At 46.9% G+C, this 56,730-nt stretch carries 62 protein-coding genes and 1 pseudogene (2 of these 63 running past the window's edge); 49 read left to right on the top strand and 14 right to left on the bottom strand.

Annotated features, from left to right (window positions below; genetic code table 11):
- The 3 genes in view from sufS to sufB are tightly spaced (at most 19 nt apart) and all read left to right on the top strand, a layout consistent with a single transcriptional unit that may run on beyond the window.
- Positions 1-296, top strand: partial view of a cysteine desulfurase SufS gene (gene sufS / locus BXO87_RS06635; RefSeq protein ID WP_007410089.1) — the end only. It extends 925 nt beyond the left edge of the window; only the last 296 of its 1,221 coding nucleotides appear in the window; the start codon falls outside the window, past its left edge; it ends in the stop codon at positions 294-296.
- Entirely contained in the window at positions 286-729 is a 444-nt protein-coding gene (sufU, locus tag BXO87_RS06630; RefSeq protein WP_003151877.1) for a Fe-S cluster assembly sulfur transfer protein SufU, read from the top strand. Before sufS ends, sufU begins: the two co-directional genes overlap by 11 nt.
- A 19-nt stretch (positions 730-748) precedes the next feature.
- Entirely contained in the window at positions 749-2,146 is a 1,398-nt protein-coding gene (sufB, locus tag BXO87_RS06625; RefSeq protein ID WP_007410090.1) for a Fe-S cluster assembly protein SufB, read from the top strand.
- A gap of 35 nt (positions 2,147-2,181) precedes the next feature.
- Here sufB and csn read toward each other — a convergent pair whose 3' ends face one another.
- Together csn and BXO87_RS06615 are read right to left on the bottom strand one after the other, a co-directional pair.
- Entirely contained in the window at positions 2,182-3,018 is an 837-nt protein-coding gene (csn, locus tag BXO87_RS06620) for a chitosanase (RefSeq protein WP_032869739.1), read from the bottom strand.
- A 136-nt stretch (positions 3,019-3,154) separates the two neighbouring features.
- Positions 3,155-3,616, bottom strand: a complete 462-nt coding sequence (locus tag BXO87_RS06615; RefSeq protein ID WP_076851272.1) for a DUF2691 family protein — start codon at positions 3,614-3,616, stop codon at positions 3,155-3,157.
- Between the two features lie 77 nt (positions 3,617-3,693).
- Between BXO87_RS06615 and BXO87_RS06610 the strand changes: the two genes are divergently transcribed.
- From BXO87_RS06610 to BXO87_RS06600, 3 genes are all read left to right on the top strand, one after another.
- Entirely contained in the window at positions 3,694-4,395 is a 702-nt protein-coding gene (locus tag BXO87_RS06610) for a class I SAM-dependent methyltransferase (RefSeq protein WP_007410092.1), read from the top strand.
- A 37-nt stretch (positions 4,396-4,432) separates the two neighbouring features.
- Entirely contained in the window at positions 4,433-5,548 is a 1,116-nt protein-coding gene (locus BXO87_RS06605; protein ID WP_047936108.1) for an NAD(P)/FAD-dependent oxidoreductase, read from the top strand.
- A gap of 65 nt (positions 5,549-5,613) precedes the next feature.
- The gene (locus BXO87_RS06600; RefSeq protein ID WP_007410094.1) at positions 5,614-5,988 is read left to right on the top strand and encodes a nucleotide excision repair endonuclease; all 375 of its coding nucleotides are present in this window, start codon (positions 5,614-5,616) and stop codon (positions 5,986-5,988) included.
- A 38-nt stretch (positions 5,989-6,026) separates the two neighbouring features.
- Here the strand turns inward: BXO87_RS06600 and BXO87_RS06595 are convergent, their stop codons facing one another.
- Positions 6,027-6,299, bottom strand: a complete 273-nt coding sequence (locus BXO87_RS06595) for a DUF1648 domain-containing protein (protein ID WP_015240532.1) — start codon at positions 6,297-6,299, stop codon at positions 6,027-6,029.
- A 124-nt stretch (positions 6,300-6,423) separates the two neighbouring features.
- Between BXO87_RS06595 and BXO87_RS06590 the strand changes: the two genes are divergently transcribed.
- From BXO87_RS06590 to BXO87_RS06580, 3 genes are read left to right on the top strand one after another with little or no spacing between them, the layout of a single operon-like run.
- Positions 6,424-6,954 carry an SdpA family antimicrobial peptide system protein gene (locus BXO87_RS06590; RefSeq protein WP_040238904.1) on the top strand — a complete coding sequence of 177 codons (531 nt, stop codon included), beginning with the start codon at positions 6,424-6,426 and terminating at the stop codon, positions 6,952-6,954.
- Entirely contained in the window at positions 6,951-7,895 is a 945-nt protein-coding gene (locus BXO87_RS06585) for a sporulation-delaying protein SdpB family protein (protein ID WP_007410097.1), read from the top strand. The genes BXO87_RS06590 and BXO87_RS06585 overlap by 4 nt, the downstream gene beginning before the upstream one ends.
- Positions 7,888-8,478 carry a sporulation delaying protein family toxin gene (locus BXO87_RS06580; RefSeq protein ID WP_007410098.1) on the top strand — a complete coding sequence of 197 codons (591 nt, stop codon included), beginning with the start codon at positions 7,888-7,890 and terminating at the stop codon, positions 8,476-8,478. The genes BXO87_RS06585 and BXO87_RS06580 overlap by 8 nt, the downstream gene beginning before the upstream one ends.
- A 33-nt stretch (positions 8,479-8,511) precedes the next feature.
- On the opposite strand, the gene BXO87_RS06575 is transcribed toward BXO87_RS06580, so the two are convergent.
- Positions 8,512-9,438 carry a MerR family transcriptional regulator gene (locus BXO87_RS06575; RefSeq protein ID WP_007410099.1) on the bottom strand — a complete coding sequence of 309 codons (927 nt, stop codon included), beginning with the start codon at positions 9,436-9,438 and terminating at the stop codon, positions 8,512-8,514.
- A 196-nt stretch (positions 9,439-9,634) separates the two neighbouring features.
- On the opposite strand from BXO87_RS06575, the gene BXO87_RS06570 reads away from it, so the two are divergent.
- The 5 genes from BXO87_RS06570 to BXO87_RS06550 all read left to right on the top strand — a co-directional run bounded on the left by BXO87_RS06570 (position 9,635) and on the right by BXO87_RS06550 (position 14,631).
- On the top strand, positions 9,635-10,621 hold the full coding sequence (locus BXO87_RS06570) for an SIS domain-containing protein (protein ID WP_007410100.1): 987 nt from the start codon (positions 9,635-9,637) through the stop codon (positions 10,619-10,621).
- 73 nt (positions 10,622-10,694) lie between these two features.
- Entirely contained in the window at positions 10,695-11,960 is a 1,266-nt protein-coding gene (locus BXO87_RS06565; protein ID WP_032865287.1) for an ABC transporter substrate-binding protein, read from the top strand.
- 24 nt (positions 11,961-11,984) lie between these two features.
- Complete coding sequence (locus BXO87_RS06560; RefSeq protein ID WP_012118373.1) at positions 11,985-12,875, top strand: carbohydrate ABC transporter permease; 891 nt, start codon at positions 11,985-11,987, stop codon at positions 12,873-12,875.
- 3 nt (positions 12,876-12,878) lie between these two features.
- Positions 12,879-13,763: a carbohydrate ABC transporter permease gene (locus BXO87_RS06555; protein ID WP_003151895.1), complete on the top strand. Its 885-nt coding sequence runs from the start codon at positions 12,879-12,881 to the stop codon at positions 13,761-13,763.
- A gap of 13 nt (positions 13,764-13,776) precedes the next feature.
- The gene (locus tag BXO87_RS06550; RefSeq protein ID WP_032867112.1) at positions 13,777-14,631 is read left to right on the top strand and encodes a PfkB family carbohydrate kinase; all 855 of its coding nucleotides are present in this window, start codon (positions 13,777-13,779) and stop codon (positions 14,629-14,631) included.
- 24 nt (positions 14,632-14,655) lie between these two features.
- On the opposite strand, the gene frlR is transcribed toward BXO87_RS06550, so the two are convergent.
- Positions 14,656-15,384, bottom strand: a complete 729-nt coding sequence (gene frlR, locus BXO87_RS06545) for a transcriptional regulator FrlR (RefSeq protein ID WP_020956300.1) — start codon at positions 15,382-15,384, stop codon at positions 14,656-14,658.
- A gap of 155 nt (positions 15,385-15,539) precedes the next feature.
- Here frlR and BXO87_RS06540 point away from each other — a divergent pair, with 155 nt between their 5' ends.
- The gene (locus BXO87_RS06540) at positions 15,540-16,646 is read left to right on the top strand and encodes an ABC transporter ATP-binding protein (RefSeq protein ID WP_047936103.1); all 1,107 of its coding nucleotides are present in this window, start codon (positions 15,540-15,542) and stop codon (positions 16,644-16,646) included.
- A gap of 49 nt (positions 16,647-16,695) precedes the next feature.
- On the opposite strand, the gene BXO87_RS06535 is transcribed toward BXO87_RS06540, so the two are convergent.
- The gene (locus BXO87_RS06535; RefSeq protein WP_032869753.1) at positions 16,696-17,565 is read right to left on the bottom strand and encodes an endonuclease I family protein; all 870 of its coding nucleotides are present in this window, start codon (positions 17,563-17,565) and stop codon (positions 16,696-16,698) included.
- Between the two features lie 199 nt (positions 17,566-17,764).
- Between BXO87_RS06535 and allC the strand changes: the two genes are divergently transcribed.
- The 6 genes and pseudogenes from allC (at position 17,765) to BXO87_RS06505 (ending at position 24,353) form a co-directional block, all read left to right on the top strand.
- Entirely contained in the window at positions 17,765-19,006 is a 1,242-nt protein-coding gene (gene allC, locus BXO87_RS06530) for an allantoate deiminase (protein ID WP_076851271.1), read from the top strand.
- Positions 19,007-19,066: 60 nt separating this feature from the next.
- Entirely contained in the window at positions 19,067-20,278 is a 1,212-nt protein-coding gene (locus BXO87_RS06525; protein ID WP_408856610.1) for a pyridoxal-phosphate-dependent aminotransferase family protein, read from the top strand.
- Between the two features lie 121 nt (positions 20,279-20,399).
- On the top strand, positions 20,400-21,596 hold the full coding sequence (locus BXO87_RS06520) for an MFS transporter (protein WP_039063585.1): 1,197 nt from the start codon (positions 20,400-20,402) through the stop codon (positions 21,594-21,596).
- A gap of 57 nt (positions 21,597-21,653) precedes the next feature.
- The gene (locus BXO87_RS06515; protein ID WP_047936099.1) at positions 21,654-22,787 is read left to right on the top strand and encodes a hypothetical protein; all 1,134 of its coding nucleotides are present in this window, start codon (positions 21,654-21,656) and stop codon (positions 22,785-22,787) included.
- Positions 22,788-22,912: 125 nt separating this feature from the next.
- Positions 22,913-23,092, top strand: coding sequence for a hypothetical protein (locus BXO87_RS20985; RefSeq protein ID WP_007410112.1), 180 nt, complete (start codon positions 22,913-22,915; stop codon positions 23,090-23,092).
- 135 nt (positions 23,093-23,227) lie between these two features.
- Positions 23,228-24,353 (top strand): annotated as a pseudogene (locus BXO87_RS06505) (response regulator aspartate phosphatase).
- 449 nt (positions 24,354-24,802) lie between these two features.
- Here BXO87_RS06505 and BXO87_RS06500 read toward each other — a convergent pair.
- Positions 24,803-26,398 carry a PucR family transcriptional regulator gene (locus tag BXO87_RS06500; protein WP_014418804.1) on the bottom strand — a complete coding sequence of 532 codons (1,596 nt, stop codon included), beginning with the start codon at positions 26,396-26,398 and terminating at the stop codon, positions 24,803-24,805.
- A 179-nt stretch (positions 26,399-26,577) separates the two neighbouring features.
- Here BXO87_RS06500 and BXO87_RS06495 point away from each other — a divergent pair, with 179 nt between their 5' ends.
- The 6 genes from BXO87_RS06495 (at position 26,578) to yunB (ending at position 32,384) form a co-directional block, all read left to right on the top strand.
- A complete protein-coding gene (locus BXO87_RS06495) occupies positions 26,578-27,942 on the top strand; it encodes an allantoinase (protein WP_032867130.1) in 1,365 nt (454 codons plus the stop codon).
- Between the two features lie 72 nt (positions 27,943-28,014).
- Positions 28,015-28,368 (top strand): YunG family protein, encoded by a 354-nt coding sequence (locus BXO87_RS06490; protein WP_007408736.1) that lies wholly within the window; start codon positions 28,015-28,017, stop codon positions 28,366-28,368.
- 26 nt (positions 28,369-28,394) lie between these two features.
- Positions 28,395-29,246: a DUF72 domain-containing protein gene (locus BXO87_RS06485; RefSeq protein WP_014305754.1), complete on the top strand. Its 852-nt coding sequence runs from the start codon at positions 28,395-28,397 to the stop codon at positions 29,244-29,246.
- A 19-nt stretch (positions 29,247-29,265) separates the two neighbouring features.
- Complete coding sequence (locus BXO87_RS06480) at positions 29,266-30,087, top strand: sulfite exporter TauE/SafE family protein (protein WP_007613562.1); 822 nt, start codon at positions 29,266-29,268, stop codon at positions 30,085-30,087.
- A gap of 17 nt (positions 30,088-30,104) precedes the next feature.
- Positions 30,105-31,499, top strand: a complete 1,395-nt coding sequence (locus BXO87_RS06475) for a bifunctional metallophosphatase/5'-nucleotidase (protein WP_076851269.1) — start codon at positions 30,105-30,107, stop codon at positions 31,497-31,499.
- Between the two features lie 126 nt (positions 31,500-31,625).
- A complete protein-coding gene (gene yunB, locus BXO87_RS06470) occupies positions 31,626-32,384 on the top strand; it encodes a sporulation protein YunB (RefSeq protein WP_020954305.1) in 759 nt (252 codons plus the stop codon).
- 37 nt (positions 32,385-32,421) lie between these two features.
- On the opposite strand, the gene lytH is transcribed toward yunB, so the two are convergent.
- Entirely contained in the window at positions 32,422-33,399 is a 978-nt protein-coding gene (gene lytH, locus BXO87_RS06465) for an L-Ala--D-Glu endopeptidase (RefSeq protein ID WP_042635464.1), read from the bottom strand.
- A gap of 202 nt (positions 33,400-33,601) precedes the next feature.
- Here lytH and lipA point away from each other — a divergent pair, with 202 nt between their 5' ends.
- The 4 genes from lipA to BXO87_RS06440 all read left to right on the top strand — a co-directional run bounded on the left by lipA (position 33,602) and on the right by BXO87_RS06440 (position 36,255).
- Positions 33,602-34,498, top strand: coding sequence for a lipoyl synthase (lipA, locus tag BXO87_RS06460; RefSeq protein ID WP_003151923.1), 897 nt, complete (start codon positions 33,602-33,604; stop codon positions 34,496-34,498).
- A gap of 217 nt (positions 34,499-34,715) precedes the next feature.
- A complete protein-coding gene (locus BXO87_RS06450) occupies positions 34,716-34,991 on the top strand; it encodes a YutD family protein (RefSeq protein WP_003151928.1) in 276 nt (91 codons plus the stop codon).
- Positions 34,992-35,016: 25 nt separating this feature from the next.
- Positions 35,017-35,451 carry a DUF86 domain-containing protein gene (locus BXO87_RS06445; protein WP_038459720.1) on the top strand — a complete coding sequence of 145 codons (435 nt, stop codon included), beginning with the start codon at positions 35,017-35,019 and terminating at the stop codon, positions 35,449-35,451.
- A gap of 33 nt (positions 35,452-35,484) precedes the next feature.
- Positions 35,485-36,255: a TIGR01457 family HAD-type hydrolase gene (locus tag BXO87_RS06440; protein WP_013353455.1), complete on the top strand. Its 771-nt coding sequence runs from the start codon at positions 35,485-35,487 to the stop codon at positions 36,253-36,255.
- A gap of 27 nt (positions 36,256-36,282) precedes the next feature.
- On the opposite strand, the gene BXO87_RS06435 is transcribed toward BXO87_RS06440, so the two are convergent.
- Positions 36,283-36,783 (bottom strand): phosphatidylglycerophosphatase A family protein, encoded by a 501-nt coding sequence (locus tag BXO87_RS06435; protein ID WP_003151934.1) that lies wholly within the window; start codon positions 36,781-36,783, stop codon positions 36,283-36,285.
- A 154-nt stretch (positions 36,784-36,937) separates the two neighbouring features.
- Between BXO87_RS06435 and cotNH the strand changes: the two genes are divergently transcribed.
- From cotNH to BXO87_RS06410, 5 genes are all read left to right on the top strand, one after another.
- Positions 36,938-37,954 (top strand): spore coat-associated protein CotNH, encoded by a 1,017-nt coding sequence (gene cotNH, locus BXO87_RS06430; RefSeq protein WP_007613555.1) that lies wholly within the window; start codon positions 36,938-36,940, stop codon positions 37,952-37,954.
- 201 nt (positions 37,955-38,155) lie between these two features.
- Positions 38,156-39,457, top strand: a complete 1,302-nt coding sequence (locus tag BXO87_RS06425; protein ID WP_003151938.1) for a homoserine dehydrogenase — start codon at positions 38,156-38,158, stop codon at positions 39,455-39,457.
- Positions 39,457-40,515: a threonine synthase gene (thrC, locus tag BXO87_RS06420; protein WP_061047108.1), complete on the top strand. Its 1,059-nt coding sequence runs from the start codon at positions 39,457-39,459 to the stop codon at positions 40,513-40,515. The genes BXO87_RS06425 and thrC overlap by 1 nt, the downstream gene beginning before the upstream one ends.
- A complete protein-coding gene (gene thrB / locus BXO87_RS06415) occupies positions 40,512-41,441 on the top strand; it encodes a homoserine kinase (protein ID WP_038464251.1) in 930 nt (309 codons plus the stop codon). The genes thrC and thrB overlap by 4 nt, the downstream gene beginning before the upstream one ends.
- A gap of 103 nt (positions 41,442-41,544) precedes the next feature.
- Positions 41,545-43,521, top strand: a complete 1,977-nt coding sequence (locus tag BXO87_RS06410) for a S9 family peptidase (RefSeq protein ID WP_038464248.1) — start codon at positions 41,545-41,547, stop codon at positions 43,519-43,521.
- Between the two features lie 40 nt (positions 43,522-43,561).
- On the opposite strand, the gene BXO87_RS06405 is transcribed toward BXO87_RS06410, so the two are convergent.
- The gene (locus BXO87_RS06405; protein WP_169510385.1) at positions 43,562-43,897 is read right to left on the bottom strand and encodes a NifU family protein; all 336 of its coding nucleotides are present in this window, start codon (positions 43,895-43,897) and stop codon (positions 43,562-43,564) included.
- A 79-nt stretch (positions 43,898-43,976) separates the two neighbouring features.
- On the opposite strand from BXO87_RS06405, the gene BXO87_RS06400 reads away from it, so the two are divergent.
- Entirely contained in the window at positions 43,977-44,303 is a 327-nt protein-coding gene (locus BXO87_RS06400; protein WP_038459715.1) for a YuzD family protein, read from the top strand.
- Between the two features lie 37 nt (positions 44,304-44,340).
- Here the strand turns inward: BXO87_RS06400 and BXO87_RS06395 are convergent, their stop codons facing one another.
- Positions 44,341-45,408: an NAD(P)/FAD-dependent oxidoreductase gene (locus BXO87_RS06395; protein WP_007613539.1), complete on the bottom strand. Its 1,068-nt coding sequence runs from the start codon at positions 45,406-45,408 to the stop codon at positions 44,341-44,343.
- 266 nt (positions 45,409-45,674) lie between these two features.
- On the opposite strand from BXO87_RS06395, the gene BXO87_RS06390 reads away from it, so the two are divergent.
- The 4 genes from BXO87_RS06390 to BXO87_RS06375 all read left to right on the top strand — a co-directional run bounded on the left by BXO87_RS06390 (position 45,675) and on the right by BXO87_RS06375 (position 48,679).
- Entirely contained in the window at positions 45,675-45,911 is a 237-nt protein-coding gene (locus BXO87_RS06390; protein WP_007408721.1) for a YuzB family protein, read from the top strand.
- 133 nt (positions 45,912-46,044) lie between these two features.
- Positions 46,045-47,262, top strand: coding sequence for a NupC/NupG family nucleoside CNT transporter (locus tag BXO87_RS06385; protein WP_012118346.1), 1,218 nt, complete (start codon positions 46,045-46,047; stop codon positions 47,260-47,262).
- A gap of 123 nt (positions 47,263-47,385) precedes the next feature.
- Positions 47,386-48,240 carry a diaminopimelate epimerase gene (gene dapF, locus BXO87_RS06380; RefSeq protein WP_076851268.1) on the top strand — a complete coding sequence of 285 codons (855 nt, stop codon included), beginning with the start codon at positions 47,386-47,388 and terminating at the stop codon, positions 48,238-48,240.
- Between the two features lie 76 nt (positions 48,241-48,316).
- A complete protein-coding gene (locus BXO87_RS06375) occupies positions 48,317-48,679 on the top strand; it encodes a HesB/IscA family protein (protein ID WP_003151967.1) in 363 nt (120 codons plus the stop codon).
- A gap of 142 nt (positions 48,680-48,821) precedes the next feature.
- Here the strand turns inward: BXO87_RS06375 and BXO87_RS06370 are convergent, their stop codons facing one another.
- A complete protein-coding gene (locus BXO87_RS06370) occupies positions 48,822-49,583 on the bottom strand; it encodes an SDR family oxidoreductase (RefSeq protein ID WP_038459713.1) in 762 nt (253 codons plus the stop codon).
- Between the two features lie 369 nt (positions 49,584-49,952).
- On the opposite strand from BXO87_RS06370, the gene BXO87_RS06365 reads away from it, so the two are divergent.
- The 7 genes from BXO87_RS06365 to BXO87_RS06335 all read left to right on the top strand — a co-directional run bounded on the left by BXO87_RS06365 (position 49,953) and on the right by BXO87_RS06335 (position 54,929).
- Complete coding sequence (locus BXO87_RS06365; protein WP_038460881.1) at positions 49,953-50,498, top strand: GNAT family N-acetyltransferase; 546 nt, start codon at positions 49,953-49,955, stop codon at positions 50,496-50,498.
- Between the two features lie 258 nt (positions 50,499-50,756).
- Entirely contained in the window at positions 50,757-51,329 is a 573-nt protein-coding gene (locus tag BXO87_RS06360; RefSeq protein WP_007613520.1) for a hypothetical protein, read from the top strand.
- A gap of 67 nt (positions 51,330-51,396) precedes the next feature.
- Positions 51,397-51,732, top strand: a complete 336-nt coding sequence (locus BXO87_RS06355; RefSeq protein WP_003151973.1) for an uberolysin/carnocyclin family circular bacteriocin — start codon at positions 51,397-51,399, stop codon at positions 51,730-51,732.
- Between the two features lie 82 nt (positions 51,733-51,814).
- Positions 51,815-53,470, top strand: coding sequence for a hypothetical protein (locus tag BXO87_RS06350; protein ID WP_076851267.1), 1,656 nt, complete (start codon positions 51,815-51,817; stop codon positions 53,468-53,470).
- On the top strand, positions 53,463-54,167 hold the full coding sequence (locus BXO87_RS06345) for an ABC transporter ATP-binding protein (protein ID WP_017419446.1): 705 nt from the start codon (positions 53,463-53,465) through the stop codon (positions 54,165-54,167). The genes BXO87_RS06350 and BXO87_RS06345 overlap by 8 nt, the downstream gene beginning before the upstream one ends.
- Positions 54,164-54,691 carry a stage II sporulation protein M gene (locus BXO87_RS06340; RefSeq protein WP_015418130.1) on the top strand — a complete coding sequence of 176 codons (528 nt, stop codon included), beginning with the start codon at positions 54,164-54,166 and terminating at the stop codon, positions 54,689-54,691. The genes BXO87_RS06345 and BXO87_RS06340 overlap by 4 nt, the downstream gene beginning before the upstream one ends.
- Positions 54,692-54,707: 16 nt before the next feature.
- Positions 54,708-54,929: a DUF5970 family protein gene (locus BXO87_RS06335; RefSeq protein ID WP_003151978.1), complete on the top strand. Its 222-nt coding sequence runs from the start codon at positions 54,708-54,710 to the stop codon at positions 54,927-54,929.
- Between the two features lie 60 nt (positions 54,930-54,989).
- On the opposite strand, the gene guaC is transcribed toward BXO87_RS06335, so the two are convergent.
- Positions 54,990-55,970, bottom strand: coding sequence for a GMP reductase (gene guaC / locus BXO87_RS06330; RefSeq protein WP_038459708.1), 981 nt, complete (start codon positions 55,968-55,970; stop codon positions 54,990-54,992).
- Between the two features lie 217 nt (positions 55,971-56,187).
- On the opposite strand from guaC, the gene BXO87_RS20805 reads away from it, so the two are divergent.
- Entirely contained in the window at positions 56,188-56,331 is a 144-nt protein-coding gene (locus BXO87_RS20805; RefSeq protein ID WP_003151982.1) for a hypothetical protein, read from the top strand.
- A 38-nt stretch (positions 56,332-56,369) separates the two neighbouring features.
- Here the strand turns inward: BXO87_RS20805 and yumC are convergent, their stop codons facing one another.
- On the bottom strand, positions 56,370-56,730 hold the 3' end of the coding sequence (yumC, locus tag BXO87_RS06325) for a ferredoxin--NADP reductase 2 (protein ID WP_007613496.1). The gene runs 635 nt beyond the window's last position; only the last 361 of its 996 coding nucleotides appear in the window; its start codon lies beyond the right edge, outside the window — the gene reads right to left on this strand; it ends in the stop codon at positions 56,370-56,372.

Here is a 56,730-nt window from a genome sequence, read left to right as displayed (position 1 = left end):
ATGCGCTTGACCGTTTCGAGCAGCTAGACGGCGTGACGGTATACGGTCCGAAAGAGCGGGCGGGACTTGTGACATTTAATCTTGATGAGGTTCACCCTCATGATGTCGCGACTGTCCTCGATGCAGAGGGCATTGCGGTCAGAGCCGGCCATCACTGCGCCCAGCCGCTCATGAAATGGCTGGATGTATCTGCTACTGCGAGAGCGAGTTTTTATCTGTATAATACAGAGGAAGAGATCGATAAGCTCGCGGAAGCCCTCCAAAAGACAAAGGAGTACTTTACAAATGTCTTTTAATGCAAATTTAGATACATTATACAGACAAGTGATCATGGATCATTACAAAAATCCGCGCAACAAAGGGGTTTTGGATGACAGCATCGTCGTCGATATGAACAACCCGACTTGCGGCGACCGGATCAGACTGACAATGAAGCTTGACGGCGATACCGTTCAGGAAGCGAAGTTTGAAGGGGAAGGCTGTTCTATCTCCATGGCTTCAGCTTCCATGATGACGCAGGCGATTAAAGGAAAAGATATTGATACCGCCCTTTCCATGTCTAAGATTTTCTCAGACATGATGCAAGGGAAAGAGTATGACGACTCGATAGATCTCGGGGATATTGAAGCTCTTCAAGGCGTTTCGAAATTCCCGGCCCGGATTAAATGTGCCACCCTTTCATGGAAAGCACTTGAAAAAGGAGTCGCTGGCGAAAAAGGCGGCAATTAAAAGATTGGAGTGAAAATGGATGGCTAAAAAAATGCCTGAAATTGGTGAATACAAGTACGGTTTTCACGATAAGGACGTTTCCATTTTCCGTTCAGAGCGCGGATTGACAAAAGAAATCGTAGAAGAAATTTCACGCATGAAAGAAGAGCCTCAATGGATGCTTGATTTCCGCCTGAAATCTCTTGAGCATTTCTACAACATGCCGATGCCGCAGTGGGGCGGGGATTTAAACTCTTTAAACTTTGACGAAATTACGTATTACGTAAAGCCGTCTGAGCGTTCAGAGCGTTCTTGGGATGAAGTGCCTGAGGAAATTAAACAGACATTCGACAAACTCGGTATTCCTGAAGCTGAGCAAAAATACCTTGCCGGTGTTTCTGCACAGTACGAATCCGAAGTTGTTTACCACAATATGAAAGAAGATCTTGAAGAGCAAGGCATCGTCTTCAAAGACACAGACAGCGCGCTGAAAGAAAATGAAGACATTTTCCGCGAGCACTGGGCGAAAGTCATTCCGCCGACTGATAACAAGTTTGCGGCGCTGAACTCAGCTGTTTGGTCCGGCGGATCTTTCATCTACGTGCCTAAAGGCGTGAAGGTTGAAACACCGCTTCAAGCTTACTTCCGCATCAACTCCGAAAACATGGGTCAGTTCGAACGTACGCTGATCATCGTTGACGAAGAAGCAAGCGTTCATTACGTAGAGGGCTGTACGGCTCCTGTGTACACAACAAACTCGCTTCACAGCGCGGTTGTTGAAATCATCGTCAAAAAAGGCGGCTACTGCCGTTATACAACAATTCAAAACTGGGCGAACAACGTTTACAACCTAGTAACGAAACGTACGGTTTGTGAAGAAAACGCGACGATGGAATGGGTTGACGGAAACATCGGTTCTAAATTGACGATGAAATATCCGGCTGTCATTCTGAAAGGTGAAGGCGCGCGCGGCATGACGCTTTCTATCGCTCTTGCGGGTAAAGGACAGCATCAGGACGCAGGCGCGAAAATGATTCACCTTGCACCGAATACGTCATCCACAATCGTATCAAAATCGATTTCCAAACAGGGCGGAAAAGTAACATACCGCGGTATCGTCCACTTCGGACGAAAAGCGGACGGCGCCCGTTCAAACATCGAGTGTGATACGCTCATTATGGATAACAAATCAACTTCTGATACAATCCCTTACAATGAAATCCTGAACGACAACATTTCATTGGAGCACGAAGCGAAAGTATCAAAGGTTTCTGAAGAACAGCTTTTCTACTTGATGAGCCGCGGTATTTCTGAAGAAGAAGCAACAGAAATGATCGTTATGGGCTTCATCGAGCCGTTCACAAAAGAACTTCCGATGGAATACGCAGTTGAAATGAACCGTTTGATTAAGTTCGAAATGGAAGGCTCCATCGGTTAATAGTAAAACCCCGCCATATGGCGGGGTTTTTTTGTTTATTGAATAGTGAAATTTCCGTATTCGCTTGACCGGACATGAATCGGGCCGTTTAAATTGTAGTTCTTCTCTTTGACAATATCGCGGAAAACGTCGACACGGGCAACCGATTCTCTCCATTCGTCCTGGGTGTCCTCATCTGACGGATTCATCAGATCGTCATAGCGCACATCCAAGAATTTATTGAGCCATTTCTTCTCGTCAGTACCGTCTTTCGGTGACCCGCCCATTTTTTTGTTCGTGCGTTTAATCAGGGCATAAAAGGAGTCTGGATCATCGCCGTCGCCATGCTGAATCACCGTATCGTACATCACCGCTTTGGCCAAGGCCGTTTTCAGTCCGGCATTTTCTGAACGTTTCATCGCCGGCTGATAATACAAGCTGTCATTTACCTTATCCTGGGCAGCGCGGAAGGCTTTATCATTGCCAAGTGAGCGCCAGGCAGAAGCGAATCCTTTCAGATTGCTGATGTCATCGCTTTCGTCCTTCGCAAGGCGACGCAATTCAGGCAAATACTTTTTCAATTTGTTATTCGGCACCGCTTTCGTGTATACTTCGACTACTTCCAGCGCATCTCCGGTAGCCGTCGTAAAGCCGGCCCGCCCGCAAGTGTAACCTCTTCCGTCATCCAACGCTTCAATATATCCGTATTGGATTTCCGTCTTTCCGTTTTCAAAGATGCTGGTCAGCTGTTCCGCCCGGCGCTTCTGATCCTTATTCAGCCCGGCCGCAAAAACCGTACCGCTCATCATCAGGGTAAAAAACATGGTGAAAATAAGGGATGAAACCGCCGTCTTCTTCCAAAAACCTGCTTTTTTCTTCAAACTGATTTTCATTGCCATACCCCTTTCATATGTAAGTTACGCACTCAGTATACATGAGGGGGTTGTTATTTTGTTGAAAACACACGAATTTGTCAATATTTTGAAACCTAAGCCCTATCCGGCGCTTCATAAAAAGAACGCACCTTCATCAGACAGACAATCCCGTTCTCGCGTCATTCTCATCTGTAACATAGTCAACGCGGTGAAACCCGCATTGTACAGCCTGCTGATAAAGGGCTTCGAGCATATCCGGATCTTTGCAATATAACGTTACATACGAGCAATCTGCGATGAGAAGCACAAGTTCACAGGAACTCTCCAAATACTCCTCGTACGTATTGATTTCCGTTACCATCCCGCCCGGGAAAGCTTTCAATTCAGCAAAAATCATATAATAAGGGTTTCCTTCCAGACGCTGACGGAGTTCTTGACCCTGAATGATGCGCTGATTTTGCGGAAACAGGTCTGTATCGGTGTCTTCTTTGAATTCCGTATACGCCTCTCCATCACCGATAAACCACGTATAGGAAGAGATGGGGAACGGTTGTAATATATCTGCCGCAAACCGTCCGAATTGATTTGGGATGTCAAAAGTAATGCCGCGTTTCATATGGTCGTATCTCCTTTCGGCTTTTGCTAGAATAATATGGTATACCATTTGGATAAATATTGAAAGGGGTGGGTGTTATGACAACACGATACGGAATTGATGCGCCTTATGGAGCGTTTGGATTTATCTTTATTGCGCTCCTTTATGCCGCAGGCACGTTATACGGCATGATTCCTCCTTACTGGGGCTGGCTGACGGGCACCTTGTTTTTATTGCTCGGTCTTTGGATGCTCTTGTATTCAACGGCCATTAAACTTTTACACCGCCATCGCATTCTTGCGCTATCCGGTTTAAAGCCGGACATGAAGGTGCTTGATGTCGGTACGGGGCGGGGGCTATTAGCCATCGCCGCGGCTCAAAAAGGCGCTGACGTCTCAGCGATTGACAAATGGTCAAGCTGGGACCTGGTCGGAAACGGAAGAGACGCATTTGAAAAGAACAGACAGGCTGAAAGAGCGCCGGAAATTGATTTGTATGACGGACTGGCGCAAGACATGCCGTTTCCTGATGAGACGTTTGATCTTGTCATTTCGCATTTTACCGTACACAACATTTCAGGCAGAAAAAAGAGGGAACGGGCGATTGCGGAAATGGTGAGGGTGCTGAAGCCTGGCGGCATTTTGGCCGTGTCAGATATAAAAAATACATCACAATACAGAGAGATTCTTGAGGAAAACGGCTTTCAGACAAGAACGTATTCCTTTTATTATACGTTTCCGTTTTCGAAACTCATCATTGCTGTCAGGACTCCGGTAGGAACCGGGCGCTCCATTTGTTAAAATAAATAAGACAAAACAGATAGAAAAGGTGTTATACATGAAGTCTTATTTGATTATCGGGGCCGGCATTCTCGGTGCGTCCGCGGCTTATCATCTCGCAAAGGCCGGGGCGGATGTAACGGTCATTGACCGGAAGCACCCGGGGCAGGCGACTGACGCCGCGGCGGGGATCGTCTGCCCGTGGCTGTCACAGCGCCGCAATCAGGCATGGTATGCGATCGCAAAAGGCGGAGCCCGCTATTATAACCAATTGATACAGCAGCTTGAAGCTGATGGAGAAACAGAAACCGGTTATCAAAAGGTCGGTGCTGTCAGCCTCCATACGGATGAAAAAAAACTCAGCCAAATGGAGGAAAGAGCTTATAAAAGAAGAGAGGACGCCCCTGAAATCGGTGACATTACAAGGCTGACTCCGGAAGAAACGAAGGCGCTGTTTCCCGCGCTGTCGGAGGAATACGGGGCGGTTCATGTCAGCGGCGCGGCCCGGGTGAACGGGAGGGCGCTTCGTAAGGCGCTGTTAAATGCGGCCGTTAAGCACGGAGCGGCTGTTTACAATGAAGAAGCGTCAATATTGACAGAGGACGGTGCCGTCATCGGTGTGAAAACCGCAGAACGCACGCTTACTGCCGACCAGGTTCTCGTAACGGCCGGCGCTTGGGCGAGAGAGCTGCTTGAGCCGCTCGGCATCCGTTTTTCAGTATCATACCAAAAGGCGCAGATCGTTCATTTAGAGCTTCAGGGAGAGGATACGGGCGGCTGGCCCGTCGTCATGCCTCCAAACGATCAATACATTCTCGCCTTTGACAGCGGCAGAATCATAGCGGGCGCGACTCATGAAAACGATACCGGCATGGATTTGCGGGTGACGGCCGGCGGTCTCCGCGAGATTTTTGACAAAGCATTAACCGTGGCGCCGGGGCTTTCAGACAGTACTGTAATAGAGACAAGAGTCGGTTTCAGGCCGTTTACTCCCGGTTTTCTTCCCGTCATCGGCAAAGTGCCGAATATCAGCGGACTCCTCGTTGCCAACGGGCTGGGCGCCTCAGGGCTGACGAGCGGGCCGTATCTGGGGGCTGAACTGGCGAAACTCGCACTCGGGCAGCAGACGGAAATTGATTTGAGCCTTTATGATCCGGCCGGGGCGCTTGAATAAAAAATAGCTTTTGGCGCATTCTTATGATAGGATGGAGCTTTAATGAATAAGAGGACGTGACCCATTTGATAAAAATAAACCTTCCTGCTCCTGATGTAACCATTACGGAACGGCAGCAGTCACCGTCGGAGAATGAACCGGCGATTAAAGCGATTTACGGTTTCATTGATTTTCACCAAATTCCGAGAGACAAAGGCGGCATCTTTATGTTTTATAACATTCATGATGAGCTGCTGTTTGTCGGGAAAGCCCGTAAATTAAGACAAAGAATCAAAAAGCATTTTGAAGACAATGTGTCGCCTGTTAAACATCACAGGGACGAAGTGTATAAAATTGAAGTATGTGTCGTAAATGATCCGATGGAAAGGGAGATTTACGAAACGTACGCGATCAATACCCTTCAGTCGAAATACAACATTGAGAAAGTATTTTATAAATAAGAAAAACCGGAGCTTAAGGGCTCCGGTTTTCTTTATGTTTACAGTGCCAGCCACATCACTGCAATATGCACGATCAGCAGACAGTAAACGATGAGGAATAGCTGGACGACCTTTTTTCTGAATAACATGCAGATCATCATGAGCACGGGAAAAATCAGGACGCCGGCCGTTTTATTGATTGATGTATTCGGACGGTTCGACACGTCATAGTGAATGGCCATATCAGCAGGAAGAAACGGATAAAACACAATCGACAGAATAAAGGCGAGAACCACAGCTCCCCACAGCACTTTATCATTCATCAAAAACATATGAACACTCCCTTTTTTACATATAATAGTATATTAGTCCGAAAAATCTAATTTATCAATATTTTACCTGTTGATTGGTGTATAATCATGTCAATGAAATTTCCATACGCTAGGAGGGTTTCAATTGACTGACAAGAAGCAAACCAGCATGTTTTCATTCTTTCTTTTTATCATGGCCGCCTGGATCATCGTTTTGTTTTTTACCGTCATCGCGGCACTGCCAAGCTCCGCCATCCAATTAACCAAGCATCAATCCAAAACCGTTTCCATGATTTATCCGCAAAGCTGGGGATTTTTCAGTAAAGATCCGAGAGAAGACAGCTTGAACATCTATCTTCTTGATGCCGATGAGGAGCTCAGATGGCCGAATAATTCTCTGAAAAATGTCATCGGCTTAAACCGCTACGGCCGGACGCAAGGGATAGAGCTCGGCCTTATGCTGGAAAAGCTGCCTTCCAAAGAGAAGTGGAACGACTTCACGACTGGCCAAGACATTAAGGATACCACATTTTTGAAAATGAAAAATGAGTCTCCCTCCCCAAGGCTGAAAGGGAAAATGATCATTACATATGAACGCATTACCCCATGGGCATGGAGCCAACATACCGAAACGAAAAGAACCATCAAAAAATACATCGGAGTGGATGTCAATTGATTCAGGATGCAAAAAAGCAGCTCACCTTATGGATGATGAAGAATCCGCCTTGGACAAATGTGTACGGGCTTGCCAGAAGCTTAATCGCGCTCGGCACGCTGCTGACATTGCTGTTTAATCCGGCGTCTGTCTTCTTCAAAACGCAAAATCAAATGCTCAGTTTTTCCGACACGTTCAGCCTGTTTCTGCTGTTTCCCGATTTCCGTTACATTGAGATCGTCAAAGCCGTTTGTATCTGTATGTTAATCCTTGTCGTCATTGGCTGGCGGCCGCGAATCACCGGTTTTTTTCACTGGTGGATTTCGTACAGCTTCCAAAACTCCGCCGTTACCCTTGACGGAGGAGATCAGGTGGCTGCCGTTTTTACACTGCTGCTGCTCCCGCTGACATTAACCGATCCGCGGAAATGGCACTGGTCTCCGTACGAGGCGTCTTTTGAGAAAAGACCGCTTGAGCCTTATTACCGCTCCTTATGCTGGGCGACACTGACAATCATCAGAATACAGGTCGCGATGCTGTACTTTAACTCTGTCATTGCCAAACTGATGGAAGAAGAGTGGCAGAACGGAACCGCCGTTTATTACTATTTGAACGATCCGATGCTGGGTCTGCCGGATGCGCTTCACGGTCTGTTTGACTTTATCCTGCAGTCCAAGCTTGTCGTCATCCCGACTTGGGGCACGCTCATTGTGCAAACCATTATGTTCTGCGCTTTGTTCGCTCCGAAAACATATTGGCGTCTGATATTGTTTATCTCCATTTTTATGCACGAAATCTTTGCCGTTATGCTGGGGCTTACCTCGTTTTCCATTACGGTGGCTGGTATTTTGGTCCTGTTTTTGGTGCCGGCAGAGAAAACAGTAGCTTTGAACCATTACAATCCCCTTTTTATCAGATACAATTTTTTCAATAAAAGGAAAAGGAGGAAATTATTTGGTTAAAAGCAAGAAGTCCGCAGCTGCCATGATGCTGGTGTTTGTTTTAATGGTCGCATTAGTCGGCCCGCATGCCGCGGCGAAAACTGAGCCGTCGGTCTCTTATTCGGGTGAAGACATTTTTTCCGGCATCTTTTTCGGACAAGGTGAGGTCGCAAAACTCCTTCCTGAAGTATGGGATACCAAGGCTGTCAAAAAGATTGATCAGGATGAATTAAAGCAAGTTTCCGATCAGGTGATCGCTGATATTAAAAAGTCATCGCCGGATTATTTTAAAGAGTTGAAAGCGGCGGTCTACAGCGGCGATTATGAGAAAGTGAACAGCGTCATTGATCAAGGTTCGCAGATTATGGCGAAAGTGCTGAAAGAAGAGTTTGACAAAAAGAGCATGGACAAAGGAAAATCAACGGCCATCGGCCAATGCGCAACGGCTGTATGGGTATTTTTAAACGCGGCGGCCGCCATTGAGACGATCGCTCTTGCGGTAGCGGCCATCATTTTGACAGTAGCAAGCGTTGACGAAGATTCCGACTTAGGAAAAGAGCAGCTCATCGCTAATGTCGTTGACCGCATTAACGCGCAGCACTGAGGCTGAAGAAAGAAAACGCTAAGGAGACGAACCTTAGCGTTTTTTTGATTGAAGCATCTGTTTTAAATATGCTTCTGAATCAAAGCCGAGTTCCTCGTCGGCTTCTTTTTTCAGTTCAAGCTGAAGTCGCACGTACGTGTCATATTTCGGGCTGAGCTTTTGAAGAAGATTGCTGAAAGGCGATCCCTCCTTCAGCGCGGGCAGATCAGAAGCTGATTCTCCGACCTTGATCAGGCTTTCCCTGTATTCTTCATCTGTCTGCACTCTTTTCACAAGCTGAATGATGATGTTTTTATGAGTGTCCCAAGTGGCGGGGTCTCTCTCCAAAATCCGCTCGATAAATTGATCATGCTGTACTTTGTGCTGCTGGAGCTGAGCCGGATCCTCCTTGCCGACCAGCTGCATCATCGGGTGTGCAGCCGGAACTTCTTCCATATCATCCAATACTTTAATAAGCTCCGCCCATATCGTTTTTTTCTCATCTGTATCAATAGAAAAGTCGAGGAACGGTTCAAACAGCGCGGCGATAAATTCTCCGAAATCTCCCGGGAACAGTTTTTTCAGCTGAAGTCCCATATACTTCGGTTCATCTATTTTGACCTCGCCGATATCATGCAGAATTGAATCGACATTTTCCGCATCTTCCACGCGCTTGATCAGCATTTCAGTCAGTTTCCGTTCCTGCTCAAGCTCTTCAATCTGCCGGCTGAGCTTTTGATGCTGCTGGCGCAGTATATCATGCAGACTGCTGCCCTCTAAGAGGAACGCTTTAATATCGCTTACAGACAGTGCCAGCATTCGGAGGGCGGCAATCATTTTCAGCGTATTCACGTTCTGAGCGGAATACTCACGGTATCCGTTATCAGGGTTTTTGCTGACGGTGATTAAACCTTCCTGCTCATAATATTTGATGGCTTTTTTCGTGAGACCCGTCTGTCTGGCGGCTTCTTTTATATTCATTCTGAATCACTCCCTGTTTTTCATTCTAAACGTGTCTCTAAGGGTCAGGTCAAGAGAGGGCGGGAAATAAGACGGGTTTATTTTATATTTTAGAAATTTCAGAAAATATGATTGACAACGCACCTTTGTTGCGATTAATATAACGTTATATAATGTTATATAACGTTATATAATAAAACACTGAGGAGTGAAGGATTTGAGTCAAACTGCCGCACAAGTGAATCACAAAGTTCAGGCTTTCTTGGATGATCTGAAAGGAAAAACGATTGACCACGTCTTTTTCGTCGCTTGCGGGGGTTCTTCAGCCATTATGTATCCGAGCAAGTACGTGTTTGACAGAGAGGCGAAAGCCATCAGCTCTGATCTCTACAGTTCAAATGAATTTATTCAGCGCAATCCCGTTCAGCTCGGAGAGAACTCTCTCGTGATTTTATGTTCTCAGTCAGGCAATACGCCGGAAACGGTGAAAGCCGCCGGTTTCGCCAGAAAAAAAGGCGCGCTTACGATTGCGATGACCTTTGAGCCTGATTCGCCGCTAGCGAAAGAAGCCGAATATGTCGCGGTGTATGACTGGGGTGAGAATGCACAGGCGATAAATACGAATTACGGGGTTCTGTATCAAATCGTGTTCGGCGCTTTACACGTGCTGGAAAACCATCCCGCGTTTGAGTCGGCGATCGACGGACTCAATAAGCTCCAGACCGTATATGACAAAGCGCTTAAACAAGAAGCGGATCACGCAAAGGCATTCGCGAAAGCCCACGAAAAAGAAGATATCATTTACACGATGGCAAGCGGTGCGAACTACGGCGTCGCTTACTCCTACAGCATCTGCATTCTCATGGAAATGCAATGGATTCATTCCCACGCCATTCATGCCGGAGAATATTTTCACGGACCGTTCGAAATCATTGATGAATCCGTTCCATTTATTATCCTGCTCGGCTTAGACGAAACAAGACCCCTTGAAGAGCGGGCGCTTTCCTTCTCAAAAAGATACGGCAAAAAACTGACTGTGCTTGATGCGGCAGCATATGATTTTTCCGGAATTGACGATTCTGTAAAAGGCTATCTGGCTCCTCTCGTATTAAACCGGGTGCTCAGAAGCTATGCGGATGCGCTGGCGGAAGCAAGGAACCATCCGTTAAGCCAGCGGCGTTACATGTGGAAAGTCGAATATTAAGAACGCGCATTATATTTCACCGGACTATAATGATATATAACGTTATAGTCCGGTGACAAAGGAGGAAAAGCATCTGAAAAAGCTCATCTGCCTGTTCGTTCTGTTAGCCGTATGTCTGTCAGCCGCCGCCTGTTCAAGCCAAAGCAGTTCCTCTGACGGAAAAGTGACTCTGAAGTTTTTTCACAGGTGGCCGAAGGAGCCGGAAAAAAGCTATTTTGAAGAAGCGGTCAAAGAATTTGAAGCCGCTCATCCGGATATTCATATCCAAACGGAAGCGGTCTTAAACGATTCTTATAAAGACAAGGTGAAAGTCATGCTCGGAACAACGAGCCCCCCTGATATTTTCTTTTCATGGAGCGACCGGTTTGCTTATAAATTCATCAAAGGAGATAAAGCCCTCGATCTGTCGTCTTACTATCAGCAGGATAAAGATTGGTCCTCACAGCTTGTGCAGTCACAAATCAAACCTTTTACGCATGACGGAAAACAGTACGGTGTTCCGTGGCAAATGGACGCTAAATCATTCTTTTATAATAAGGACATTTTTAATTCATTACATTTGAAGCCCCCGGCGACATGGGATGAACTGATCACAGTCTCTGAGAAATTGAAAGAGAACGGATATATTCCGATCAGTTTCGGCACAAAAGCGCCTTGGACCATTTCTCATTATATCGGGACGCTGAACCAGCGTATGGTGGATGAAAAAACGCGGGCGAAGGATTACAGCCCGGAAACCGGGGAGTTTACGGACGAAGGCTATGTCAAAGCGCTTGAAAAGCTTCAGGAACTTCTGCCGTACTTTACAAAGCACGTGAACTCCGTTGATCACGAATACGTGCGCCAGCAGTTTACGAGCGGCAAAGCGGCGATGATTTATGCGGAAACGGCAGAAATTAAGCTCGTCGAACCGGTCAATCTGGGCTTGTTTCCTTTCCCGAAAATCAGCGGCGAAAAGGGATCTCCCCGTGCACTGACCGGATCTCCGGAAGGATTTATGATTTCCTCAAAAACGAAGCACCCGAAAGAAGCCATGGAATTTCTTCAGTTTTTAACCTCGAAAAAAATGGGAGAGAAGCTGATAAAAGACGTCGGTAAATACAGCGCGGTTCAGGGAACGGCGACAGAAAACAATTCCACCCCGATCCAGCGTGAAGCCGTGCAGGATATCGTCCGCGCTGAAACAATGGTGCCGTGGTTTGATATGGATGTTGACGTTGAAATCGCCGATGTGTATGCGGCAGGCGTTCAGCAGATGCTCGGCGGCACAATGACACCGCGCGAGGTGATGAATTCCGTGCAGAAAGCGGCGCGTCAAGTCAAAGCGTCATCTGAATAGAACAGATTTCTTTGGAGAAAGGAGATGAGGATTTCCTTGGTCAGCCGAAAACGTTTCATTCCGTATCTGTTTCTCGCGCCCGCGCTGATTTTTCTGCTGTTCGTTTACATTCCGATTATTGAGAATGTGTTTTTCAGTCTGTTTGAATGGAGCTCATTTCAACCCGAAAAGACGTTTATCGGTTTGAAAAATTATATTGACCTGTTTCACGATCCCGTATTTTTTACAGCGCTCCGCAACAATGTGCTGTATGCGGTCATATCGCTGATTTGCCAGGTTGGCGGCGGCTTAATTCTGGCGGCCGTGCTGGAAGACAGATTGGTAAGAAAATGGTCGCCGTTTTTCCGCACGGTCTTTTTTCTTCCGGTCGTCATTTCCATGACCGTCATTGCGCTGTTGTTTGATTTTATTTATAACCCGGAAATCGGGCTTTTGAATCAGCTGCTGGAAGCCGTCGGACTTGATGAACTGACCCGGGCGTGGCTGGGCGATGAAAACACCGCTATGCTGTCTGTCATCTTTGTGTCTCAATGGCAGTCTGTCGGTTACATCGCCATGCTGTACATTGTCTCGATTCAGAGCATTCCCGCTGAATTATATGAATCGGCGCAGCTGGACGGAGCCGGAAAAATCCAGCAGTTTTTTCACATTACGGTGCCGCAGACGAAAGAAATGTCGTTTGTTGCCGTGGTGATGACGCTGACCGGCGCATTTACCGTATTTAATGAACCGTATATTCTGACCGGCGGAGGGCCGGGCAATGCTTCAGAAGTGCTGAGCACATTTTTGTATAAGAGCGCTTTTACAAAGGATATGATGGGCTACGCTTCTGCGATCGCGACGGTGGTGCTTTTGCTGACGCTTGCTCTGTCGCTTATTCAGATGAAATTCTTTAAGACCGGAAAGGAGGAGTAGCCGATGCTTCCTGAAAAGACGGACTTGCGTCATGCCCGTCAGGCCGTCAGAACAGGCGGAAAACCGAGAAAATGGTATGTCGGGGAAACGTCCGTGTGGCTGTTTCTCTTTATCTACCTCATTGCTGTTGCATATCCGCTGTTATGGATGGCGGTCAGCGCCTTTAAAAGCTCGGATGAGATTTTTGAGCACAGCTGGTCGCTGCCCTCTGTCTGGCATCCCGAAAACTTCGTATCCGCATGGAACCAAGGGATTTCCGCTTATTTTATGAACAGCGTCATTGTGACCGTGCTGACTTGTCTCATCACCGTATTTGTGAGCGCCTGGGCGGCATACGGGCTGGCCCGTTTTCAATTTAAAGGAAAAGGGTTTGTGCTGATCATTTGTCTTGGCGGCTTGATGCTGACGCCGCAGGTCAGTCTTGTGCCGCTGTACTCCATTATCCAGTCATTGGGACTGTACAATACGTATTGGGCATTGATTCTTCCGTACGCCGCCTACCGTATTCCGTTTACCGTGATTCTGATCCGTTCCTATTTTTTGTCGATTTCCAAAGAGCTTGAGGAAGCTGCCTATCTGGATGGATGTACAAGTTTCGGAATATTTTTCAGAATATTCTTACCTATGAGCGTGCCGATTCTGGTGACATCAGGCATTTTGACGGCTTACCATACATGGAATGAGTTTATGTTTGCGATTATTTTTATCGATGATGAAAATTTACGGACGATTCCGGCCGGGCTGATGCAGTTCAGAGATGCGCTGCAGACGGATTGGGGCGTGCTGCTGGCCGGGCTGACGATTTCTGCTGCTCCGATCATCGCGCTGTTTCTATTGATGCAGAGATATTTTATCCGCGGCATTGCTGCGGGAAGCGTGAAAGGATAAGGAGGATGAAAAGATGAAACTGATAGCGGCCGGAGATAATGTAGTAGATTATTATCAGGATCAGGAGACGTTTTACCCGGGCGGAAATGCGTTAAACGTAGCCGTGCTTGCCCGGCGCTTAGGCCACGAAACTTCTTATATCGGGATTCTCGGCAGTGATGAAGCGGCGGATCACGTATTGAATGTGCTGAAACTGGAAAAGGTGAATGCCGATCTGATCCGCCGGGCATACGGAGAAAACGGGATGGCGGTCGTCACGCTTGATGAAAGAGGGGACAGGATATTTGCCGGATCAAATAAAGGCGGCGTGCAATCGCGTCTGACGCTCGCTTTTCAGGAGAATGACATCTCATTTATCGCCGGACATGATCTGCTGCATACGAGCGTATACAGCAGGATAGAACGTGACCTCCCGATGCTGAGCGGCCATGTGCCGATTTCCTTTGACTTCTCTGTAAAACGTGACGAAGCCTATTTAGAAGCGGTCTGTCCGTACGTGACGTATGCGTTTTTTTCCGGGAGTGATTTGAGTGAAAGTGAATGTATGCGGCTTGCCGAAAAAGCCCGCGGTTTCGGAGCGAAAATCGTCTGTCTGACAAGGGGGGAATATGGCGCGGTGTTATCGGATGGGGAACGCGTCTATCATCAGCCGGTGGTAAGAGCTGATATAATAGATACATTGGGCGCGGGTGATTCTTTTATCGCCGGGTTTCTTACCGATTTCTTCGAGCATCAGGATATTCGGCGAGCGCTTACTGCGGCCGCCGGGACGGCTGCCAAAACATGCGGAGGGTTCGGAGCGTTCGGTTACGGGCATCCCTACAGGCCGGGCGGCGGGAAAAGCAGTGAAAAAACGAGAATACGATAAGCATTGTCTCGTTTTTTATACTTGTTACGCATAGGGACTGTTAATGGTAAACGTGACGCGGTCGGTATGCATTAAAAACAGCGAGCTGTATATCGGCTTGTCTTTTGACATAAATGCGGTTTTGTCAATTTCAAAAAGCGCATCCCCGATATCACAAGCCAGATAGCGGCTTTCTTCCTGCTTGGCGTATACGACATTTAACAGCTTCGTATTATGGGTGGGCACCACCTGATAGTGCTGTTTCAAAATGTCATGCATCGACACGCCGCCTTTAATATGCTTGCCGATGTCGGGAAATAAACTGAGCGGATAGTGGGCGATTTCGAATGAGAGCGGCTGGTCGTCGTGAAATAAAATGCGTTTTAATTCAAGAACGGGACTTTCGGAAGCGACGCGAAGTTTTTGGGCGATGGATTTAGGCGCTTCAATGGTTTCATGGGAAAGGATCTGGTGTTTCGGTTTTTTCCCCGTTGATTCCATAAATTCTGAGTAGCCGTTGACCGCGATGAGCTCCCGCTTCAGTTTAGGGCTTTTAACGAACGTTCCCTTTCCCTGCTGCCGGACGAGCCAGCCTTCTTCCACAAGATCAAGGATGGCCTTCCTGACCGTTATGCGGCTGACGTTGTACGTTTCGCACAGCTCATTTTCGGTCGGCAGTTTTACGGACGGCGAATAAACGCCCTTCTTGATATCGTCCGCGATAATTTGTTTCAGCTGAATATATAAAGGTTTCGAGCTCCCGTTATTTAACAATGGGACGGACCTCCTTTGTCAAGTAGTAGTACTATTATATGTATTATGACGTTATAATACAAATTTGCTTTTCATTTATGAATCTGTCAGAAACCCCGAACATTTTTAACATAACAGAAAGATGTGGCGGTTTCCAGTATTGGAGGAGGTTTCGAATGGCATCATTAACATTTGACCATATCAAAAAAACATACGGCGCCCAATCGGCGGCAGTGAAGGATTTTCACTTAGATGTAAAAGATGAGGAGCTGCTGGTGCTTGTCGGGCCCTCCGGCTGCGGCAAATCTACGACACTCAGAATGATTGCCGGACTGGAGAGCATTTCTGAAGGGAAGCTTTATATCGATGGAGACGCGGTGAACGATCTGCCCCCGAAGGATCGCGATATCGCGATGGTTTTTCAGAATTACGCGCTGTATCCCCACATGACGGTGTTTGATAATATGGCGTTCGGTTTGAAGCTCAGAAAGCTGCCGAAAAAAGAAATCGCAGAGCGAGTCCGGACGGCCGCTGATATTTTGGAAATCGGGCATCTGCTCAAGCGGAAACCGAAGGCTCTTTCAGGCGGACAGCGGCAGCGGGTTGCGCTCGGCCGGTCGATCGTGCGGGAGCCGAAAGTGTTTCTGATGGACGAGCCGCTTTCCAACTTAGATGCGAAATTGCGAGTGACGATGCGCGCCGAAATCAGCAAGCTCCATCAGCGTTTGAAAGCGACCATCGTTTATGTGACGCATGATCAGACGGAAGCGATGACAATGGGCGACCGGATTGTCGTGATGAATGAAGGAGATATTCAGCAGGCCGCAAGCCCCCATGAGATTTATCATTATCCGGCGAATCTGTTTGTGGCGGGTTTTATCGGTTCTCCGAGTATGAATTTTATAAAAGGCGTCATTGAAGAAAGTCACGGGCAATGGTATTTTGCCGGTTCGTCCGTTCGTCTGCCCATTCCGAAAGAAAAAGCGGCCGTTCTTGTGCAGAAAGGATACAGCGGTAAGGAGATGATTGCGGGGCTGCGTCCGGAGCATTTGACGCTTGCCGGACAATCAGAGCACCCGCCTGAAGCGGTGTGCCGCGCTGTGGCGGAAGTATGTGAAAACTTAGGCTCGGAGATGTACGTTCATGCGGTGAGCGGAGATGACCGCATGACGATCCGTCTTGACGGCGCTTCACAGGTGAAACCCGGCGATGCCATTCTGCTTGCGGTCAATATGAACCGGGCCGTCTTTTTTGATGCCGACACTGAAAACGCCGTATATTGAAAAAGGGAGCCTGATGATCGGGGCTCCCTTATCACTTCTTATGATACGATTACCAGATTTCGTCCGCCCATTCCGGATGGTCGATAAACGGATTGCGGTTATGCTGATAGTCTTCGTAAATGATTTCGTTCCGCCGTTTTTCCTTACTGTCGACGGGGTCTTGTTGATTCCATTTGAGCAAAACGGACAGTTTTCCCATGTAAGGAGCTGAGCCGTTTCCGGTTTTATCATTCAGCTCAAGGTCGGGATACCCGTCGTCTCCTTCATAACGCACCGCCATGTAAAACAGCATGCGGGCGACGTCTCCTTTAACCTCATCGCGCGGCTCCCAGGAATCGCCGTCGTAATAATTGCCCGGCGCTTTCGGGTATTCTGAGCCGCCGTTATCAAAATCCATATTTCCTCTGGCACTGTTCACCTGAACGTCTGCAGGGCGCAGATGATGAATGTCCGTCCCGGGGCCGGCAGCTGTTCCGAAGTTTCCGTGTGACTTTGCCCACACGTGTTCGCGGTTCCAGTCCCCGGCGCTGCCGCCGTTTTTACTTTTGGCCCGTGATTCCTGGGTGTAGAGCAAGATGACATTGTTCGGGTTTGCCGGATCTTCGTCAGTTTCCTTCAATGCATTCCATACTTGGCTGTAAGACAGCTTTGTATGTCCGCTGATGATGCGGTGCAGGGCGCTCTTTAAGGCCGTTCCGCTTTTTCCGGAAGCTTCTTTGTAATATGTGTCCGTATCCGCAGACGGAGTGATGACAGCTGAGGCAGTTTGCGGAAAAAGAGTTGTGCCGCCGGCAGTTGAAACCGCCATCCGGCTGTACAGATTCGTGTCAGCCGGCGCGCCCGCAGAGGCTGACGGCGCGGCCCATCCAAAAATGAAAAACAGGCAGACAATCGGCAGAAACCAAAGTTTTTTTGTCATGACTTGCCCTCCTTTACCTCCATTATCCAAAAAATAAATCTAATATTCTATCTTTTTTGAAAAATGGTTCCTTCGGCTTATTGGTCAAAGTATCCGGAAAATCATTGATTTTTTGGAAGATAAGATAATGAACTCGTTATGCGCTCCTTCTATAATGAAGATCATCTTGTCAGTTTTTCAGTTTAAAAGGAGGGCGTGTATGGAACATCAGCAGCTTTCGGCGGCGAATATCGGGATTTCCGATGACATACAATGGCTGTCTCAATTCGGCGCTTCCGCTTCCGGCGGAGTGACGAGGCTTTTATATACGAAAGAATGGATGGACGCCCAGCTTGCCGTCAAAAAGAAAATGGAGGCGTTCGGGCTGGAAACGGCATTTGACGATGTCGGAAACGTGTTCGGCCGGCTGAACGGCACAGAATCGCCTGATGAGGTGATTCTGACCGGGTCGCATATTGACACCGTTATTGACGGCGGCAAATATGACGGTGCGTTCGGCGTGCTGGCGGGCATGCTGGCGATCCGTCATTTGCATGAGACGTGCGGGCGTCCGAAAAAAACGCTGGAGGCTGTGTCGCTCTGTGAAGAGGAAGGGAGCCGTTTTCCCATCACCTATTGGGGCTCCGGCAATATCACCGGTGCTTTCACGCTTTCAGATGCGGAAACGCCGAAAGACGCGTCCGGCATTTCTCTGTTAGAAGCCATGCGGCAGAACGGCTTCGGTGCAGGCCGTTATCCAGCACCGCTGCGCACTGATATTAGTGCCTTTCTGGAAATTCATATTGAACAGGGGCAAACGCTTGAACGATCGGGAAGGGATATCGGGATTGTCACCGGGATTGCCGGACAGAGACGCTATACCGTTACGCTTGACGGTGAATGCAACCATGCCGGCACCACTTCAATGAAATGGCGGAAAGACCCGCTCGCGACGGGAAGCAGCATCATCCACGAACTCATGCTCTCAGCGGTAAGACAGCCGGAAGAGCTCCGCCTGACGTGCGGGAAAATGACGGTTGAACCGAATATGGCGAATGTCATTCCGGGCCGTATCCAGTTTTCCGTTGATATTCGCCACCCGGAGGAAGACGTGCTGGCAGCCTTCCATCAGAAACTGGCGTCGATTGTTGAAAACATCAGCCGCAGCAAAGGAGTCAGGCCCGTTATTGATGAATATATGAGGATAGAGCCGGTTCAAATGAATCAGACACTGACGCGAACCGCAGCGGAGGCTGCAAAAGAACAAGGGGCGGACCCGGAGAAAATCGTAAGCGGAGCGGGACATGACGCCCAGATGCTCGGCAGAACCTTTCCGGCCTGCATGCTGTTTGTACCGAGCCGTGGCGGGATCAGCCACTCGCCGCTTGAATTCACACCCGCACATCAGCTTGAAACCGGCGTCCTTACGCTGGCGAATGTATTACATAAACTTGCCTATTAACGTAAAGGGGGAATCGGCGTGCCGACCAGAAAAGAATTGTGCATTCCGCAAAGAACCATTATGACACCGGGACCGACAGAAGCTGAACCGAGAGTGCTGAGGGCGATGGGCGCTCCGATCATCGGCCAGTTTGACCCGGCATTTACCGGCATCATGAACGAAACGATGCAAATGCTCCGTGAATTGTTTCAAACGGAAAACCGCTGGGCCTATCCGATTGACGGTACATCAAGAGCGGGGATTGAGGCTGTTCTCGCAAGTGTGATAGAACCGGGCGACAGCGTGCTCGTTCCGATATACGGACGCTTCGGATACCTGCTGACTGAAATCGCCGAGCGGTACGGAGCGGACGTTCATATGATCGAGTGTGAATGGGGAACGGTCTTCCGGCCTGACGAGATTATCAGCGAGATGAAAAAGATTTCCCCGAAAATCGTCGCTATGGTGCACGGAGAAACATCAACGGGGCGGATTCACCCGCTGAAAGAAATCGGGGAAGCGTGCCGCGCCCAAGACGCACTCTTTATCGTGGATGCCGTGGCCACGATCGGAGGCTGCGCCGTAAAAACGGATGAATGGAAGATTGACGCAGTCATCGGGGGAACACAAAAATGCCTGTCGGTCCCCTCGGGAATGGCTCCGATTACTTATAATGACCGGACGGCAGCTGTCATTGCCGCGCGTAAAAAGGTAGAACGAGGCATTGCGACGGCAGCCGACGGCAAAAGGCTGTCCGGTCATCGGCCGGTTACGAGCAACTATTTTGATCTGAGCCAGCTCGAAGATTATTGGAGTGAAAGAAGGCTGAATCACCATACAGAAGCGACAACAATGCTTTATGCGCTGCGGGAGGGTGTGCGCCTTGTCCTGGAAGAAGGACTTGAAGAACGGTTCCGCAGGCATCGGCGTCATGAAAAAGCGCTTACGGCGGGACTTGCAGCGATGGGCCTTGATTTATTCGGCGATCCGGAGGCGAAGCTGCCTGTCGTCACATGCGTGAAGATTCCGCCGGAAGCAGACGGCGAATCGATCAGAAGTATGCTTTTGTCTCAATTCGGAATTGAAATCGCCAGCTCATTCGGTCCGCTGCAGGGGAAAATTTGGAGAATCGGAACGATGGGCTACAGCTGCAGAAAGGAAAATGTGCTGTTTGTGCTGGCCGGACTTGAAGCGGTTCTGATCAGACACGGAGTTGCCGTTAAAGCCGGGGAAGCGCTGCAGGCGGCCCTTAACATATATGATCTGCCGGCTGAAACCGGTGTGCTGTCATGAGACATGAAAACGAGATTGAAATCATCTGGACTTTTTTCCCTTTTCCCCGTTATACTGAATGGTATAAAAAATGACAAATATGGAACGATCATCTGTTTGTCTGGGGAGAAGGTAAGAAATCATGGCGTACATGGGCCGATTGTCAATTTTAATGCTGAATATGTTTATTGCGATGCTTGGAATCGGATTGATTATTCCGATTATGCCCGCATATATTACCGAATTCGGAGCGACGGGGAGCACGATGGGTCTGCTTGTTGCGGCGGCGGGGCTTACACAGCTTTTATTTGCGCCTATTGCCGGGGAAATAACCGACAAATACGGACGGCGGAAACTGATTATTTTCGGCATCGCCGCCTTTGCCGTGTCGCAATTGATCTTCGCTTTTGCCGGAAGCCTGTGGCAATTGTTCGCATCCCGCCTTTTGGGCGGAATGGGCGCGGCGTTTTTAATGCCGTCAATGTTCGCTTACATAGCGGATATTACGACCGAAGAAGAACGCGGGAAAGGAATGGGGCTGTTCAGCGCGGCGATGACGCTCGGTGTCGTCATCGGGCCCGGTGTCGGAGGCTATTTGGTTCATTACGGCATGTCTGTGCCGTTCATCGTGTCTGCAAGTCTCGCCTGCTTTTCAACGGTGCTTTCATTTTTCTTTCTGCCTGAAACGCTGGGACGTGAAAAGCAGCTGGAAGCCCGGGCAAAAACGGAAAAACGTGAGCATCTGTTTAAGCAAATGTCACGCGCGCTCAAATCGCCGTTCGCGTTTATGCTGATTCTGGTTTTCGTGCTGAACTTCGGAATTATGAACTTTGAATCCGTTTTCGGTCTTTACGTTGACCATAAACACGGATTTAAAGCCTCTGATATTGCTTTTATTATTACGGCCGCGGGTCTCATCGGCGTGTTTGTGCAGGCGGTCGGCGTCAGTTATCTCGTCCGCAGGTTCGGGGAAAAGCGCGTCATTAACGTGACGTTGATCGGGGCTGCTGCAGGACTTGTGTGGTGCCGGTTTGCGGGTTCATATTGGGCCGTTTTTGCCGCGGCAATCTTTTTCCTGACGCTGACATCGCTGCTCCGGCCGGCGGTTAATACGATGCTGTCGAAGCTCGCCGGTGACCAGCAGGGGTTTGCCGGAGGGATGAACACCTCATTCATCAGCTTAGCGAATATCGCCGGACCGTCAGCCGCCGGTTTTCTCTTTGATGTAAATATGGAATTTCCGTATATGCTGGGAGCGGCCATTCTCACCATCAGTTTTCTGGCCGCGCTTGGCTGGGGCAAAAAGACACAGACCCGGCCGTTCACGCAGCAAGGATAAGAATCAAAAGCCTCCGGGTATCCGGAGGCTTTTTGCTATCTCATAGGGAGGAAAAAAATGAGTAGACTTAAAACCCTGTTTATTTTCATTTGCATACTGATAGTCACAACCTCTTGCGGTCTCATCCCAACTGGGAATGAAAAAGAGGAAAGAAGCAGCAATCAAAAGACTGTATTAAAGGATATTGACAATGCAAAATTTATTGTTGGTTTTTCTAACACTTTAGATAGGGGAAGTGAGATTGGGGTTTACGGTGAAGATGGTATTAAAATGGATAGCTTGGAATTGAAAGATGGTATAAATTTCACGATGTCTTCACATAACAAAAATAATACGTTCTTCTCATCAAATAGAAGCAATAATCACTTGATGATAGACAATAAAACCGGAAAAATAAACAAAATAAATGAAAAGAGTTTGTCAAAAACAACTGAGGATGAAGGTGCTTTCTTTATAAATAGTTCTGACGGTTATATCATCCATGACATTAACGTTGGATATAAAGACAAAGGGCTGGAAAGTGAACTGGTATATTGGAAGGGAAACAGCCGAAAAAACAAGAAACAAATAAAGCTTGACGGAGAACTTGGATCAGCAATCGTCGCTAAAAATAAAATTTATGTCATTTCAAGTGATGAAGAAAGTATGTCCATCCTTTCAATTAACCCAGAGACAAATAAGCAAGAGAACAAGGCATCCATACCGAATAAAGGGATATACTTCATGGATGAAAAGGATGCATTCCAAGCTCTAGATGAAAATACATTTGTACTGGCAGTTAATGATAACGTGAATGAGAAAGAGAATTCTAAGCTCATATTAATAGACAGAGAGACTCTTAAGGTAAAAAAAGAAGTCGAGATGGAGAAAGGGTTTCATCCTGCAAAATTGAAAATATTAAAAGATAGCATCTTAGCTGTTTCTTTTGATGGGAAGCTGCAGGTGTTTGATAAAAAAATGGTTAAGAAAAAATCTTTTGATTTTTATGCTGGGGATGATAACAAATTAATGAATGATGTTCAATTCAATGACAGAGAGATGTATGTTTTACTCAAAAACTTTGATATCCAGCGTGATAACAAGCTTGGAGATATCACGTCTTATGATTTGAAATCAGGCAAAAAGCTAAAAACAATCCCGCTAAAAGTAAACAAAGAGTGGGAAATTGCACGTTTTGAAATTTTAAAATAAGTTGAGATGATTAGATCAGCTCCAGTTACATTCTGCATATATTATACTCATCATTACCGGGAGATTCCAGCATGGTTCAGGTTACCCTGTAAAGGGCAATAAGATAAGCGAAGGGATGGATTGACATGAATAGTATCAGGTACATATTGTATTTTGTGATTTCTTTCGTTTTACAGCTTCTCTGGTTCTTCTTAGTAAAAGAAAATTCTAATGTAACTATACTAGACATGTTGATAATGTCTCTGTTATTCACATTATTTATGTTCATCTTAGATAAATTTCTCAAAAAAAAGCAGGCTGCATAGGGACTGCTTTTTTTGTTGTAGACTTAAAACTCAAACCAAGATTTATGATCAAGACGAATGAAATTTTGCGGTTTTATTGCGGACATACATAATTTTGGAAATGTTAGAATATTATATAAAAGGAGGAGTGGCCTTGTGAGTTCTGTTTTACCATCATCGGAGGTTGGCGTTAAGATTAATGAATGGTACAAAATGATACGTCAGTTCAGTGTTCCGGATGCGGAGATTTTGAAGCGGAAGTGGAGCAAGAAATAAATGAGATGGAAGAAGACGAGTATCTACTGATTTACTACACCCTCATGAAATTTCGCCATCAGCTTATGCTGGATTATTTAGAACCGGTGACTACCCGCGTGAGACCGACAATTGACGAGCTGCTGGAAAAAATCGAAGCATCAAATAAAGGAATTTCCGGCCTGCTGTGCTATTATTCTTTATTTTTCCGCGGCATGTATGAATTTGATCAAAAGCAGTATGTAAAGGCGATCGGCTTTTATAGAGAGGCTGAAAAACAACTCGTTCATGTGCATGATGAAATTGAGAGAGCGGAGTTTCATTTTAAATTGGCTGAAGCATATTACGGTATGAAACAAAGCCACGTCTCCATGCATCACGTAAAGCAAGCGCTCGATATTTACGATCAGTATGAGTTGTATAAGGTCCGGAAAATTCAATGTCTATTTGTCGTATCAGGGAACTATGTAGACTTTAAACGTTATGAAAAAAGCTTGCCGCATTTAGAAAAAGCTTTAGAGTTGTCGAAACAAGTAAACAATAATGAAAGGCTGCTCAGTTCTGCTTATTACAACATAGGAAAGAATTACGGAGACTTAGAAGAATACAATAAAGCTGAAATCTACTTAAAAAAAGCAGCGGAGATATCCGAAAAGTATAAATTGGGTAACCTTCCGCATTCCTTGTTTACATACGCAAAGCTTCTATTTAAACAAGGGAAAACAAGCGAGGCGATTCAAATCAGCAAAAAGGGACTTTCATCAGCGATATTTCAAGGAGATAAGCTGTTTGAATCTCTGCAAGAATATTTGGAGGCTTTATATATTAATGCAATAGACCAAATGGGAATCAAACAATTGATTACCTTGAGAAACATAAAAACTATTCGTATGTAGAAGATATTGCTCTTGATACGGCTGCTGTTTATGCAGAGTCAAAGCAATATGACAAATCTTATTTTTATCATCAAAAAATGATTCAAACGCAAAAACAAATTCAGAGGGGAGAATGCCTGTATGAATTTTAGAAAAGGCGTATTTATCATTGTGTCGGCTGTCGTTTTAATGTCAGGGATCGGTCTAGCAACATCGGCTGTTTCATTTGATGTATCTTATCAAGTTTCGTCTGATCGTAATCAAACCTAAGAAGGAGAGTGCCTGTATGAAAAAAAGCATCTTCATTATTTTGGGTCTGTCGTTATCTTTGATATGCGGATTGGGTGTAAACACAGTGGAAAAACAAACACATGCTACCTTTCAAACTGCTTCTGATCGTCTTCAAACTTGAACAGCTTACGTCTTTTCTTCGGGAAAGGCTTTTTTAGTTTAGATTAGAGTCTGCTGAAAATCATAACTAACGGCTGATGACATCACTGAAAGCAGATGTTGATGGCAGCATTTTTTGAGAATTTAGCTGAATGAATTCCCCTTAAATAGGATGCGGGAGAACACCCGCATCCCTGTCTCTAACGATTCCTTAACCGATCAGCCGCTGCATTCTCAGCGCGAGCCGCAGGCGCATCGTCGTCTCCGGATCTTTTAAGCTTTTGCCGAGCAGTTCCTCGCATTTTTCTAAACGATAGATCACCGTATTTCGATGGACGTACAGGCGCTTAGCCGTTTCTGAAATCTGGCAGTGGGTCTCCAGATAAACAGACAGCGTATGAAGCAGGCTCTGGTCCTCCTTTTGCCGGTCGGCCAGGCTTTGGAGGGTGGCTTCGTAAAACTTCTTCACATCTTCCGCCGGAAGCAGGCGGAGCAGCTCCGGCACGTCTTTGGCATGATAGATTTGAATAAACTCCGCGCTTCTGGACAAATGCCCGGATGAAATGGCGTCTGAAGCTTCAGTAAAAGCGTCAGGGACGTCGATCAGCTTTTGGCATATGTTTGAGATGCCGAAGGAGACAGTCCGTTTAAACTGCGTCCGGACCTGCTTTTGAAACTGCTCCAAAAAGCTGATGACAGACGCGTGCATTTCATTCCAGCTGTCTGTCGCTTCAATTAAAAGAATACCGACATTTCCTTTAATAAAGAGATGAGGGGGAAACGGAAAGGATGACAGCTCCCCTTCAAGCAGATCAAATACATGATCGGAAACGAGCTGATTTTCGGTAAAGCTGATCGTTTTCTCATTTCGGTCAAGCTTTCCGCAAATGCACATGTATTTCTGATCCCAGCGGAGCCGGAATTCTTTGGCGCGGCTTTTGATTTCTTCATGGCCGGTAAATGAGCGGTCGATGAAATTGCTGAAAAATTCATTGCGCGCCCGTCTGCCAAATTGTTTGACGGCATTTTCTTTCAGCAGTTCAAAGGAAATGACGTTAGCCGCCTGTTCAATTGTCAAAATCATGCCTTTATCAGCGGTCTGCACCAGCTCCGGTATCACCAGATAACCGCAGTTTTTCTCAACATTCAGAATCGGCAGGACAGAATACGCCTTTCTGTCGGACAGCATGGAAAAGCAGGTGAAATAAGGCCCGGAAAGGGAATAACAGATGTTTTTCAATAAAGACGTGTCAATGGGTATGCGGTGGGACGATGATAAGAGTTTTGTATGCTGATCCAAAAGAAGCACGGGAAGCCGGAGAATGTCTGAGAGCTTCTTAAGCAGGGATTGCAGCCCTTTGCCGCTCATGATGTGGTTTGTGAATTTTTTATGGGCGTAAATGGCCTGCTGGAGCTCATTTGAACGCATATCAAGAATATGGCTCAGTGTGGCGTTGACGATATCTCCCAGCCTGATGTCTTCCGGCAGCTCAATAATCGGAAATTCATACCGGTCGGCAAGCTCCGCGGCATCTTTCGGAATGACATTAAGATAACGCTTCGTTTTGATCCCCAGTCCCGCGCAGCCCCGTTTTGCCATGAGGCGGATCAAATCTTTCAACAGTTGCGGGCGGTCCTTCAAGTGGTAAGCCGTGGTGACGAGCAATTCGTTTTTATGTAAAAAATCAGCGATGTCCGGCGCATCCATCATGTTGACGTGCTGCACCTCCCTCCAGCCGCCGGATTTGCCTGCGATTAATGCAGCCCGCTCATAAGCGGGAATCTTCATCACGTCATAAATGTTCATCAGTCAGTCTCCTTTCAGGTTCTAAAGACAACCATTGGTTAATATGAATAAAAATCATCAAAAATTATAGCGGTTTTGCTGATGTATTACGATCATAGTAGCAGTAAACTGGCAATCATAGACGCATGTTGTGATAAAAACTGACAGAAAATCGTCATCCTTACAGGGAGGAAGATAAAATGGCCTATGACGTAATTGTAAAGGGTGCGAAAGCTGTACGAAAAGGCGGAACAGAGCGGGCTGATATCGCCGTCAAGGACGGGAAAATCGCCTTGATCGGACCCGGCATTGACGAAAACGCGGAACAAGTGGTGCAGGCGGACGGCATGTATGTGTTTCCGGGCGCGGTCGATTGTCACGTCCATTTCAATGAACCCGGCCGAGAAGAATGGGAAGGCATTGAAACCGGCTCAAACATGCTGGCTGCCGGCGGCTGTACGGCTTATTTTGATATGCCGCTTAACTGCATCCCTTCGACGGTAACTGCTGAAAACCTGCTGGCAAAGGCGGAAATCGCCGAACGGAAGTCAGCGGTTGATTTTGCGCTTTGGGGCGGTTTGATGCCCGGATATACCGAACATATCCGGCCGATGGCAGAAGCGGGGGCAATCGGGTTTAAAGCGTTTCTGTCTAAATCGGGAACGGATGAATTTCAATCAGCCGATGAACGGACTCTTTTAAAGGGAATGAAGGAAATCGCGGCGTGCGGCAAGATTTTGGCCCTGCACGCAGAAAGCGACGCCCTCACCCGATTCCTTGAAGCCGAGTACGCGCTCCAAGGGAAAATTGATGCCCGCGCTTACGCTTCCTCACGTCCGGAAGAAGCCGAATGCGAGGCTGTGCAGCGGGCGATTGAATATGCAAGAGCGACGGGATGCGCGCTTCATTTTGTACATATCAGCACGAAACGGGCCGTGCTCTCCATTCAGCAGGCGAAAAAAGACGGATTGGATGTCACCGTTGAAACGTGTCCGCACTACTTATTATTCAGCTTTGAAGACTTCCTCAAAAAAGGGGCGGCCGCCAAATGCGCTCCGCCGCTCCGCTCAGAGGCTGATAAAGAGGAATTGATCGGAGTTTTGGCTGAGGGCCTGATTGATATGGTGTCTTCGGATCATTCTCCCTGTCATCCGTCTTTGAAACGCGAGGATAATATGTTTCTGTCGTGGGGCGGGATCAGCGGAGGCCAATTTACGCTTCTCGGCATGATTCAATTAGCGATCGATCATGGGATTCCGTTTGAACATGTGGCCCGATGGACGGCCGAAGCACCTGCCAAGCGCTTCGGTTTAACGAATAAAGGACGGCTTGAAGAGGGATTTGACGCTGATTTTGCCATCGTCCGGCCGGAACCTTTTACCGTCACAAAAGAAACGATGTTTTCCAAACATAAGCAAAGCCTGTATGAAGGCCGCACCTTTCCATACCGAATTGCTGCGACCTACAGCAAGGGGCGCTGTGTGTACCAGGATGGCGGCCGTAAGCAGAGCGGGGCTTTCGGAACATTCCTGAAGCCTTCTCAAATAAAGGAGCCGATTCTCTGATGAGAATCGGTTTTTTTTGTCGTTTGGAAAGCGGGTCTCGTGGTATCTTTTTATAAAAAGGAGTAAAACACATTGTATGATCAAATCTTGAACATATTAACGGCATCCTGGTCGCGCAAGACTAGTACAAAATGGACGGAAGATTGCCCGGCCAAAGGCCAGTGCGGCGTGACGGCTTTAGTCATCCAAGATGTTTACGGCGGTGACATTCTCAAAACAAAAACCGGCACAAGCTGGCATTTTTATAACCGAATAGACGGGGAGATATATGATTTCACGAGCGGTCAGTTTTCAGAGCCGATCGTCTATCAGCACATTCTTTCTTCCAGAGATGAGGCATTTTCGGACACCAATGAACATCAGTATCGGTTCCTGAAAAGTGCATTCAGAAAAAACATGGAAACAGAAAGAGAAAAACACCTGTGATAAACTAGAGTGAGAGGTGAAGGATTGTGATTTATATCGGACTGACGGGGTGGGGGGATCATGACAGCATCTATCCGCCTAAAACAGCGGGCCCGCAAAAACTGCAGGCGTATTCCTCCCATTTTCCCATCGTTGAGCTGGACGCGAGCTTTTACGCGATACAGCCCGCCCGCAATAATGAAAGATGGGTCAAAGAGACGCCGGAATCTTTTCAATTTGTCATTAAGGCATATCAAGGAATGACGGGCCATCAGCGAGGCGATATTCCCTTTGAATCGAAGGAAGAAATGTTTGAGGCGTTTAAGCTGTCATTATCGCCGTATATAGAGCATGGAAAGCTTGCCATGGTGCTGTTCCAATTCCCGCCGTGGTTTGACTGCAAGAAAGAAAACGTCGCATATTTAAGATGGTGCAGGCAGCAGATGGGCGATATTCCGTGCGCGCTTGAATTCCGCAACCGGTCTTGGTTTTCCCCGCCATTTTATGAACAGACGCTTTCCTTTATGAAGGAGGAAGGCTGGATTCACAGCATATGTGACGAGCCACAAATCGGCGAGGGCAGCATTCCGACCGTCCTGAAAGCAACGGATGAAGAAAAAACGCTTGTCCGTTTTCACGGGCGGAACAAACAGGGCTGGATCAAACCAGACGGCGGACAAAACTGGCGTGAGGTCAGATATTTATACCGCTATAACAAACAGGAGCTCAAAGATTGGAAAAACAATCTTCAGGAGCTGAAAAAACAGTCGCGCAATCTGTATGTGCTCTTCAATAATAACTCAGGCGGAGACGCCGCCGATAACGGGCTTGAGATGCTTGAAATGTTAAATATCTCATATACCGGGCTTGCTCCGAAGCAGCTCGACCTATTCAGCTAGAAAAGAGGTTTCAAGACACATGTCTTATCTTATTTTGATCATATTAGGATTTATCGCGGGAACGGTCGGCAGCCTGATCGGGCTTGGGGGAGGAATTATCATCGTGCCGGCGATGCTCTATTTAAGCACGATGACTCCGTTTTTCCATGACGTAACACCGCAGACTGCCATCGGCACGTCCCTTTTGGTGATTATTTTTACGGGCCTGTCATCAACTCTGGCCTATATGAAATATAAAACCGTTGACTACAAAAGCGGACTGATCTTTTTTATCGGTTCCGGCCCGGGAAGCATCATCGGCGCGTATTTGTCTAAACTTTTTAATGCGCATACGTTTTCCGTCTGGTTCGGACTTTTTATGATTTTGATTTCCATTACATTAATGCTGAAGGCGAAAGCAAAACCGGTCAATAAAGCGCATAAAGGCATGATCCGGACATATGAGGATGAATCGGGTGAGCTTTATACATATTCGTACCGTATTTTCACCGGTATCGTGATTGCCTTTTTCGTCGGTTTATTGGGCGGCCTTTTCGGCATTGGCGGCGGCTCTCTTATGGTTCCGGCCATGATGCTGTTATTTTTGTTCCCGCCGAAAGTGGCTGTGGCGACGTCAATGCTCATTATTTTCTTATCCTCCGTGACGGGTTCCGTGTCACATATCGCAGAGGGCCATGTCAATTGGCTGTATGCGCTGTGCCTCGTTCCGGGCGCGTGGTTCGGCGGCAAAATGGGCGCGTGGGTCAATAAGCGGGTGCAGACGAAAACGATCGTGCTTTTCATGCGGGTCGTCTTGATTTTGATCGGCTGTGAATTGATTTATCAAGGGATATTCAGCTAAAAGGTAGGAGAGATGGTATGTTAGAGAAGCTCCGTTTATATCATACGAATGATTTGCACAGCCATTTCGAAAATTGGCCGAAAATCGTACATTATATTGAGCAGAAGAGAAGTGAGCATGAAAAAAACGGGGAGGAAACACTCGTATTCGACATCGGCGATCATATGGACCGATTCCAAATGATAACGGAAGCGACCTTCGGCAAAGCGAATGTCGACTTGTTAAACCGGCTTGAGATCGATGCGGCTGCCGTCGGGAATAATGAAGGAATTACGCTGCCTCACGATGAGCTGGCGGATTTATATACCCATGCCGCGTTTCCCGTCATTGTGTCTAACCTGTTTGACGCGGATGGACAGCGGCCGGAATGGGCCGAGCCCTACGTGATCAAAACGCTGAAAAACGGGATGACCGCCGGCATACTCGGCGTCACGGTGCCGTATTATCCCGTCTATCAAAAACTAGGCTGGACGGTGACGGATGCGGAAAAAAGCATTCAAGAATCACTTGACGATATCAAGGGCAAAGCGGACATCATCATTCTGCTTTCTCATTTAGGCCTGATCGATGACCGGGCCGCAGCGGAAAAATTTCCGGACATCGATGTCATTCTTGAATCACATACGCACCACCTTCTTGAGGACGGACAGGACATAAACGGCGTATTGCTTGCATGTGCGGAGAAATACGGGAACTATGTCGGCTGTGTCGAGCTGACGATAGAAAGTGAATCACGAACCATTGTCAGCAAACAGGCGTCTGTACAGAAAATGGCTGATTGGCAAGGGGAATCTGAAGATACGGCGGCTTTTCTGAAAGAGAAGGAACGGGAAGCGGAAAACCTGCTCTCCGAACAAGTCGCCAACCTGAATGAAGAAGCCGGCGTGAAGTGGTTTGAGGAATCGCCGCTCCCGCTTCTATTAGCCGAAGCGCTGAAAAGCTGGTGCGGCTGTGAAGTCAGCATGGTGAATTCAGGCGTTATTTTGGGGCCTTTACAGAAGGGGCCTGTCACACAGCTTGACCTGCACCGTATCTGCCCTCATCCGATCAATCCGGTGGCCGTTCGTCTTTCAGGCAGGGAACTCCAGGAAACAATCAGCCAGGCTGCCTCGGAACAAATGGAGCAGCTGCGGATAAAAGGCCTCGGCTTCCGCGGGGAAGTGATGGGCAGGATGGTATATGCCGGAGCGGAGGCAGAGGCCGGCATTCTTGAAGACGGTGTGACACATCTCCTCAATGTGAAAGTGAACGGAGAAGAGATTGATCCGGAGCGGATATACTCGGTTGCCGTTCTCGACATGTTTACACTCGGAAAGCTGTTCCCTTACATCCGCGATTCAAAAGAAAAGCAATACTTTATGCCGGAGTTTTTAAGGGATCTGCTCGCCTGGAAGCTCGCGCGGCAGCCGTAATGTCATGTAGCTGCCCGCCGTTCCATTTCACCCGAATGAGTGAAAGCGGGACTTTTTAAGAGTGAAAATAAAATACTATGTCCCCTCTTACAAGCATACATTGTGATATGTAAGGGGGGATTTTTCTTGCCTAGATACCGGAGCGCTCTTCGCAAGAGAGGGCCTTTGCCTTTTCGATATGTGCTTCTTCTGTCGTTTGCTTTTTTTATCATATCGACGGTCATCAGCCTTTGGATGATCAACTCCTCAATCAAACCGGTGCTGATGAACATAGGAGAAATGGAAACCAAACGGGTGGCGACAGAGGTCATTACGGAATCCATTGAAGAATACATGTCTCACAGCGACAATGTGAAAGATATGGTCGATATGAAAACGGATGAAAACGGAAAAGTCACAACGATGGATTTTAATACACAAATGGTCAACAGTATGAAGGCGAAAGTGACAAAGCAGCTTCAGGCTCATCTGAAGGAAGCGGAGTCGAACAATAAGCAGCATGAAACGGAAAAAGGCGCGAAAACGGCCGATGAAATTATGATCGATATTCCCTTAGGGCAGGTCACGGGAAACAGCATTCTCGGAAATCTGGGGCCGAAAATCCCCGTGCGCTTTAACCTGATCGGTGATGCGTTAACTGATGTGAAAACAAAAATAAAGCCGTACGGCATTAACAATGCCCTGATCGATATCAGTATTTTTGTGGAAATAAAAGTGAAGGTCATTATTCCGTTTGCCAGTAAGACATCAGTCGTGACAAATAATATTCCGGTCTCCATTAAAGCGATTCAAGGAGAGGTGCCGCAGTTTTATAACGGAAGCGGCGGGTCAGGTGTGACGCCTTCCGTCCAGCTGCCGAGTGAAAAACAGAAGAAAGATAAATAAAAACACACAGCCGCAATCTTTCCTGGCGGCTGTGTGTTTACTTTTTCCTGCGGATTTCTTTTCGTTCCCATGCCCTTAAATGGGGATACGGATCAAAAGACCATTCCGATCTGCCGTTATCTTTATACATCCCGTAGTGAAGATGCGGCGGGAATTTTCCCGCGGTGCCCGGCGGTCCGTACCCGGAACTGCCGACAGAGCCGATCACCTCTCCGGGTTTGACGATCTGGCCTTTATGCACACCTTTTGCAAAGCCGTTCAGGTGAGCGAAGTAGTGATACGTGTTATTGATATCCCTGATGCCGATTCTCCAGCCGCCGAAACGGTTCCAGCCCTTCATTTCAACAATACCGTAGCAGGTCGATCTGACGGGGAGCCCGTAATGAGCGAACAGATCCGTTCCTTCGTGAATCCGGCGCCCGCCGAAACCCCGTGCGGCGCCCCATGTGCTGCGGTAGCTGTAATCCGTCTTCACGGGAAGCGGAAAAGCGTGCTCTCCGAGATCAAGGCGGCCGAACGTTTTAAACAGTGTCATGAATTCGGTGATAATGCCGACCGTCTGATCACGGCGGTAATAATTCCAGAGACCGATGCGGATATGGTCAAGATCGGTTCCGAATCCCGCTAAATACTGAGCAAATGTATAAAGGATATCCTCATCATTGCTTACCTCGGCTTTTCCGTCGCCGTCGCCGTCCAGGCCGATCCCGTCAAATACTTTAATGCTGAGAGGCGCATCGTCCTTAGGATTTGGATTTTCAGGGCCGCTCCACAAATGATCCGGAATATAAATGCTGATGATTCCCGATTTTTCCGGCAGATCCTTTCGGTTCGAGCGGACATTTTCTTCATATTGATCAACTGCCGCAAGCACATACCAAGGAATCTGCGTGACTGCTTCGGCTTTGCGGTACAACTGCATCCGTTCGCCGTAAACAAGAGCCGATTGTTCTTTCCCGCTTGCAGCCGGACAGAAAACTGAAAAAAGGAGAAGAGCAGATAACAGAACTTTCACAACATGATCTCCTTTCAGGATTGAATACAAATAGTTTGCGGCAACAATCCGAGAAAATGTAAGTAATTCTCTTCCCTTGTCGAGAAATTTTTCCTATGTTAAAGTGACTATTGAATAGAAATCCGCAAGTTTTATATCCATCGTGAAATAGAAATTTTTCGCACACGAACATGAATAAAGGGATAATGGAGATGATGGGGAAATGGCAAAGAAAGACGAGCATCTGAGAAAGCCGGAATGGCTCAAAATAAAGCTGAACACGAATGAAAACTATACGGGTCTGAAAAAATTAATGCGTGAAAATAATCTGCATACCGTATGTGAAGAAGCAAAATGCCCGAACATCCATGAATGCTGGGCTGTCAGACGTACGGCGACGTTCATGATTCTCGGTTCCGTCTGTACGAGAGCATGCCGCTTCTGCGCTGTAAAAACGGGACTGCCGACTGAGCTGGATCTGCAGGAACCGGAACGCGTAGCTGATTCCGTCGCGCTGATGAATTTAAAACACGCCGTCATCACGGCCGTAGCGCGTGATGATCAGAAAGACGGCGGAGCAGGCGTCTTTGCGGAAACGGTCCGGGCGATCCGCAGAAAAAGCCCGTTCACGACAATTGAAGTGCTGCCATCCGATATGGGCGGAAATTACGACAACCTGAAAACATTAATGGATACCCGTCCTGATATTCTGAACCACAACATTGAAACCGTCCGCCGCCTGACACCGAGAGTCCGGGCCCGCGCAACATATGACCGTTCTTTGGAATTCTTGCGCCGTGCGAAAGAAATGCAGCCTGACATCCCGACGAAATCAAGCATTATGATCGGTCTCGGCGAAACGAAGGAAGAAATTATTGAAGTGATGGACGACCTGCTTGCGAACAATGTCGACATCATGGCGATCGGCCAATACCTGCAGCCGTCGAAAAAACATTTAAAAGTCCAAAAATATTATCATCCGGACGAATTTGCCGAACTGAAAGAAATCGCGATGCAAAAAGGCTTCAGCCACTGTGAAGCAGGCCCGCTTGTCCGTTCTTCCTACCATGCGGATGAACAAGTGAACGAAGCGTCTAAAAAACGCCAGGCCCAAGCATAAGATAAGCCGAAAAAACCCAAAACGCCGCAGGTTTTGGGTTTTTTGTGATGGAGCCGTTTTTGCAGGGAAAAAGTCATTCTTGAATAAGGATCGTCTGAACCGCTACACTGGATATAAAGAGGAAAAATTCTCCGTCCGTCCGAACCGTCTCATTTTGCAATTGATGGACAGAAGTCAATGAATTATGATAGTAAAGAGTGATAAAAGAGGTGAAGACATGATTCTTATTCAAAATGCCGAGTTTGAACTCGTACACGATTTTAAAAACGGCTTTAATGAAGAAGCGTTCAAAGCCCGCTATTCGGACATATTAAATAAATATGATTACATTGTGGGAGACTGGGGATACAGTCAGCTGCGGCTCAAAGGCTTCTTTGATGACCAGAATCAAAAAGCAACCTTTGAAACGAAAATCAGCACATTGGACGAATACATTTACGAATACTGCAATTTCGGCTGCGCGTATTTTGTTTTAAAACGAATCAGAAAATAATTGATGCAGAAGGGGATGCTGTCACGTGTATTTTGTTGACAGAAATAATATCGAACAAACACTCCGTTTTTTTGAGACCCAGCTGGCGCTGTTTGACAGCACGCCTGCATGGCAGAGCGAAATCGAAAAAAGGGCGCTTGAGCGGATCAGCCATCTTATGATCGAATGCATTCTCGATGTCGGAAATGATATGATTGACGGCTTTATCATGCGCGATCCGGGCAGTTATGACGACATCATGGATATTCTGACGGATGAAAAGGTGGTAGCTGAGGATGAAGGGAATAAGCTGAAGCAGCTGATCTCTTCCAGAAAGCAGCTTGTCCAGGAATATCAGCATGCCGACCATCAGGAGCTGTTTACGCTGATCACGTCAAACAGAGATGTGCTGAAAGCCTTTCCGGCCCGTGTAAGAACCTACCTGGAAACAGAATTAGGGCCTGTTTCCGCATTTAAATAACAACGAGTGAGAAAATCCACAGGAGTGTTGAGTATGAAGGATTATAAAGGATATTTGATAGATTTGGACGGCACAATGTACAACGGGACGGAAAAAATCGAAGAAGCGTGTGAATTCGTGAGAACGCTTAAAGCGCGCGGCATTCCGTATTTATTCGTGACGAACAATTCTTCCCGGACGCCGAAGCAGGTGGCGGACAAGCTGATGAGCTTTGACATTCCGGCATCTGAAGAGCAGGTCTTCACGACGAGCATGGCGACTGCGCAGCATATCGCCCAGCAGAAAAAAGACGCGTCGGTGTATGTGATCGGCGAAGAAGGCATCCGTCAGGCCATTGAAGAAAACGGGCTGAGCTTCGGAGAAGAAAACGCGGACTTTGTCGTTGTGGGAATCGACCGCGGCATTACATATGAAAAGTTGGCAACGGGATGCCTTGCGATCAGAAACGGCGCCCGGTTCATTTCAACAAACGGCGACGTCGCCATTCCGACTGAAAGAGGGCTTTTACCAGGGAACGGTTCGCTCACATCCGTTTTGACGGTGTCAACGGGCGTTGAGCCTGTCTTTATCGGCAAGCCTGAATCCATTATTATGGAACAGGCGATGCGTGTGCTCGGAACGGATATTTCCGAAACACTCATGGTCGGCGATAACTATGCAACGGATATTATGGCCGGCATCAATGCCGGAATGGATACGCTGCTGGTTCACACCGGCGTGACAAAGCGTGAACATATGGCCGGTTATGACCAAAAACCGACATATGCGATTGACTCTTTAACCGAATGGATTGAACATCTATAAAAAAAGGGACGGCCATGACGGCCGTCCTTATTCTGTATTTCTGGCGCTGTGAGCAAGCCGGCTTGAAGCCGCTGCTGCGATTGCGCCGACGATATCATCAAGAAACGTATGGCATTCGCCCGTAGATTTATCATTTAACCGCCCGAGAATGCCGGGTTTTTCTTTGTCAATGTAGCCGTAATTCGTAAAGCCGATCGAACCATATATATTCACGATAGAGAAGGCGAGCACCTCGTCAACCCCATACAGGCTTTCATCAATCGCCAGAATGGTCTGAAGCGGTTCAGACAGCTTTTTTTGTTCGGCGAGCACATCTAATTCTATTCCCGTTAAAATGGCGTTTTGCACCTCGCGTTTTGCGATGACACGGTCCACATTGAGCCTGCATACCTCCATCGTCAAATCAGGATGATATTTTTTTTGAAGGAAATACACCAGCTCGGCAATATCGTCCGTCTCAACCCCCCGTTCTTTTAAACGAGCCCTGGCGACAGCTTCCACCTGATTCAGTTGTTCCTTTTCTGACATTTGCTTCACCCAATCTTTTTTTACTAGTTTATACAACACTCTTCCGATGTGTACGATGTTTCTCCACTTGATTCAAAGGATTACAAGATGTATTCATAATTCCGCCGGCGTATGACTACGATGTGAATAGCTCTAATTTTTCAGGCAGGTGATTATGATGAAAAGCATCATTAAAGAAAAATACGGCATCCACGTCAGACAGCTTTCCGTTTATCAGAAATACCAATGCTTCCAGACGCCTAATTCCTTCTTTCTTATAATTCCCGTTTCCGGGTTTTCGCAATCAGAGCTGACGGAGCTTTACTACATGAGTCAGTATTTACAAGAACAAAGTGACCCATACGTTTCAGTGTTTATCTTTACGAAGGAAGGAGAACTGACCTTTGAGGACGAAGGCAAAACGTATGCGCTCTTAAAAGCGCCGATTCCCGTCTCAAACCGGTCGTTTTCCGTCGGAGGGGAGCTTGCCGAATTTCACAGAAAAGGGCGGGGTTTTCCGTACGAAGTGAAAGAAGCGGGCAGGATCGGCCAATGGAAGGACTTATGGGGAAAACGGGTGGATCAGCTGGAATCATTCTGGATGCAGAAAATTCATATGTCTCCGCTTGAACCGTTCGAAAAGAAAATGATCGAAGCATTTCCTTATTATTCAGGCTTAGCGGAAAACGCCATTCAATATTTAGTGGATACGGAGCTGGATGACAATCCCGGCGCAGAAGACTCGGGGACAATCTGCCATCAGCGGATGGAACGGGATACCTGGTCGGAGGAATCATTGATCCGCATTCCGGGCGATTGGGTATTCGACCATGCCGCCCGTGATATTGCGGAATATATGCGCAGCACATATTTGTATCATCGTGACGACCTGCTCAAAGATGGGTTTTTGTTTCTGCAGGAATATGAGCAAGTTACGCCGTTATCCTCCTTTTCCAAACGCCTGTTTTACAGCCGCCTGCTGTTTCCGCTCCATTTCTTCGAGACGGTGGAGAGCTATTACATTTCTCATGATTCTGAAAAACAGTTTTACGAAGAGCAGCTTGACTACATTCTTGCCGACTGCACCCGCTATGAACAGTTTTTACAGACATGTCACAACATGATGAATGTCAGGTCGGCGCAGGTTTTTGTCCCGCCTGTGGCGTGGCTCGGAAAAGGAATCAGTTCGTAAGAAAATATGACGTAAAAATATTTAGAAAATAGGGAATCTTGTCATATCAGTGTGTTAAGCGTTTTCATAGCCGCAGAAACAATATTCAGCCGCTTGTCAAAACAAATGCGGGCTTATATAATATTTGTAACTTAAATGTCTGTGAAGGGTTAACAATTGTCCTTTTCTAGTGGACAAAAGGAAGAAAGGTGGAGTTTCTCTTTGGAAGCGATTCGTATTGGACTGTTAGGACTGGGAACCGTGGGAAGCGGAGTCGTCAAAATTATACAAGATCATCAGGATAAGCTTATGCACCAGGTCGGCTGTCCGGTGACGATCAAAAAAGTGCTAGTTAAAGATATTGATAAAAAACGAGACGCAGACCTGCCGAAAGAAGTGCTGACGACAGAAGTCTATGATGTGATCGATGACCCTGAGGTCGACGTGATTATTGAAGTCATCGGCGGTGTCGAACAGACGAAGCAATATCTTCTTGATGCCTTGAAAGCGAAAAAACATGTTGTGACCGCAAATAAAGATCTGATCGCCGTATACGGGTCAGAGCTTTTAGCCGCCGCAAAGGAAAATGGCTGTGACTTGTATTATGAAGCGAGTGTCGCCGGCGGAATCCCGATTTTACGCACGCTCGAAGAAGGCCTTTCCTCTGACCGGATCACAAAAATGATGGGAATCGTCAACGGAACGACGAACTTTATCTTAACGAAAATGATTAAAGAAAAAAGCCCGTATGAAGAAGTGCTGAAGGAAGCGCAGGATCTCGGATTCGCGGAAGCGGACCCGACCGCCGATGTAGAAGGGCTCGATGCCGCACGCAAGATGGCGATTTTAGCCCGTCTCGGCTTCTCTATGAACGTCGATCTGGACGATGTCAAAGTAAAAGGAATTTCCCGGATTACGGATGAAGACATCAGCTTCAGCAAACGGCTCGGCTATACGATGAAGCTGATCGGCATCGCCCAGCGTGATGACAATAAAATCGAAGTCAGCGTTCAGCCGACACTGCTGCCGGATCATCATCCGCTCTCTGCGGTGCATAACGAGTTTAATGCCGTTTACGTGTACGGAGAAGCTGTCGGCGAAACGATGTTTTACGGCCCCGGAGCCGGAAGCATGCCGACTGCGACATCGGTCGTTTCCGATCTGGTCGCGGTCATGAAAAACATGCGTCTCGGCGTAAACGGAAACAGCTTTGTCGCCCCGCAGTTTGAAAGAAATCTGAAGCAGCCGTCTGATATCTATGCCCAGCAGTTTTTAAGAATTCACGTCAAAGACCAGGTCGGCTCTTTTTCAAAAATCACATCGGCCTTCTCAGAGCGCGGCGTCAGCTTTGAAAAAATTCTGCAGCTGCCGATCAAAGGCCATGACGACCTCGCGGAAATCGTCATCGTCACGCATCATACATCGGAAGAAGATTTCAGCGACATTCTGCAAAACTTAAATGACCTAGAAGTCGTACAAGAAGTAAAAAGCACATATCGTGTAGAAGGGAACGGTTGGAGCTAATGTGGAAAGGACTCATCCATCAATATAAAGAATTTCTGCCGGTGACGGATCGGACGCCGGCCCTGACATTGCATGAAGGCAACACGCCGCTGATTCACCTCCCGAAGCTTTCTGAAAAGCTCGGAATTGAACTGCATGTGAAAACAGAGGGCGTTAATCCGACGGGATCCTTTAAAGACCGCGGCATGGTCATGGCGGTCGCCAAAGCGAAAGAAGAAGGCAATGATACCATCATGTGCGCCTCTACAGGCAACACATCGGCGGCAGCTGCGGCATACGCGGCGAGAGCCGGCATGAAATGCATCGTCATCATCCCGGACGGAAAAATCGCCTTCGGAAAACTTGCGCAGGCCGTCATGTACGGTGCGGAAATCATCGCGATTGACGGAAACTTTGACGACGCGCTGGCCATCGTCCGGTCGATTTGTGAAAAATCACCGATTGCATTAGTGAATTCAGTAAACCCTTACCGGATTGAAGGGCAAAAAACAGCGGCCTTTGAAGTATGCGAACAGCTCGGCGAAGCGCCGGACATTCTGGCGATCCCGGTAGGAAACGCAGGGAATATCACGGCCTACTGGAAAGGGTTCAAAGAATACCATGAGAAAAACGGCATCGGACTTCCGAAGATGCGCGGTTTTGAGGCGGAAGGTTCTGCGGCTATCGTCCGCGGCGAAGTCATTAAAAATCCAGAGACCGTTGCGACGGCAATCCGAATCGGGAATCCTGCCAGCTGGGACAAAGCGGTGCTCGCTGCGGAAGAATCAGCCGGAAAAATTGATGAAGTCACAGATGAAGACATTCTTCACGCTTATCAGCTGATTGCCCGTGAAGAAGGCGTGTTTGCCGAACCGGGCTCCTGTGCATCCATCGCCGGCGTTTTGAAACAGGTAAAATCCGGTGAAATTCCAAAAGGCAGCAAGGTTGTCGCAGTTTTGACCGGAAACGGCCTGAAAGATCCGAACACGGCTGTAGACGTATCTGACATAAAACCGATTACGCTGCCGACAGATGAGGACAGTATTCTGGAATACTTAAATGGAGCGGCGCGTGTATGAATGAGGCGGAGATGCTGTTTTCCATTACGGTTCCGGGAAGCACCGCCAACTTAGGGCCTGGGTTTGATTCCGTCGGGATGGCGCTCAGCAGATATTTGAAGCTTTCGGTTTTCCGAAACGATGAATGGCAGTTCTCGGCGGAAACCGAAACTGTCGCGGGCATCCCTCAAGGAACGGACAACCTCATCTACCAAGTCGCCAAACGGACGGCTGACCGCTATCAGAAAGAGCTGCCGCCCGCCCATGTCAAAGTATGGAGTGAAATCCCCCTTGCACGGGGTCTCGGAAGCAGCGCGGCCGCTATCGTCGCCGCCATTGAGCTTGCGGATGAGTTATGCGGCCTGCAACTGTCGGAAAGCGACAAGCTGCACTTAGCCAGTCTTGAAGAGGGGCACCCTGATAATGCCGCTGCTTCCCTTGCAGGAGGGCTTGTGATCGGCCTTCACGAAGAAGATGAAACACATATCGTGCGTGTTGCCGAAGCGGATATCGATGTTGTGGCAGTGATTCCGTTTTACGAAGTTCTGACCAGGGACGCAAGAGACGTGCTCCCGAAAGAGCTGCCGTACCGACGCGCCGTTAAAGCAAGCGCCGTCAGCAACCTTCTCGTTGCTGCGATCATGTCAAATGACTGGGCGCTCGCCGGGAAAATGATGAGAAAAGACATCCTCCATCAGCCGTACCGCGCCATGCTTGTTCCTGAGCTTTCAAAGGTGGAACACGCGGCCGAAATGAAAGGCGCCTACGGAACGGCGCTGAGCGGAGCGGGACCGACGATTCTTGTCCTGATTGAAAAAGGAAAGGGAGAAGAGCTGAGAAAACAGCTTTCTGAGGATTTCCCCCACTGTGAGATTGCGGCGCTTACCGTCCCGTCAGAAGGAAGCGTAATTGAACGGAATCCTTTAGAGCAGGTGAAAAGTGTATAATGATAAAAAAGCGTTCTTCCCATCAGAGAAGGACGCTTTCTTTTTCTGGAGAAGGATTTTTATTTAGGGAAGCGAAATAAAACAGAAAAGGAGGAGAAACGATTTGAAAAAACTCATAACCGAGGAGGACATTGCGTCTCTCGTATCCGTGACAGACCCGCAATATGCCCCTGACGGCAGAAGAACCGCTTACGTCCGGACAACAGTCAATCATAAGCGTGATTCCTATTCCTCAGCCATTATGGTATATGACACAGAATCCGGCATCTCAAACCCGTGGACTTTCGGGGACAATAGAAATACAAGTCCGCGGTGGTCGCCTGACGGACGGCGCCTCGCCTTTGTTTCTGACAGGGAGAACGGCATCCCTCAGCTGTACATCATCGACGCTGCCGGCGGAGAGGCGGAGCAGGCGGCCGATATTCCTTGGGGCGTATCAGATCCGATATGGGCGCCCGACGGCAGATCCGTGCTTGTGTCCGTCAGTCTGACATCAGCGGAGCGCGCCGATGAGAAAGAAAAAAAGAAGCATGATGAGTATGAGCCGGTTGACATTCAGTCATTAACATATAAACGTGACGGGAAAGGCCTGCTGAACGGAAGCTGGGCCCAGCTTGTGCTGATTCATCTTGAAACGGGGGAGATTCAGCAGCTGACGGATCATGAAGCGGATCATTATGACGCGGCCTTTTCACCGGATGGCAGGCAGCTTGCGTTTACCGCTAATTTATGCGAGCCGGGTGACGCCGGAAAGCCGAGCGATGTCTATCTGATGAATCTGGCGGATGGAAGCCTGAAGCAGATTACGCCGCACCGCGGTTCTTTCGGTTCCTGCGTGTTTTCACCGGACGGTTCTTATATCGCGATGCTGGGCCATGAAAATGAATTTCGCAATGCGACTTTAGAAAAAGCGTGGCTGTACGACGTGAAAACTGAGCGGCTGTCCTGCCTGACCGACATGCTGGATGTTCATTTGAGCGATGCGCTGATTGCGGATTCAATCATAGGAGGAGTGACGCCCCGGCCGGTATGGACAAACGACGGGCAGGGCTTTTACGTTCTCGGGAGCGAGCAGGGAAGCACCGGTATTTATTATATCTCGATTGACGGCCTCGTATATCCGATCCGATTAGAAGAAGAGTATGTGAACGGTTTTGCTTTTCATCCTGATCAGAAAAGCTGTATCGCTGTCATTGCCAAACCCGCACAGCCTTCCGAGCTTTACAGCATTTCACTTGAAGATGGGGAAGAGAAGCAATTGACATTCGACAATGATCGGTTTATTGAGGAGCGTATCATATCCGTGCCGGAAAAGCTGCAATATGAAACAAAGGACGGGCAGACGGTAAACGGCTGGTTTTTAAAGCCCGCCGTTTTTGAAGAGGATCAAACTTATCCCCTCATTCTATACATACACGGCGGGCCTCACATGATGTACGGCCATACGTATTTTCACGAATTCCAAGTGCTGGCCGCACAAGGATATGCTGTCGTGTATGTCAACCCAAGAGGAAGCCATGGCTACGGGCAGGATTTTGTCAATCGTGTCAGGGGTGATTACGGAGGCGGAGATTACCGTGATGTCATGCAGGCGGTGGATGAAGCCATTCAGGCGTATCCGTTTATTGACAGCGGCCGTCTCGGTGTGACGGGTGGAAGCTACGGAGGGTTTATGACGAATTGGATTGTCGGGCAGACAGACCGTTTTAAAGCAGCCGTCACGCAGCGCTCCATTTCAAATTGGTTCAGCTTCCACGGTGTCAGCGATATCGGTTTCTTTTTTACCGACTGGCAGCTCGGGCATGATTTGTTTGAGGAAGCGGATAAGCTTTGGGATCGTTCTCCTGTAAAATATGCGTCCCGCGTTTCGACACCGCTTTTGATTCTGCACGGTGAGCGAGATGACCGCTGTCCGATAGAGCAGGCCGAGCAGCTCTTTACCGCGTTGAAGAAACTGAACAAAACGACGTCGTTCATCCGGTTTCCGAAAGCCACGCATGAGCTGTCGAGAAGCGGCCATCCGGAACAGCGGATGAAACGCATCCGTTATATTTGTTCATGGTTTGATGACTATTTGTAAAAAATAAAAAACCAGGCTGTCATGCAGCCTGGTTTTATGATTAAAATACTTGTTCTACTTCAACGACACCCGGTACTTCTTCAAGAAGGGCGCGTTCGATTCCGGCTTTCAGCGTAATCGTTGAACTTGGGCAGCTGCCGCATGCGCCAAGGAGGCGAAGCTTTACGATGCCTTCGTCTACATCAACAAGCTCACAGTCACCGCCGTCACGAAGCAGAAACGGACGTAATTTATCCAATACTTCCTGTACTTGCTCTTTCATTTCAACCTCAGTCATGAGATTCGCTCCTTTCATATACATAAAACCATTATATTCACAGTAACGGTAAAAATCTAATGTTTGGTTTGCAAAGCTGCTTTCCCCATTATAGCATATTTAAACTTGAACATAAAAACCGTTTTTTATACAAAAGCTGCCTCGTCCTTTGTATACTGGTGTAAAGGGGATGATATACATGACAAAGCCGGTTACGCTCAGTGTTTACGGCGCTGAAACGCTTTGCGCAAGCTGCGTGAATATGCCGAGCGCCAAAGATACGTTTGAATGGCTGGAGGCGGCGCTGAAACGGAAATATCCGCAGCAGCCTTTTAACATACGGTATATTGATATTGACGCACCGCCTCAGCAAAAGGAGACAGAAGAGCTTGCGGAGCGCATCAGAAACGATGAATTCTTCTATCCGCTCGTGCTGGTGGAGGATGTCATTGTGGGGGAAGGGAATCCGCATTTAAAAGATATATATGAAGAAATGGAAAAGCGCGGCTATGTTGCTGGCTCTTAAAAATGGCCGCTGATCGCAATCAGCGGCTTTTTTCTTATCAGCCGTTATGATGCTTGTACATCCATAAAAGGCCTGATTTTAATAAACGGGGCACACGCCCGATGAGCGGACGGTCGTTGACAAGACCGAAGCCCGCTTTTTTTCCGAGTGAACCGAGAACGCCTTTCAGCTTAAATTGCGGCATTGTTTCCGGCAGCTCTTCATTGTTCCAGCGTTTCAGGAGGATCTGCACAATTTGTTCCGCCTGTGCTTCAGCCAGCTGGGCGCTCGGCGCATGCGGCAGGCTCGCGCAATCACCGACGACGTAAACATGCTCATCGCCCGGAAGGTTGTGATGCGGTGTTAAAACGATGCGGCCTTGCGGGTCTTTTTCAGCGTCCAGTTCTCTGACGGCTTTATTCGGCTGAATTCCCGCCGTCCACACGATGGCATCGGCCGGTATTCCTTCATCATGATTATAAACGATGCCGTCTTCCACTTTTGTAATATTCGCATTATTGATAATGGTGACGCCGTGTTCTTCAAACCATTTTTGAACGTACTTGCTGAGTCTTTTCGGAAAGCTTGATAAAATCAGGTCGCCCCGGTCAAATAACATAATCTTCAGATCGTCACGGCTCTCTCTTAATTCACTGGCAAGCTCCACGCCGCTTAATCCCGCTCCGACGATAGCGACAGATGCATTGGCGCCGAGGTTGTTCAGCTTTTGATAGGCTTCGCGTGACTGATCAATGGTCTGAATGCTGTAAGTATGTTCCGGCGCGCCGGGCACGTTATGATACTTATCCTCGCAGCCCAGTCCGATCACCGCGTCATCGTAAGAAATCGGTTCGCGGTCATGAAACAGAACCTGTTTGTTTTTCGTGTCGACGGAAGCCACCTCACCGTATTGAACATCCAGATTCGGATGCTCAGGAAAAGACACCCTGATATGATGATCAGAAATCGTGCCGGCGGCGAGCGCATAATATTCTGTTTTTAAGCAGTGATACGGGTTTCTGTCAATCAGCGTGATGGATATATCTGACGGAAGCTGGTTCGGCAGTAAGCGGTGCAGCACCCGCATGTTTCCGTAACCCCCGCCGATCAAGACCAATTTTTTCATAATGATTCCCCTTTTGCCCGAAAAATATGGTAGTCAATGTTGTTACAAAATAACGAACTATGTAAAATAACATCTAGAATTATATCGAATTTGATCTAAAACCACAATAATAGTTTTAAAATAACCTACAAATTGACCAGAAAACATGTAATAGTAAAACCTTTAACCTGAATTAATATGTTACGATAACATTGAGCGTGAAACCGGATCTTTGACGAATAGAGGAAATTCCGTTAGGATAAGGTACATATGTGAGGTGAAACCGCATGAATCCGATGATTGAATTCTGTGTCAGCAATTTAGCGCGCGGTTCCCAGGAAGCACTTGAGATCTTAGAGAAGGATCCGAACTTGGACGTGCTTGAATACGGCTGTTTAAGCTATTGCGGGAAATGCATGGAGTCCCTGTTCGCCCTGGTCAACGGCGAAGTGGTCACGGGGGGCACGCCTGCTGAATTGGTTGACAACATATATACATTCATAGAAGAAAATCCGATGTTTTAGTCAGAGGCTCCGAACGGGGTCTCTTTTTTATTGCGCCCGGGTTTTGGCAAAATAAAAAATTTGTAGACAGCAAAAATAAATATTGTTATCTTAATAAAGACTTTTTTTAAATAAAATTTTAGAGGTGGATTCATTGAATATCGTTTGGGGGCTGCTCGGGGCAGTTGCTATATTAGCCATTGCTTTTTTGTTATCAGAGAAGAAAAGCAAAATTAACCTGCGAACCGTCATTGTCGGTTTATGTTTACAAATGGCCTTCGGATTCATCGTATTAAAGTGGGACGCCGGCCGGGCCGTATTTTTATGGTTCTCAAGCCGTGTGCAGCTTCTCATTGATTATGCGAACGAAGGCATCAGCTTTATTTTTGGCCCGCTGTTAAAAGTGGGCAGCAGCCCGGCTTTTGCGCTGAGCGTTCTGCCGGTCATTATCTTTTTCTCAGCGCTGATTGCCGTTTTGTATCACTTGAAAATCATGCAGCTCATCTTTCGCGTCATCGGAGGCGGACTGTCAAAGCTTCTTGGGACAAGCAGAACGGAATCGCTTGCGGCGGCTGCGAATATTTTTGTCGGACAGTCTGAATCACCGCTTGCCATTAAACCGCTGATTGCGGGATTGACCCGTTCCGAGCTGTTTACGATTATGACGAGCGGCCTTTCGGCTGTAGCGGGTTCGACGCTTTTCGGTTACGCCCTGTTAGGCATTCCGATCGAATACTTGCTGGCGGCCAGCTTTATGGCGGCTCCCGCCGGTCTCGTGTTCGGAAAAATTTTAATACCTGAAACGGAAAAAACGCAGACGATAAAAGGCGATTTTAATATGGACGAAGAAGGCGAAGGCGCCGCTAACGTGATTGATGCAGCGGCAAAAGGCGCGTCCACGGGCCTTCAGATTGCTCTAAATGTCGGCGCCATGCTGCTTGCGTTTGTCGCGCTCATCGCCGTAGTGAACGGAATCCTCGGCGGAATCGGCGGCTGGTTCGGTTTCAAACATATTACATTAGAATCCATTCTCGGTTACGTGTTTTCACCGATCGCATTTGTAATCGGCGTTCCTTGGCATGAAGCGCTCGGAGCGGGAAGCTATATCGGACAGAAACTTGTGCTGAATGAGTTTGTCGCTTATTCAAACTTCGGGCCGCATATTGCGGACTTTTCTAAAAAAACGTCTACGATTATCAGCTTTGCGCTGTGCGGATTTGCCAACTTCTCTTCGATTGCGATTATGCTCGGCACACTGGGCGGTTTGGCCCCAAGCCGCCGTTCGGACATTGCGCGCCTCGGATTAAGAGCGGTTATTGCGGGAACACTCGCAAACCTTCTCAGCGCGGCGATTGCCGGCATGTTTATTTAGTAAACGATAAAAGCTCCCTGCATATGCAGGGAGCTTTTATGTATGAAAAACGGGGGATATTTGTATTGTGTCCGAGCAGAAGAGCTTTTATACTAAGTAAAAGAAAAAAAGTTGGAGGCCGATATGAATTCATTCCGTTTTACCAAGATGCACGGTCTTGGAAACAGTTATATATATGTAAATCAATTTGAAGAACAGCTGCCGGAAGAACGGCTGGCTGAGATTGCCGTTAAAGTGTCCAGCATTCACACGGGCATCGGCTCTGACGGAATGATCCTCATCTGTCCGTCAGAAAAAGCGCCCGTCAAAATGCGGATTTTTAATAATGACGGCTCAGAAGGGAAAAATTGCGGCAACGGCCTTCGCTGTGTGGCAAAGTATGCATACGAACATAAGCTGACAGAAGAAACGTCCTTTTTCATTGAGACGCTTTCAGGTCTTGTGAAAGCAGACATTACAGAGGACAACGGGATTGTGCGTGAAGTCGCCGTTGATATGGGCGAACCGCGCCTCACCAAAAAAGAGCTGCCGATGCTCGGCAATGAAGATGAACTGACGATCGATGAAACCTTTGTTTTTGGAGAAACGGAGCTTTCCGGAACAGCCGTATCAATGGGAAACCCCCATATTGTTTTTCCGGTTGCGGATATCAATCAAGCGCCTCTTACAACGCTCGGCCCCGTCATTGAAAAAGACCCGAGATTTCCGGAAGGCGTCAATGTCGAATTTGTGGAAACCGTCAGCGCCGATGAACTTCATTTCCGCGTATGGGAACGCGGCTCCGGCATTACACAGGCTTGCGGAACAGGCGCCTGTGCGGCGGCTGTCGCATCCGTATTGAACGGTGTTTCTGAACGAAACCGGGATATCACCGTTCATTTAGCGGGAGGCGACCTTGTGATTAATTGGCAGGATAACGGGCATGTGCTGATGACGGGACCCGCCGAAACCGTATGCAGCGGCGTCTTTTATTTGTAAACAGCTCGTTTGAGAAATACTCTCCTCAAGGTTTATAATAGATATTAGAATCGTTTTTAAAAAAGGAGGTCTACCTATGAGTGTTCCAGTAACCATCACTGAAGCAGCGGCTTTGCATATAAAAGATATGATGAAAGAGCATGAAGAAGAAAACGCGTTTCTCCGTGTGGGCGTAAAAGGCGGCGGCTGCAGCGGCCTGTCTTACGGAATGGGATTTGAGCACGAAAAAGGCGAAAAAGACAGCATGTTTGAACAGCACGGAATCACCGTTTTGGTCGACAGCGAAAGCCTTGATATTATGACCGGCACGATCATTGACTTCAAACAGTCCATGATGGGCGGCGGTTTCACCATTGACAACCCGAATGCCATCGCTTCCTGCGGCTGCGGATCTTCTTTCCGCACGGCCAAAAACGCCGGTACGCCGGAAGAGTGCTAAGGGTCAACCCGCTATTCTTAGGATGAAAAAATATGACGTCTTTCTTTTCGATGGCGCTTGCACCATTGTTAAGAAAGGCGTTTATCTGTTTAATAAAAGCAAAACCCGCTCAACAGAAGCGGGTTTTGCTTTTTCAAAGATGTTATTCAATTGTATGTTTCATCGCATTGTACATATTTGCCGTATGTTCATCGGCTTTATCCCGTGGCATGCGCAGCCGTTCGACTGAAGAACCATACCCGATTTCTTGTTTGCCCTCTTTCAGTCCTTTAAAAATCCCATCAGCGAATTCATCCAGCGGTTCTCCTTGAGTATGCAGCCCTGCTCCGCCTAAATCTGTATTCACCGCCGGAGGCGCAACTTCAATCACTTCTACAGATGAATCAGAAAGCTGATGTCTCAAACTCATTGTAAATGAATGAAGCGCCGCTTTCGTTGCTGAATAGATCGGTGCAATGGCAAGCGGTGTAAAAGCCAATCCCGAAGAGACGTTAATGACAGCCGCATCTTCTTTTTCGGCAAAAAACGGAGCGAACAGCATAGACAGGTGAAAGGGAGCTTCAATGTTCGTTGTGATTTCTTTATTGAAATAGTCCCAATTGTCCTTCGCATCTGCTTTCAGCACATGAAAACGTTGTTGAATCCCCGCATTGTTTACTAACACATTCACTTCCGGATAATTTTCTTTCACCCAATCAAACAGTGATATACGTTCAGATGGAATGCTCAAATCACTGACATATGTAATAAGATCCGGGAATGTTTCCTTTGCTTTTTGAAGAGCGTGCTCACGCCGTCCGGTCACGATGACTTTATTTCCCGCTTTTAAAAACCGTTCTGCGAAAGCCAATCCTATTCCGGCATTTCCGCCTGTAATCAGTATTGTATTTCCCGTCAGTTTCATATTATCTCCTCTTTTCCGATTGTTTTTACATTTCTTTGTCACATTTCAGCTTTGATCCAATCAATATATTCATCCCGCAAATAGGCATGAAATAAGACAGCAGTGATTCTGTAAAATTGATTTTTAGATCCATCGGGAAACCCGCCAAAACTATTCTTTCCTTGTCACAATATGATGATACGGCTTAAAGCACGGTTTAAGTCAACAAAAGAACCTTGTGATTCCGTTTCGGTTACTCACATCAGACATAGGTCACGAAAGGATAGGTGAATGTGAAGTCTTGGAATTTTCTTGATGTGATAAAGCGTACCGTATAACATGGGTGAGAGACAATTAAAAAACGTTTCTGATCAAAACAAAAGGACGGCGATGCATGTGCAGGAAGGGAACAGCGTTGATATCAGGCCGCTCAGCCTGAATGATGCAGAGCGAGAACTGGTTTTGCAGACGGAAAACCGCATGTTTTTTGAACGGTTTGCCATGTCGAGACAAGAGGATTTTTATACGCTGGAAGGCCGGAAAAAACGAATTGAACAATCACTGAAGAATGCGGAAAATGACACAGAATACAGCTTCGGCATTTTTCTTCAGGACCAGACCCTGATTGGCACGATCAGCCTTTTTCAGGTGGTTCGGGGTTCTCTCCAAAGCGCTTTTATCGGTTACTTTTTAGATGGTGAACATAACGGAAAAGGCTATGCGACGAAGGCTGTCAAGCTGGCAGTCGATTATGCATTCAATGAGCTGAAACTGCATCGGATAGAAGCCGGAGTCATGCCGCACAATAAGGCGTCAATCCGGGTGCTCGAAAAAGCTGGCTTTCATAAAGAAGGCATTGCGAGAAAAAATGTAAAAATAAATGGAAAATGGGAAGATCATCAGGTGCTGGCGATCATACATCCGGAGGATACATGACGATATCCTCCTTTTTTATATCCTGCGTCTCTTTCGACAGGTTCTTCCTAAAACTTCAAATCAATTGTCTGAATCATACTATTTGCAAATTCGAAAAAAAATAAAGGGTACATAGCACCAAAAAATCTGAAAGATATGCTCTTTTTCAACACGTCCTAAAGTCATATTTTTCGAAAGGATATTGATTTTTTGATAGGATTAAACTAAATTGTAAAAGTATAGAATAGTTAATTTATTTTGTAAGAAAAGGATGATAATATGATAGGTCAATTGAGCAATAAAAAAATATTTTTAAGTTCTTTTTTCATCATTTTGATCTGTTCATTACTCTTCCAATTCAGTATTTCAGATAAAGTTCTGCAGTCGTATTATTCTTCCGTCGGAGAAAGTACCTATGATATCGGGGAGAAAAGTGTTCGTACGATTGTCATGTTTCTGCAAGGGTTTATGATCTTCACAACTTTTGTGGAAATTCTGATAGGCGGATTTCTGTTATTCGTTGCCGCTTTTATTCTCGGTACAAAAAAACCGAAAAAAATATATTTGCTTCTATATACACTGACTTCTTTAATCTCGGCATTTAAAATGTTGATTCTTTCAGTTGTTAATTACTTAACGGCTGATTCCTCGCTTATATATTCTGCCGGCGGCACCAGCTTGAGTCTGCAGCTGCTGGACCCATTTCTGCTCATATCAATCGCGGCTCTTTATGCTGCCGCAGGAAAACTGACCGATCTCAGTAAAGGCAAGAGAATCATTTTGACTGGATGTTTTGTTTTACTAAAACTCTTTACTATTTTCTTAAACTATTTTATGGCGGATAAAATTTAGCTCGGGAGAGAGTCAATTAAGCTGAATTTTATTATAAATTTAAAAAAAAGAGTAGGGAGATGTTATGATGAACTTAGTAAAATCTAATAAAAAGTCTTTCATTTTGTTTGGCGCGGCTCTTGCTGCAGCAACATTGGTTTATGCACTATTATTAACGGGAACTGAATTAAACGTGGCGGCGGCTCATGCATTCTCAGCCAATGCTGAATTAGCTTCAACTCTAGGCATCTCTACAGCAGCAGCTAAAAAAGCAATTGATATTATTGATGCGGCATCAACAATTGCTTCTATCATTTCTCTTATCGGTATCGTTACAGGCGCAGGCGCGATTTCTTATGCAATCGTTGCAACAGCAAAAACAATGATTAAGAAATACGGCAAAAAATACGCAGCTGCTTGGTAAAATCGATCAATAAATAATTGCTCTTTTTGTACAAGCTGCAAAAAGAGCCTCTCTCCCAAATACATATGTAAGGATTGAAAGTATGATAGTCAAACAAATTGCGGCTCTTATCAAATATAATACCCTGTCATCGTTTCGAAAAAGAAAGGAAGATTGGGGCATTCCTCAACTCAACAGCAAAGTGCTGTCTGCCATTATTATTTCTCTGTTATGTTTATATCTCGTTTTCCTGGGATGCGGTGTTGTATTCGGGACAAAACTGATTCAGCTGCCCCTCAGCGCATGGGGGCAATTTGTTTTAATCGCCGTTTCACTTGAGCAGCTTTTTTGGGCTGCCGGCTTCTTTAAAGAACATCACAATGCCTTTCTGCTGGATACGCGTAAGGTCATTCATCAATTAAAAAAGGTGCGTTTTTTACAGCTGTTTTCTGTTTTTGCCGGCCAGGCGATCAAAAAAACCATTTTCGTATGGTATCTTTTTGTTTTTCCGGTTTTTTTGTTTTTATCAAGCGCAGGCATGACGGGGTCTGCGGCGATCATCGTATTTTTCTTGGACTTCGTTTATTTTCTTCTCAATTTATTTTTATCTATGCTGTTTTCTTATGTTGTTTATCTTCTTACAAATATGTGGAGCAAATTGTTTTACTTGAAAATCATGAAAGGCGTTTTATTCAGCGTCAGCCTGCTGGTTCCGCTTGCAGTCGGGTATGCCGTTTATCTTCTCGTGTTTGGGGAGTATACCGCAAAGGATATTTCAAGCTTTACGGAGTCACCGGCTTTCCGGAATATCCTCATGAATACGCCGTATGTATGGTTAGCATTCCGCTCACATTCCGTGCTCGTTTTCGCTGCGGTGTTTGCGGCCGCCGTCCTTTTAACGGCGGGGATGTTTAAACTGTGGTCGGCCACGCTGAAGAAAATGGACCTTATTCCTTATATGTTTTTGACAAACGCAGATTTTGCGCCAAAGCTGAAATTATATAGAAATAACAAAATATTTCATGCCGTTTTTCAAAAGGATCTGCTGTTCTTATCGAGAATTGACGGGTTTTTTATCAGGAACTTCGGCAGTATGCTGTATTTGTTCATGCTGTTTTTAGGTTTTTGTATTCCGCTTCTATCGCATCACTTTATCGGGTATTCGGCAGCCGCCATCGTGTCTGCGGCGGTTATCATTGCGAACTTTTCGTATCAGCTCGTCGGAGATGCGCTCAAAACAGTATTATCAGTTGACGGGGAAATAAAAAATCAGCATTTGTTTCACCGGAATATCAAACATGCGTGGCAGCTGGTATTTCCGAAAGTATGTATTTATAATCTCGCCGCTCTTATCTATTCGTTCATCATCACCATTTTGATTACGGTGTTTTTTCCGTCTTCCGCGGCGCTGACGATCTACTTGTTTATTGTGTTTTTATGTTCGGGTTTTTTATACAGTCTTGTCCAGATTTCAAGCACCGCCCTGTATCCTAAGAAAAACTGGGAGCATCTGTACGAAATTGGAGAAGCGGGGAAAGCAAAGACATATAACAACTTATACAGTTCTTTCATTTTCATTGTGTCGCTTCAAATCGCTGCGATCACGTCGTATTTTATCTATAAAAAGCCGGAACTTGAAACGATGCTTATTCATTCGGCATCAGGTATTTTTGTCCTGTTCACACTATTAAACTATGGAGTCATGTTTCTGTTTCTTCGCAGAATCAATATGGCGGAAAGGTTTGCGAACAATGATTAAATTAGTGAATATACAAAAAAACTATAGTGAAAAACAGGTGTTGAAAGATATTTCGTTTGAGGTGAAAAAAGGCTCAATCTATGCTTTGTTGGGGACTAATGGAGTCGGGAAAACAACGACTTTGAAAATCATTTCGGGCCTGCTTAAACCGACTTCAGGCCGCGTCATGATTGACGGCAAGGAACTGGATTCAGAAGAGGGGGGGCAACTATCGGCTGATATCGGTTTTGTGCCCGACCATGCTTTTTTATATGATTACTTAACGGGAGTCGAATACTTGCGTTTTACAGCGGAGATGTTTCAAGTGCCGTCTCAGCGGACAAATGATTATATAAAGAATATGTTAGAGACGCTGAAGCTTGCTCAAGACGGAAATCAGCTGATTAAAACATATTCACATGGAATGAAACAAAAATTATCAATTGCGGCCGCGCTCATTCATCAGCCAAAGATATTAATTCTAGACGAGCCGCTGACGGGCATTGATTTAATCAGCGGTAAAACGATACGGACGTTATTAAAGGAGTACGTCAAGCAGGGAAATACGGTCCTGTTATCAACTCACCTGCTGGAGCTGGCGCATTCGCTGTGCGATACGATCGGTATTATACATGAAGGCGTTTTTGCGGCGGAGTATCAGTCATCCGAGCATTCATTAGAAGAGATTGAAGAATTGGCTGAGAGTATCTATACATGATGAACCGCATGTTGCCGGCAATCAGAACGTCCGCCATTCCGTTAACCGCGTCATTGCTGTTTTTTTCAGGCGGTGTGATCGCTGCGTTTTTTTCCGATCACTTTGTTTCGACCGCGTCTTACAACGGCTCGTCAGGCGCGGTTGAACTGCTGAAAAACAATGCAATCGCTTGTCTGTTTTTAGCCGCGGGGTTTTTTACCTTTGGGTTGACCTCAATCTTTTATTTATTCACCAACGGGTTTATTTTAAGCGGCTCTATTATAGAAAATCTGCATAGCGGGGTTCCTTTTTATCAGATTTTTTTACTGCTAATTCCTCATGGTATATTTGAAGTTCCCGCGTTATTATTAAGTGGCGCCATTGGTTTTAAGGGCGTTGAATTGGTCATCAGGCTGTGTTTTTCTAAGGAAAAAAAGATAATGGCTTCAATGTTCAGGCATATTGGAATATTGGTGCTCATAATTATTTGTCTGCTGATCGCCGCTGCCATTATTGAAGCTTACATCACACCAATTTTTAAGTAAAAGGGGCAGAAATCATATGAGAAGTAAATTATCATTAATCGGTGTGCCGATTGTTATGATTATCGGTTATATCATTTCTTTATCCTTTGAGTGGCTGTTTCCTGTTCTTACTTTTGGGGTGGCAGGACTATATCTTTTTATATTTGCTCCGGTGCAAAATAAATTCATTCGTTACATCTTTTTGTTTATTTTTGTGATTAATCTGTTGGCCAGTGCGGCTCTTTATTTCGGTATTTAATAAAAAAATGACATTCATATTGAATGTCATTTTTTTATCTTCGAGCGGCTCTGCTGTGTGTTAAAATCTGTCGCCGTTGAAAATAGAGTTTTTTACGATCACGTAGTCGACATTGCGAATGGCTTCGAGTGTATTGCCGCCGGCGTAAGAGATGGAAGATTGCAGATCCTGCTCCATTTCAATCAGCGTGTCCTGTAAGGACCCTTTATGTTCGACATGCATTTTTTTGCCTTCGACGTTTTTCTTTTCGCCTTTTTGAAATTCGGAAGCGGAGCCGAAATATTCTTTGTACAGCTTGCCGTCGATTTCGATCGTTTGGCCCGGTGATTCTTCGTGGCCGGCGAATAATGATCCGATCATGACCATGGACGCGCCGAAACGGATGGACTTCGCGATATCGCCGTGCGTGCGGATGCCGCCGTCGGCAATGATCGGTTTGCTCGCCGCTTTTGCGCACCAGCGAAGCGCGGCTAATTGCCATCCGCCGGTTCCGAAGCCGGTTTTAATCTTTGTGATGCAGACTTTCCCGGGGCCGATTCCGACTTTTGTCGCGTCGGCGCCCGCGCGTTCCAGCTCCCTTACGGCTTCAGGCGTCCCGACATTCCCTGCGATGACAAAGCTTTCCGGGACATGTTCTTTAATAAATTGAATCATGCTGATCACGGCATTGGAATGGCCGTGCGCGATATCAATGGTAATATAATCCGGCACAAGCTCCTGTGCTTTCAGCTCCCGGATGAATTCGTAATCATTTTCCTTCACGCCGACACTGATGGAAGAAATCAGTCCGCGCGCTTTCATATCCCGGACAAAAGCCAGGCGTTTTTCCGGCTCGAAGCGGTGCATGATATAAAAATACCCGTTTTCCGCGAGCCAGGCCGCGATGTTTTCATCTATAATCGTCTGCATGTTGGCCGGCACGACCGGAAGTTTAAACGTGTGTCCGCCCAATGTAACTGATGTATCACATTCAGATCGGCTGTCCACAATGCATTTTGCAGGAATCAGCTGAATATCTTCGTAATCAAATACATTTTCCATATATAACACCCCTAAAAGCGAATAATATAATTAAATAAAATTAAAATGTTCGTCTTTTTATAATGTACTTTGTTTTGTCAGGAATGTCAAATGATTTCATGCTGCCTCATATCCGGTCAGCTTGTCATCCATTTGCAGTTTGGTTATCATAGTAGTATTGGGTGTTGTAAGACATTTGTTACGATAGATAGATTTGCGGAAGAAGGGAGGGGCCGGTGTGGAACAAAAACAGCCCGGGCACAGCCCGAAAGCCCAGAAAATTCAGGACCGGATTATTTTAGGCACGATTTGGGTCGTGTCGGCGCTTGTCATTGCGCTTGTTGTCGGAACCGTCATGAATTATATTTGGATGTTTAAATAAAAAAGAGTCTGTGCCGGTATGACACAGACTCTTTTTTATTATTTTTCAAACATGCTTGTAGAATGCAGAGGCTGGACGCGCGCTTTCGGGTCCATGTAAGCCTTCGCGTTGTTCACGGCTGTCGGAGCTTCGCCGAAACCGCTGGCGATCAGCTTGACCTTGCCTTCATATGTGCAGATATCTCCGGCGGCAAAGAAGCCTTCAATATTCGTTTCCATCGTGCTTTTGACGACGATGGAATTTTTCTCGATTTCAAGGCCCCAGTTTTTAATCGGGCCGAGAGAAGAAACAAAGCCGTAGTTTACGATCAGGTCATCAATTTCGATGATTTCTTTACGGTCGCCTTTCACTTCTTCGAGAACGAGCTGTTCGATCCGGTCTTCACCGACAAGTTCAGCG

The sequence above is a fragment of the Bacillus sp. GZB genome (genome assembly GCF_001975995.1).
GTDB classification, from domain to species: Bacteria; Bacillota; Bacilli; order Bacillales; family Bacillaceae; genus Bacillus; species Bacillus velezensis.
The sequence above is the reverse complement of the archived record's forward strand: the minus strand, read 5'-3'. Positions and strand labels throughout refer to the sequence as shown.

Bases quoted from the DNA above. Each gene is read 5' to 3' on its own strand.
- sufU (WP_003151877.1), top strand. From the start codon at position 286: ATGTCTTTTAATGCAAATTTAGATACATTATACAGACAAGTGATCATG.
- sufB (WP_007410090.1), top strand. From the start codon at position 749: ATGGCTAAAAAAATGCCTGAAATTGGTGAATACAAGTACGGTTTTCAC.
- csn (WP_032869739.1), bottom strand. From the start codon at position 3,018: ATGAAAATCAGTTTGAAGAAAAAAGCAGGTTTTTGGAAGAAGACGGCG.
- BXO87_RS06615 (WP_076851272.1), bottom strand. From the start codon at position 3,616: ATGAAACGCGGCATTACTTTTGACATCCCAAATCAATTCGGACGGTTT.
- BXO87_RS06610 (WP_007410092.1), top strand. From the start codon at position 3,694: ATGACAACACGATACGGAATTGATGCGCCTTATGGAGCGTTTGGATTT.
- BXO87_RS06605 (WP_047936108.1), top strand. From the start codon at position 4,433: ATGAAGTCTTATTTGATTATCGGGGCCGGCATTCTCGGTGCGTCCGCG.
- BXO87_RS06595 (WP_015240532.1), bottom strand. From the start codon at position 6,299: ATGTTTTTGATGAATGATAAAGTGCTGTGGGGAGCTGTGGTTCTCGCC.
- BXO87_RS06575 (WP_007410099.1), bottom strand. From the start codon at position 9,438: ATGAATATAAAAGAAGCCGCCAGACAGACGGGTCTCACGAAAAAAGCC.
- BXO87_RS06560 (WP_012118373.1), top strand. From the start codon at position 11,985: ATGAGGATTTCCTTGGTCAGCCGAAAACGTTTCATTCCGTATCTGTTT.
- BXO87_RS06555 (WP_003151895.1), top strand. From the start codon at position 12,879: ATGCTTCCTGAAAAGACGGACTTGCGTCATGCCCGTCAGGCCGTCAGA.
- BXO87_RS06550 (WP_032867112.1), top strand. From the start codon at position 13,777: ATGAAACTGATAGCGGCCGGAGATAATGTAGTAGATTATTATCAGGAT.
- BXO87_RS06540 (WP_047936103.1), top strand. From the start codon at position 15,540: ATGGCATCATTAACATTTGACCATATCAAAAAAACATACGGCGCCCAA.
- BXO87_RS06535 (WP_032869753.1), bottom strand. From the start codon at position 17,565: ATGACAAAAAAACTTTGGTTTCTGCCGATTGTCTGCCTGTTTTTCATT.
- allC (WP_076851271.1), top strand. From the start codon at position 17,765: ATGGAACATCAGCAGCTTTCGGCGGCGAATATCGGGATTTCCGATGAC.
- BXO87_RS06525 (WP_408856610.1), top strand. From the start codon at position 19,067: ATGACACCGGGACCGACAGAAGCTGAACCGAGAGTGCTGAGGGCGATG.
- BXO87_RS06520 (WP_039063585.1), top strand. From the start codon at position 20,400: ATGGCGTACATGGGCCGATTGTCAATTTTAATGCTGAATATGTTTATT.
- BXO87_RS06515 (WP_047936099.1), top strand. From the start codon at position 21,654: ATGAGTAGACTTAAAACCCTGTTTATTTTCATTTGCATACTGATAGTC.
- BXO87_RS20985 (WP_007410112.1), top strand. From the start codon at position 22,913: ATGAATAGTATCAGGTACATATTGTATTTTGTGATTTCTTTCGTTTTA.
- BXO87_RS06500 (WP_014418804.1), bottom strand. From the start codon at position 26,398: ATGAACATTTATGACGTGATGAAGATTCCCGCTTATGAGCGGGCTGCA.
- BXO87_RS06495 (WP_032867130.1), top strand. From the start codon at position 26,578: ATGGCCTATGACGTAATTGTAAAGGGTGCGAAAGCTGTACGAAAAGGC.
- BXO87_RS06480 (WP_007613562.1), top strand. From the start codon at position 29,266: ATGTCTTATCTTATTTTGATCATATTAGGATTTATCGCGGGAACGGTC.
- BXO87_RS06475 (WP_076851269.1), top strand. From the start codon at position 30,105: ATGTTAGAGAAGCTCCGTTTATATCATACGAATGATTTGCACAGCCAT.
- lipA (WP_003151923.1), top strand. From the start codon at position 33,602: ATGGCAAAGAAAGACGAGCATCTGAGAAAGCCGGAATGGCTCAAAATA.
- BXO87_RS06450 (WP_003151928.1), top strand. From the start codon at position 34,716: ATGATTCTTATTCAAAATGCCGAGTTTGAACTCGTACACGATTTTAAA.
- BXO87_RS06440 (WP_013353455.1), top strand. From the start codon at position 35,485: ATGAAGGATTATAAAGGATATTTGATAGATTTGGACGGCACAATGTAC.
- BXO87_RS06435 (WP_003151934.1), bottom strand. From the start codon at position 36,783: ATGTCAGAAAAGGAACAACTGAATCAGGTGGAAGCTGTCGCCAGGGCT.
- cotNH (WP_007613555.1), top strand. From the start codon at position 36,938: ATGATGAAAAGCATCATTAAAGAAAAATACGGCATCCACGTCAGACAG.
- thrC (WP_061047108.1), top strand. From the start codon at position 39,457: ATGTGGAAAGGACTCATCCATCAATATAAAGAATTTCTGCCGGTGACG.
- thrB (WP_038464251.1), top strand. From the start codon at position 40,512: ATGAATGAGGCGGAGATGCTGTTTTCCATTACGGTTCCGGGAAGCACC.
- BXO87_RS06400 (WP_038459715.1), top strand. From the start codon at position 43,977: ATGACAAAGCCGGTTACGCTCAGTGTTTACGGCGCTGAAACGCTTTGC.
- BXO87_RS06395 (WP_007613539.1), bottom strand. From the start codon at position 45,408: ATGAAAAAATTGGTCTTGATCGGCGGGGGTTACGGAAACATGCGGGTG.
- BXO87_RS06390 (WP_007408721.1), top strand. From the start codon at position 45,675: ATGAATCCGATGATTGAATTCTGTGTCAGCAATTTAGCGCGCGGTTCC.
- dapF (WP_076851268.1), top strand. From the start codon at position 47,386: ATGAATTCATTCCGTTTTACCAAGATGCACGGTCTTGGAAACAGTTAT.
- BXO87_RS06375 (WP_003151967.1), top strand. From the start codon at position 48,317: ATGAGTGTTCCAGTAACCATCACTGAAGCAGCGGCTTTGCATATAAAA.
- BXO87_RS06370 (WP_038459713.1), bottom strand. From the start codon at position 49,583: ATGAAACTGACGGGAAATACAATACTGATTACAGGCGGAAATGCCGGA.
- BXO87_RS06365 (WP_038460881.1), top strand. From the start codon at position 49,953: ATGCATGTGCAGGAAGGGAACAGCGTTGATATCAGGCCGCTCAGCCTG.
- BXO87_RS06360 (WP_007613520.1), top strand. From the start codon at position 50,757: ATGATAGGTCAATTGAGCAATAAAAAAATATTTTTAAGTTCTTTTTTC.
- BXO87_RS06355 (WP_003151973.1), top strand. From the start codon at position 51,397: ATGAACTTAGTAAAATCTAATAAAAAGTCTTTCATTTTGTTTGGCGCG.
- BXO87_RS06350 (WP_076851267.1), top strand. From the start codon at position 51,815: ATGATAGTCAAACAAATTGCGGCTCTTATCAAATATAATACCCTGTCA.
- BXO87_RS06345 (WP_017419446.1), top strand. From the start codon at position 53,463: ATGATTAAATTAGTGAATATACAAAAAAACTATAGTGAAAAACAGGTG.
- BXO87_RS06340 (WP_015418130.1), top strand. From the start codon at position 54,164: ATGATGAACCGCATGTTGCCGGCAATCAGAACGTCCGCCATTCCGTTA.
- BXO87_RS06335 (WP_003151978.1), top strand. From the start codon at position 54,708: ATGAGAAGTAAATTATCATTAATCGGTGTGCCGATTGTTATGATTATC.
- guaC (WP_038459708.1), bottom strand. From the start codon at position 55,970: ATGGAAAATGTATTTGATTACGAAGATATTCAGCTGATTCCTGCAAAA.